The sequence below is a fragment of the Arsukibacterium ikkense genome, from assembly GCF_000987775.1.
GTDB classification, from domain to species: Bacteria; Pseudomonadota; Gammaproteobacteria; order Enterobacterales; family Alteromonadaceae; genus Alishewanella; species Alishewanella ikkense.
Window position 1 is genome coordinate 57,476 of the sequence record NZ_LAHO01000009.1, and the last position, 57,671, is coordinate 115,146.

Here is a 57,671-nt window from a genome sequence, read left to right on the forward strand (position 1 = left end):
TCAGCCAAGGCTCAATTGAATGCTGCAGCCGGTTAAGATAGCCGTGCCCAGTACCACCAGCACAAAGGCAAGCATCAGTGGCCATTGAAAAATCCGCTTTAATATAATCATTTCTGGCAGGCTGGCACCAGCGCCCCCAATGGTCAGCGCCATCACAGTACCCAGGCTAACGCCTTTGGCTACCAGGGTTGCGGCCAGCGGTAACATGGTGCTGGCCCGCACGTAGAGTAAGATACCGCTAAGTGCCGCGGCTGGGATCAGCCACCAGGGGTTGCTGCTAGCTAACCCGGCCAGCAAGGACGCAGGGACATAGCCATGAATTACCGCACCCACGGCAACGCCCAGCGCGATATGCGGTAAAAAGCTGCGGGTTTCCTTAATCGCGTGTTGCGCCAGCCCTTTAAATGACCAGCCAGGGGGAGGCGACATACTGTCTTGAGCCGCACCGCAGCAACTGTTGGCCGGCTGTGGCAGAGTGACATAGCGCTGAAAATTGAGGGTTTGCAGGATAACACCACTGCCAATCGCTACAGCCAGTACTGCCACGCTGTATATCAGCAATAACTTAAAGCCAAAAATTACCCATAACATCGCAATTAAAAATGGATTCAGCAGCGGTGAGGTAAACAAAAAGGTCATCACCGGGCCAAAGGCTGCTTTTGCCCGCAGTAACCCCACCATCATCGGCAGCGTCGAGCAGCTGCAAAAAGGGGTAATGGCACCGAGCCCGGCGGCCAGCATATAACCGCTTTTGCCCGACAGTAACGCCTGCACCCGGGCTTTGGGGATTTTTAATTGTAGCCAGCTAACCAGCATGCTGATCAGCACAAATAACAGCACCAGCTCACTGAACACTATGACAAAGAACTGCGCACTGTTATACAACGCGCTTTGACTAAATGAGGTAAAGTCCAACATAGTTCACTCCTTAATTTTGTTATTCCGCAAATATCGAAATATAAGCTGTTTAAAAAACCCTCGCGGGCCGATTATTTCTATAAATGTGGAAGTATTTTATTTCGGCAAATATGGAATTGTCAATATGCTTCGATAAATATAGAATGATTTTATTTGCAGACAGGAGTAAGTGATGGAACTTGAATTGGCCGCATCCCGCCTGGCCGAGCTGGGACACAGTACCCGGCTGGCGATTTTTCGTATTCTGGTGAAAGCCGGCCGGCAGGGCTTAAGTGTCGGCGATATTCAGCAACAACTGGATATTCCCGGTTCAACCTTGTCACACCATTTAGCCAGAATGATAAAAGTAGACTTGCTGCAACAAAGGCGCGAAGGCCGAACCCTGTATTGTCAGTTACAATTTGCAGTAGTGGAAGCCTTACTGGGCTATTTGTATGCCGAATGCTGCGTTGCCGATGGCCAGCCTTGGCTAACAATGTCCAATCTGGCAGGCGCTAAATCAGCTTGTTGATGCTTTTGCGAACAACTGACGGTCGCGTGCGACGAAGGGTAACGGGAAAGCCAAGTAAAACGGTTACGATAAGCTTTGGCTAATAAATAAGGAATAGTGATGCGTCATGTTTTGTTAGGGCTGTGCTTACTGTTAGCGGCGGCGGGCTGCAGTGAGACTGTGCCCGGGGGGGAACCCAAAGCAGATTTTAATCCAGCCTGGTTATCAGCTGGCGCAGCCCAGCAGGCGCTGGCGAGCGGCGAGCTAAGCTCTGAACAGCTGGTGACGTACTACCTGCAGCAGATAGCGGCAAATAATAATGCGGGTTACCGGTTGGCCGCCATTAGCGACATTAACCCCGACGCACTGGCCCAGGCCAGGTTGCTGGACGAGGAGCGTCGCCAGGGCCAGCTGCGCTCAGCGCTGCATGGTTTGCCCGTTGTGTTAAAGGCCAATATCGCCAGTCTGGACAGCATGCCCACTACTGCCGGCGCACTGGCGTTACAAGGCCATCTGACGCCGGCGGATGCCGAGCTGGTCAGTCAGTTGCGCTTGGCCGGTGCTATTATTCTGGCCAAAACAAATTTATCTGAATGGGCTAATTTTCGTGGAGAAAAATCGGCCAGTGGCTGGTCAGCCTTAGGTGGCCAGGTGCGTAATCCGCATTTACTCAGCCATACGCCCTGTGGCTCAAGCTCAGGCTCAGCGGTGGCCGTTGCGGCCGATTTAGCACTGCTGGCGGTGGGTACCGAAACTGACGGTTCGATTATGTGCCCGGCCGCCATCAATGGTATTGTTGGCATTAAACCCACCCGCGGCGCGGTGTCCGGTAAAGGTATTATTCCAATAGCCGAGGCGCAGGATATTGCCGGGCCCATGGCCAGAACCGTGTATGGTGCAGCGTTGCTCCTGGATGCGCTGCTTACGCCGGCGGCGCAACAACACTTTAGTACGCCATTAAGTCAGGCTGCAGCGCAGGCCAGTGCAGCTAAAAAGGTGCTGCTGGTAAGGGCCTATGACAAACAGGATGCAGCGTTGGTACCCATGCTGGATAAACTGGCCGCCGAGCTCAGTGCACAGGGTATCGAAGTGGTTAGCACTGATAAGTGGCAATTGCCGGCAGAGCTGTATCAGGCCGAGCTTAAAGTGCTGGTGTATGAATTTAAGCGCGACCTGGAACGCTGGTTGACCGAGTATCAGGCACCAGAGGCGGCGAGTACGCTTGAACACATTGTGGCATATAACCGGGTACAGGGTGAGCGGGCGCTGGCGTTTTATGGTCAGGAATATTTAGAGCAGGCAGCGGCTATCGATCTTGCCGCCGATTATGCCGGTTATCAACAAGCGTTAACCAGCAGCCGGCAACTGGCGGAAGCGGCGTTAGATCAGTATCTGCGAGAGCAGGGTTTTGATGCGATAATTCTGCCCTCTTACGGGCCAGCCTGGCCCATTGACCATGTAAACGGTGATGCCTTTAACTTTGGTACCTCAACTGCCGCTGCGGTGGCGGGTTATCCGTCAATTACGTTGCCTGCGGGTTACAGCAGCATTTTGCCGTTAGGCGTGAGCCTGGTTGGCTTGCCCTGGTCAGAGCCTGAATTATTAGCGCTGGCCAGTTTACTGGAACAGCAACTGGCGGCTTACCAACGGCCCGGGTTCGTGACAGAGCTTACTGATTAACCGCCAAAATGGCTGGGTTTTGACATCTTTGCCGCTGAGGCGTAAGCTTAGCGGCAATTGCCTCTGGCAAACCTGACTTATACGGCAGCTGATACAGACCCTATGTTAAGCACTCTGGTACAACAGCAAAAACACTGGACTATCCCGTTGATGGTCAGCCTTGCTTTGTCCTGGTGTTTACTGCTGTGCGCTGGTTTAGTGAATCAGGCCCATGCTGAGGTAGCAGAACATTCGCAAGTTCCCACTTCAGTACTGACAGAAAAAACACCTCCTTGCCATAGCCAGCAAGCGCAAACCAATATGGATGCAGCCGAGCTGACAGCCCAGCATGATAATTGCTCCGGCTGCGATACTCAGGCCACCCAGCTTGATCCGCTGTCGCTACCGGCTCTGGTGCTGCTGGTAAGTTGGCTGCATATTACCGAAATCTGGCCAAGTAACGAACCTGTTAATAACTGGTTTGCGCAGGCGCCCCCGCCTCGACCCTCGGTTCCGTTATATTTACGGAAAAACCTGCTGCTGATTTGATACCTGCCACGCTCGCTACGGTGGTTTTCGGTTTCTTAATCGCAGAGGTTTTTCTATGTTTCACCCGCTTAAAAACAGCATGCTGGCCAGTGTGCCAGCGTTACTATTACTGCATAGCACGGCGTTGGCTGCGCCTGCCCAGCCACATCAGCATGACCATACCCAGCATGGCTCAGTGCAGCAAAGCCAGGTCGCACGGCAGAGCCCAGTGCAGCAGCTATCTGCGGCAAATCAGCAAGCTGCTGTGTACACTTGTTCGATGCACCCGCATGTTCGATCCGAAAACCCCAATGATCGTTGTCCGATTTGTGGTATGGCGCTTATTCCGGTAACCCCAGACCAAGCAGAAAATCACTCTGCTGGCCTATCTCCTGGCGAGCTTAGATTAAGCCCGCGTGCCTATGCGTTGCTGCAACCGGAACTGACGCCGGTGCGCCGGCAGCGGGCCGAGGGTAGTATGGCGCTGGTCGGGATGCTGGCAGCCGATCAAAGCCGTCTGAAAACCATCAGTGCCTGGAGCTCTGGTCGGATCGACCGGTTTTATCTCAGTAGCAGCGGGGTGGATGTGAAAGCCGGCCAGCCGATGGTGGAAATTTTTAATCCTGATTTAATTGTTATTCAACAGGAGCTGGTGCAGGCCAAGCAACTGGGTACGGCCAGGGGCAGCAGCTTAGCTGCTGACAGTACCCTGGCGGCGGCCAGGCGGCGGCTGCGCTTACTGGGGGTGCCTGCAGTACAAATTGAGTCTATTTTACAAACTGAAACCCTGCAGGATACGGTGACTATCAGTGCGCCGGTATCGGGCCGGGTGCTGCAAAAACTGGTGAATGAAGGCGCTTATGTCAGTGCCGGCCAACCGCTGTTTACGGTACTTGAGCTGGATAAAGTCTGGCTGGAACTGGAAGCGTTTGAACATCAGCTGGCCGCTATTTATCCAGGCCAGGCGCTAAGCGTGGAGTTACTGGCACTGCCGGGTGAGCAGCTGCAAGCCGAAGTATTATTGCTGGAGCCGGTGGTCGATGCCAACCGGCGTACGGTGCGGGTGCGGGCGTTACTCGATAACCCAGAGGGGCGCTTAAAACCCGGTATGCTGGCCCGCGCCAGGTTGTTGACTAGTTTGGATGATGCCTTGCTGATCCCGGTATCGGCAGTGCTGCAAACCGGCAAGCGGGCGCTGGTGTATGTGCAACGGGCTGCAGACACCCCGACTTTCGCTGGCCGTGAAATTACCCTCGGCCGACGCTTTAACGGCCAGTATCAGGTACTCTCCGGCCTTGAGGAAGGCGAACTGGTGGTCACTAAAGGGGCGTTCCGGCTGGACAGTGAGCTGCAAATTCGTGGCCTGCCGAGCATGATGGCGCCGGATGGCGTAAGTGCTGATCCGCATGCCGCACATTTACCTGATAAAAGCCCTGTGCAAAGCAATGTTAAAAGCCAAGTTAAAAAGACAGTAAAAACGACCACTCAGCAGCCAGCGCAGGACGATTTTCGTTTAACAGCAGCGGCAGAGGCGGCATTACTGGCTGCGTATCAACAGGCGTATCTGGCACTAACGGTAGACGATTTAGCCGGCTGGCAGCAGGCTATGGCAGTGTTCTGGCAACAGGTGGCGGCTATCGCCTGGCCGGATAATTTCCCTGGCATAGTGCGGGCACTGAATGCAGGCGCTGACAACCTGCAGCAAGTGACCAGCCTGGCTGAGGCCCGGCAACAGTTTTACCGGCATAACCTGGGCTTATTGAGGCTGGCCGAGCTTGGCGTGCTGGCTGCTGGCTGGTATCAGGCGTATTGCCCGATGGCCCGCGCTGGCGAGGGCGCTGCCTGGCTGCAACCGCAAGCTGAGCTGCTAAACCCCTATTTTGGCCCTGCCATGCTGCGTTGCGGCGATATTCAGCACCGCTTCGACCCTAAGGAGCAAAATCATGCCGGCCACTGAGCAAAACGTGAAGTCAGGGTTTGATCGGCTGCTGGCTGGTTGCCTTAAGCAGAAATTACTGGTGTTGTTATTCAGTGGCTTGCTGTTAATTGTCGGGGTTGCTTATGCGCCTTTCGGTTGGCACACCGGCATGCCACTTAACCCGGTGGCGGTGGATGCTATTCCCAATCTTGGTGAAAACCAGCAAATTGTTTTTACTGACTGGCCTGGCCGCTCGCCGCAGGATGTGGAGGATCAGCTTAGTTATCCGCTTAGTGTCGCCTTAATGGGCGTACCGGGCGTGAAGGACGTGCGTACCCTGTCGATGTTTGGCTTCTCCAGCATCGCCGTTATTTTTGATGAAGGTATTGAGTTTTATTGGGCGCGCAGCCGCTTGCTGGAAAAACTGGCCAGTTTACCGGCCAATACCCTGCCTGACGGCGTGCAACCTGCGCTCGGGCCCGATGCAACCGCACTGGGCCAGGTGTTCTGGTACACCCTGGAAGGCCGCGACCCTGCCGGTAACCCTACCAGCGGCTGGGATTTAGAAGAAATACGCTCGGTGCAGGACTGGTATTTACGTACCGGCTTACTGGCGGCTGAAGGCATCAGTGAAGTCGCCTCTATTGGCGGTTATCAACGTGAATACCAGATTGAGGTAGACCCGGACTTGCTGCGTATTCATCAGGTCCGTTTCTCAGAGGTGACGGCGGCGGTAATGGCGGCTAATCTGGATGTCAGTGCCGGCAGCCGCGAAATTAATGGTGTTGAGTACCTGATCCGTGGTGTCGGTTTTATTAAAAGCTTGCAGGATATCGAGCAGGCGGTGGTGCGCCTGGCGGTGGATCTGACTCCTATCCGGGTGGCCGATGTGGCCCGGGTGCAGTTCGGGCCGGCTGCCCGGCGTGGTGCGCTGGATGTCAACGGCGCTGAAGCCGTCGGTGGCGTGGTCACAGTGCGCGAGGGCTATAATCCGCGCCAGGCCATCAGCAATGTCAAACAACGCTTGCAGGAGGTAAGCCGCGGCTTACCGGCTAAGGCCGTGATTGACTGGCAGCACACCTCGGTGGCTGAGGTGGATGCTTTTGCCAGCAACCGGCAACTGCCAGCGTGGCAGGGGCGGGATGATGCCGTGCAACAGGCCTGGCAGGCCTATTTACGCAGCGAGCCGCCCCAAGCCTGGCCTGCCTGGTTAACCTTAAGCCAGCTTACCGTAGTCCCCTTTTATGATCGCAGTGAGTTAATTGCCGAAACCCTGGGTACCCTGCAGGATGCGTTAACCCAGCAGTTGTTGGTTACCATGGTGGTGGTACTGGCGATGCTGCTGCATTTACGGGCAGCGCTGGCGGTTAGTTTAATGCTGCCAGCCGCCGTGCTGCTTAGCTTTATTGCGATGAAGTGGCTGGCTATAGACGCTAACATCGTCGCACTGGCCGGTATTGCCATAGCTATTGGTACCATTGTCGATATGGGCATTATCGTCAGTGAAAACCTGCTACGGCAGCGTCAGCAGCGACCTGAACTGGGTGCTGCGCAGGCGGTGCTGCTGGCCGGCAAAGAAGTCGGGCCGGCTATTCTCACTGCCATTAGCACTACAGTAATCAGCTTTTTACCGGTATTCACCATGACCGGCGCCGAAGGCAAACTCTTTGGTCCGTTGGCCTACACTAAAACCTTTGTGTTGCTGGCGGCGGCGTTACTGGCTTTAACGGTACTGCCGGTGCTGCTGAGTGTGTTATTCAATTGGCGCAAGCAGGATGTGGGGCGCGGATGGCGGCACTGGCTACTCAGCAGCCGGCGCTGGTGGCTATTAGCGGCATTAGTGGTGCTGTGTATCTGGCTGGGCTCAGCGCTGCTGTGGCTGGCTACAATACTGTATGCACTGGTGCTGCTGTGGCAACAATATAAAGCGCCGTTACTGGCCTGGCTTAGCCTGCAGTGGCCGGCTTTTGGCCACTATCGCAGCCGCTGGCAGCAGCTTGCTGGCCGCTTACCGGTATCGGCCTGGCGGCTGGGCCATGGCTTACTGGTAGTGGCGGTACTGCTGAGTGTGGTCACCTTGCTTAGTCAGGTCTGGTTGCCACTGGGGCCGATGCAAGGCGCCTTGGCGAACTGGCGCTTTGTGCTTTTGCTGCTGGCTTTGGTGCTCGGGTTTTTCTTTGTTTTTCTGTGGGCTTACCCTACTTTACTGCAGGGCTGTTTACGGCTGAAGTGGTTATTTCTGCTGCTGCCCCTGTTGTTGGTGGGCTATGGTGCTACCGTCTGGCTTGGCGCGCAGCATACCCTGAGCTGGCTGCCGGCGCTGTATAGCCGGCTTGGGGGGGATGCCGATCAGTTTCAGCAATCAGAGAGCTGGGTTCATTTAAGCCACCGTTATCCCGGCCTGGGTCGCGAGTTTATGCCGGCGCTGGACGAAGGTGCTTTTTTGTTAATGCCAAGCCTGATGCCGCATGCCTCGATAGCGGAAGCGCTGGCGGTACTACGGCAACAAGATCAGGCCATTGCGGCTATACCCGAAGTGCGTACAGTAGTGGGTAAAATAGGCCGGGCCGATACCGCGCTCGATCCGGCGCCGCTGGGGATGATTGAAACGGTGATCCAGTATCACGGCGAATTTAAAACCGATGCCAATGGCCGGCGGTTGCATTTTCGTTTTGATAAGAGCAGCAATGACTTTGTGCGTGATAATGCTGGCCAGCTAATTGCCGATAGCGGTGGCCGGCCTTATCGGCAGTGGCGCGAGCATATTACCTCGCCAGATGATATCTGGCAGGAAATCGTGCGGGCGGCGCAGTTACCGGGGGTAACCTCGGCGCCGAAACTGCAGCCAATAGAAACCCGCCTACTAATGCTGCAAACCGGCATGCGGGCGGCGATGGGGGTGAAATTGTCGGCGCCGGATCTGGCCACGCTCGGCCAGCTAGCGCAGCAACTGGAGGCGATACTGCGAGAGGCGCCTGGGGTGCAGCCTGCTTCCGTTAACGCCGAACGGGTAGTTGGCCAGCCTTATCTGGAAATTCACCCCGACCGCGACGCCATTGCCCGTTATGGCCTGAGTATGCAGCAAGTGCAACAAACACTGGCAAGCGCTATTGGTGGCATGGATGCCGGGCGCTCGGTTGAAGGGCGCGAGCGTTATGGGATTACCGTACGTTATATGCGGGAGCAGCGCGATACGCTGGAGCAGCTGGCGGAGATCTTAATTGATACCCCGGCCGGTTACCCGATACCGTTAAGCCAACTGGCTGACATTCGTTATCAGCGCGGGCCGCAGATGATCCGCTCGGAGAATACCTTTTTAACTGCTTATGTGACTTTTGGCAGCCAGCCTGGCTGGGCCGAAGTAGACGTGGTCGAAGCGGTAGCGGCCTATCTGGACAAGCAGCAGCAAGCCGGCGACTGGCAACTGCCAGCAGGTGCCAGTTACAGCTTTGCCGGCAGTTTTGAAAACCAGCAACGGGCGGCCACCACCTTGTTATGGGTGGTGCCACTATCATTACTGCTGATTTTTATGCTGTTGTATCTGCAGTTCCGCCGGGTTAGTAGCACGCTGATTATTTTCAGCAGCATCGCCGTTGCCTGGGCTGGTGGCTTTATTATGCTCGACTGGTTTGCGCAAAGCTGGTTTTTAAATGTCAGCCTGTTCGATACTAACCTGCGCCAGCTGTTTCAGTTGCAGTCGTACAATTTAAGCATCGCGGTATGGGTGGGGTTTCTGGCGTTATTTGGGATTGCGGTGGATGATGGCGTGGTGATGGCCAGTTATCTGAAACAGCAGTTTGCTGATGCCAGGCCGGCAAACCGCTCTGAGGTAAGAGAATTAGTAATGCAGGCCGCCATGAAACGCATTCGCCCTTGTCTGATGACCTCGGCTACCACCATACTGGCGTTGTTGCCGGTGTTAACCGCTACCGGCCGTGGCGCTGATTTAATGATCCCCATGGCGATACCAACCTTAGGTGGCATGCTGTTTGTGCTGCTAAGTGTGCTGCTGGTGCCGGTATTGTATTGTGCGGTGGAGGAAAGGAAATTGCGTACGAAATAAAGGGGTTCAACTGCAATACCCCATTTGGCTTGCCACAGCAACTCGTTCGAGCTGACGCCCTCACTCAGACACTCTGTGGCAACCAAATCGGGTTTCCAGTCTCACGCTTAAGCCCGAAAGCGAGAATCGGATTACCCTAAGCCGACCGTTGAAGCCCTGGACGGGCGGAAACGAGCCCCCAGGGATGGGTTCACGGCGTGTCGGCGTGGGTAATCCGGTTTGAAGCCTCTGCCAAATAGCTTCAAGTATCAGGCAAGTGCTACAAAGCCAAAAAAGGCAATAATCGCTGCCAGCAACGCATAGGGGAACTGGGTTAGCGCGTGGCTCATCAGGTTACAGCCTGAGCCTTGCGCGGCCAGCACCGTCGAGTCACTGTAAAAACAGGCCTGGCTGCCAAACGAGCTGGCCGATAACAGCGCGCCTATTACCATTGGAATATTGGCATCTACCGCTATCGCCAGAGGCATCACTATTGGAATAGACACCGCAAAAATACCCCAGCTGGAGCCGGTCACAAAGGCCAGCAGCGCCATGGCTATAAATACCAGTGCCGGTAACATCTGCGCTGTCATATAAGGCGCCAGATTTTCAATCACATACAGCGGTAAGCCTAACTGATCGCAAACATCTTTAAAGGTAAAGGCGGCAATTACCGTACAAATGGCCGGCAGCATGGTTTTAAAGCCATGCATCATCAGCTCCATCATTTCGGTAAATGGCATTAAGCGTTGTGCCATATACATCGGGATAGTTACTATAAAGGTCAGGATCAGCGCCGGCCAGATTTCGGCTTCAAACCAGATAGTAAAGCCAATCAGCATCAGCATCGGCAGCAAAAAGTTATACAGCTTGCCGCCTTTCTTATCAGAGGCATCAAATTCCTCTTCAAAGGCATCCACGGCAAAATCATCGCTGGTATGCGTATGCGATGCTGCCGTTTCCGCTGGGGCATCGACATTGCCACTGGACATTTGTGCCGCAAGTTCGGCTTTTTTCATTGGCCCTATTAACGGTACCACTCCTAAAATCACCAGTGGCACTAAGATCAGTGCCAGCCAGGCGTAAATCATGTACGGAATGGCTGAGATATAGGTTTTAATGCCGTTTGGGTCGGTGTCCGGTGCTATGCCATTGGCCACCAGTAAGCCGCCAAAAAAGATGGCCCAGGTAGAAATGGGCACCAATACGCACATCGGTGCAGCGGTAGAGTCGACCACATAGGCCAGCATTTCGCGCGATACTTTGTATTTGTCGGTAATGCGCTTCATGGTTTCGCCCACTGTCAGCGCATTTAAATAATCATCAATAAAGATAATTAAGCCCAGCAAATAAGTCATAAACAGCGAGGGTTTGCGGCCACTGGCATACTGCTGAGCCATGCGCCCAAAGGCAAAGGCACCACCGGTATGCACCAGCAGCGCTATTAAGGCACCAAAGCCACCACAAACTAAAATTAACCAGCCGATGGTTTCATCCTGCATCACCCGCACTGAGGTTTCGCCTAAATTAAATAAGGCGTCAGTGGGGGAGATCAGTAATAAGCCGGCAGCGGCGCCCAGCACTAACGCCAGAATAGGGCGTTTCAGCCAGATAGCGAAGGCTAGCACCACCAGGGCAGGGACTAAACTTAGTGCACTGGGTGCAATAGCGGCCGCTTCGACCGCCGCAGCCACAGGTTCGGCAATACTTTCCAAGGCGTTATCTGCTGACATTTCTTCTTCTCAAGTAACACTCCGGCAGGCCGGAACAAGGTTGTTAAACCGTTGCAGCAGATATCTCAAGGCAACGGAGCGCTGGTTAATAGTGCTGGTTTCAGTAAGTTAAAAACCAGTTGGCAATAATATCAAAAAATTATTTTTCTACCAGAAAATTGTCTAGCGCGCATATCAGGCTTAGTGCACCTGCCAGGGAATAGCGTGTTATCTGTCATAAAAATTTACAGAACTAGCGAGGCGTTTACATAAATGCCAATAAAAACAGTGAATTAAAAATTGGCCTGGATAATGCTTTATATATTGGGAAAGCGAATACTAGCGGTTGTTCGCCCGTTTGTTCCAACAAGGAGATTATTATGAACAAATTTTACAAAGGTATGTTGGCGGGTGCCGCACTATTGGTCGCGCCATTTACTCAGGCAGCAGTGATTGAATGGTCTTACACCGTTACGATTGAATGGACAGGTGCTAATTTTACTAACGGCGGTGCTAACGCTAACGCTATTCAGAACGACACTTTAATTAGCTGGGGTAATGCGGCGGGTGATCATACCGACCCAACCCAGAATGCGGCAAATTCACGTAGCGGTCTGGAAATCAGTGATTCACCGGCAAATGGTTTTGTGTTTACTAATGACATGACGCCATCGCCAACCAATACCATTACTCATTACAATAATGCTATCAGTAACGTGTATGACACTTTAACTGTTGCTACCTTACTGGCCACGCTGAATTTAACGCCAGTAAACCCTGCGGGCCCGGCAGCGCCGGAATTTACCACTAATTTCCAGGTAAGATTTATTGAAACGCCGAATACCGCACCTTGTGGTTTTCCGGTAGATACGGTGTGTGATGATATCTTTGTGCTGGAATTTGGTGCCTTAAATACCGCCTTTGAGTATGACGGTGTGATGTACTTTGCCAGTATTGTTGAATTATCTGGTAACTTAACTGCGCTGCCAAATGCCACCTGCGCCGCAGCGGGTGCAGCTAATGGTTGTTTAGGTTTCACCACGCCAGAGAGAGCTTTCACTCCGGCTCAGTTTGGTTTCTTAATCACCACTCGCCCAGTTAACGTACCAGAGCCAGCGATGTTAGGTATGTTTGGTTTAGGCTTGTTAGGTTTAAGAGCTTTCGGCCGTCGCCGTTTAGCAAAGAAATAAGCAGCTTATCTCGCCATTAAGTAAATAAAAACCGGAGCTTGCTCCGGTTTTTTTATGTTTGCAGATGCCAGCTGACAGCGGTATTTACAATGCTGCTATCTCGGCCTGCTGCGCCTGCAGCTTAGCCAGTGCCAGCTCTAGCTCGGCTTGTTTGGCGCGCTCTTTGGCCAGGACCGCTTCTGGTGCCTTGGCCACAAAGCCCTGATTGTTCAGCTTACCACTGACCCGCGCCAGCTCTTGCTCTGTTTTCTCCAGCTGCTTGCTTATCCTGCTTAGCTCAGCGTCTTTGTCAATTAAGCCGGCCATCGGGATCAGTAAATCCATACTGCCGACTAACTGGGTAGCACTGGCCGGAGCCTTGTCCCCGCTATTTAACACCGTAACGCTGTCCAGTTTCGCCATCACCATTAAAAAGTTCTGGTTTTGCGCTAAGCGGCGCTGCTCGTCGCTGTTCAGATTACGCAGCAACACATGCAGCGGCTTGCTGGGGGCGATGTTCATTTCGCCACGTACGTTGCGAATGGCGGTGATCACTGCTTTAAGCCATTCCAGATCTGCCATTGCTGTGTCATCTGCCAGGCGCTGATCAAACTGGGGGTAGGGCTGCAGCATAATGCTGTCTGCCTTGTTGTGATCAATCACAGTAGCAGCCAGCGGTTTCACCGATTGCCAGATAGTCTCGGTAATAAACGGCATAATAGGGTGCATTAAGCGTAATAAGCTTTCCAGTACCGTTACCAGAGTGTGGCGGGTACCGCGCTGTTCTTGCTCGCTGCCTTTAAACAATACCGGTTTGGTTAGCTCCAGATACCAGTCGCAGAACTGGTTCCAGGTAAATTCATACAAGGCCGTTGCGGCTAAATCAAAGCGGTAGCTATCGATATAATGGCCGACTTGTTTCACGGTTTGCTGGTATTGCGCCAGTATCCATTTATCGGCCAGCGACAACACTTTGGGCTCGTTGCCAAAACCACAGTCTTGCTCTTCGGTATTCATCAGCACATAGCGGCTGGCATTCCATAACTTATTGCAGAAATTGCGATAGCCTTCCAACCGTTTCATATCCCAGTTAATATCACGGCCGGTAGAGGCCAGCGATGCCAGGGTAAAACGCACGGCATCGGTGCCGCTGGCGGTAATACCCTCTGGGAACTGCTGTTCGGTTTGTTTAGCGATTTTTTCGGCCAGCTTGGGCTGCATTAAATTACTGGTGCGTTTGGCCAGTAAGTCAGGCAGGCTGATACCGTCAATCATATCCAGCGGGTCTATGACATTGCCCTTGGATTTTGACATTTTATCGCCATTTTCATCGCGAATAAGCCCGGTAACATAAACGGTTTTAAACGGCACCTGCGGCTTGCCATTTTCATCTTTGATAAAATGCATGGTCATCATGATCATCCGGGCCACCCAGAAGAAAATAATGTCAAAGCCGGTAACCAGCACATCCGTTGGATGAAAAGTTTTTAAATCGTCAGTTTGTTTTGGCCAACCCAGGGTAGAGAAAGTCCACAGCGCTGAGCTGAACCAGGTATCCAGCACGTCATTGTCCTGTTGCAGCGACACATCGTCAGTTAACTGATAGCTGCTGCGCACTTCCTGCTCACTGCGACCAACATACACCTTGCCGTTGTTATCGTACCAGGCCGGAATGCGGTGGCCCCACCACAGCTGGCGTGAAATGCACCAGTCCTGAATATCGCGCATCCAGCTGAAATACATATTCTCATATTGCTTGGGTACAAATTCAATCTGGCCGGTTTCAACCGCCTCAATTGCCGTTTTAGCCAGCGGTGCGACCCGCACATACCATTGATCAGTCAGTAAGGGTTCAATGACCACACCACTGCGATCGCCATAGGGCAGGGTATTGGTGTGATTTTCTACTTTATCGAGCAGGCCGGCTTCGTCAAAGGCTGCAACGATAGCTTTGCGCGCCGCATAGCGGTCCAGCCCCTGATATTCCGTCGGAATCGCGGCTGTCATAACCGGGTTAAGCTCACCATTGCTGTGGAAACATTCGCCTTCGCTGCGAACAGTGGCATCCGGGGTCAGAATGTTAATCATGGGCAGCTGATTGCGCTTACCCACTTCATAGTCATTAAAATCGTGCGCCGGGGTAATTTTAACGCAGCCGGTACCTTTGTCTTTATCGGCGTGGTCATCGGCGACAATCGGGATCCTGCGGTTAACCAGCGGCAGCAGCACCTCTTTACCAATTAAAGCCTGATAGCGCTCATCGGCCGGGTTTACCGCTACTGCAGTATCGCCGAGCATGGTTTCTGGCCGGGTGGTGGCCACCACCAGATAATTGTTGCCATCTGCGGTTAGCGCGCCATCAGCCAGTGGATAACGCAGATGCCACATCTGGCCTTGTTGCTCTTTGTTTTCCACTTCCAGATCAGATATCGCCGTGTGCAGTTTCGGATCCCAGTTCACCAGGCGTTTGCCGCGATAAATTAAGTCGTCCTGATACAGCCGCACAAACACTTCCTGCACCGCCTCCGATAAACCTTCGTCCATGGTAAAGCGCTCACGCTGCCAGTCGACCGAGTTACCTAAGCGGCGCATTTGCGCGGTAATGGTGCCACCGGATTCCGCTTTCCAGTCCCAGACTTTCTCAATAAAGGCGTCGCGGCCCAGCTCGTGCCGGCCTGGTAAGCCGGCAGCGGCTAGTTGTCGTTCAACCACCATCTGAGTGGCAATGCCAGCGTGGTCACTGCCTACCTGCCACAAAGTATTTTTGCCACGCATCCGCTGATAGCGGGTCATGGCATCCATAATAGTTTGCTGAAAGGCGTGGCCCATATGCAGGCTGCCGGTAACATTCGGCGGCGGGATCATAATGCAATAGTTACCGGCACCGGTATCGCCGGCCGGTTTAAAATAGCCTTTGCTTTCCCATGCGCTGTACATGGCTTGTTCTAGTTGACTGGGATTAAATGTTTTTTCCATGAGAGTACCTGTTGTTCAGTCGGCGTTGACGGTAGCAGGGGTAATACCCGACTGACGATATTGCTTGTAACGTTCCCGCGCCTGCGCTTTTTCAGCGGCCGGCGTTGGCACAAATTCGATAATGTCGGCAAACCGGTTGGCAAAAGCCGGTATGTCTGGTGCCAGGTTGATTAACACCTGACGGCTTTGTTTGGGCGGTTGCCAGCTTATTTCGACTGGCGCACCCCGGGCCGGGCCTTCACCGCTAAGGTTGTGCGGCACGAAGCTGTCGGCAGCAAACTGCCACAGTAGCTGGTCGATTAACTCGGCATCTTGCTGGCTGGCAGTATAAACAAAAACCCGCTGATTGGCGCGGTAAAAGTCAGCGCACAGCTGGCATGCCAAACTAAAATGAGCTGGCGGGTCGCTCAGCTCATTTTCGGGTAACTGCTGGCCCTCGGCCAGCACGTAAAAGGTAACCGCCATTAGTGATCCTGGTTGTGGCCTGCCCGGTTAATTAAAAACTGGGTCAGTAACGCTACCGGCCTGCCGGTAGAGCCTTTGTCTTTGCCACCGCTGCGCCAGGCGGTACCGGCAATGTCCAGGTGGGCCCAGTTATATTTGCGGGTAAATTTCGATAAGAAACAGGCCGCAGTAATCGTACCTGCAGCACGGCCCCCTAAATTGCTGAAATCGGCAAAGGGGCTTTCCAGTTGTTCGTGATAATCATCCCACAGCGGCAGGCGCCAGGCACGATCACCACTTTGCTCAGAGGCATTGAGAATTTCATGCGCCAGCGGGTTATGGTTACTGAGCAGGCCAGAGGCATGTTTGCCCAGGGCAATCACGCAGGCACCGGTTAGGGTGGCCACATCAATCACCAGCTCAGGGTCAAAGCGTTCTGCATAGGTCAGGGCATCACACAGCACCAGGCGTCCTTCGGCATCGGTATTTAATACTTCCACTGTCTGGCCCGACATAGTGGTTAAGATATCACCGGGCCGGTAGGCGTTGGCATCGGGCATATTCTCGGCTGCTGCCAGAATTGCCACCATATTTAAGGGTAAACCCAGGGCAATAACAGCATGCATGGTACCCAGCACCGACGCTGCGCCGCACATGTCGTATTTCATTTCGTCCATGCCATCGCCGGGTTTTAAACTGATACCGCCTGAATCGAATGTCAGGCCTTTACCAATTAATACCAGTGGCGCACTGTCGTTGCTGGCACCGCTGTATTTAATTACCGACATTTTCGGGCCGTTAACCGAACCACGGCCTACCGCCAGGTAAGAATTCATACCATGGCTGGCCAGCTCTTCGGCGCCCAGCACTTCTACGCTGATTTTATCTGATAACTCTACCAACGCTTGTGCCTGCTCGGCTAAGTAAGCGGGGGTGCAGATATTCGGTGGCATATTACCGACGTCTTTACACTGTTTAATGCCGGCAGCAATGGCCAGGCCTTGCTCAACGGCGCGCTCACCAATAGTTAAATCGCGCCGGGTAGGCACGTTAAACACGATTTTGCGCAGCGGGCGGCGGGTTTCATCTTTTTTGCTTTTTAAGCGATCGAACACATACAGGCAGTCCTGGGTGGTTTCCACCGCATGACGCACTTTCCAGTAGGTATCACGGCTTTTGACATGCAGTTCAGATAAAAAGCACACCGCTTCCATCGAGCCGGTTTCATTCAGCGTGCTGATGGTTTTGGCAATGATCTGGCGGTACTGGCGCTCGTCCAGCTCACGCTCTTTGCCACAGCCAACCAGCAGAACCCGCTCGCTTAGCACGTTAGGCACATGATGCAATAACAGCATCTGGCCCGGCTTGCCTTCTAAGTCGCCACGACGTAATAAGTTGCTGATATAGCCTTCGCTGATTTTATCCAGTTGTTCTGCTACTGCGGAAAGACGACGTGGTTCATACACGCCAACAACAATACATGCGCTACGTTGTTTTTCCGGACTTCCGCTTTTAACGCTGAACTCCATACTCACTCCTGATTCTAAGAGACTGTGCTACTATAGCCGTTAACAATTGCCATTACGCTATTGCACCAGTAATTTACATGGCTGAATTCTACCGTGAATTGAGAAAAAAGCTCGGTTTTCACGGTGCTTTGCCTGATAATAATTGTAATAAATACCAAGTTTACTGAAAAATCGCCAGGGTTCCAGCAAAAAGACAGGTTTTAGGGGGCATTTTTGATTATTTTTCGTTATCTGATTGGGGAAGTGTTTCGCGCCCAGTTAGCTGTCTTTGTTATTCTGACCAGCGTTATTCTCAGCCAGCGCTTCGTGAAAATTCTGGCTGACGCCTCAGAAGGGGATTTACCGGGTCATCTGGTGATGAGCATCGTTGCCTTGAAATTACCCCAGCTAGCGGTAATTATTCTGCCATTAAGTGCTTTTCTAGGTATTTTGGTTGCGTATGGCCGGGTATATGCTGACAGTGAAATGACAGTATTGCACTCAACCGGGGTCAGTGAATGGTATGTTACCCGGGTCACCTTACTGTTGTCGCTGCTGATGACGGTGTTAGCGGGCAGCGTCACCCTTTATTTAAGCCCCTGGGCGACAGAACGCGAGTATCAACTGCTGGAAAAAGCAGAAAGTAACGTTGGCTTATTCTCGCTGGTGCCGGGCCGCTTTCAGCATACGGCTAATGAAAAAGCGGTCATTTTTGTGCAGGATGTCAGCCGCGCAGGTAACGCCTTATCACGGGTGTTTGTGGCGCAAACCGAGTTACAGGGTAACCAAACCCGGCATGCCATTGTGTATGCCGAAACCGGTGCAGTGAGCGAAGATGTTGCGACCGGTGCCCAGATGCTGGAGTTGCAACGCGGCCGACGCTATGCCGGCGATGGCCGCTCACCGGCTTATGAAGTAACCGAATTTGGGCGTTATCAAATTCAATTACGCGAACAGCAGGTAGAGCAGCGCCGGCGCAAGCTGAGCAGTTTAAGTACGCCGTTGCTGCTGCAGGAAGACAGTGCTGAGGCGGTGGCCGAGTGGCACTGGCGCATCGGCATTCCATTATCTATTCCCATTCTTACCCTGATAGCAGTGCCACTGAGCCGGGTTAACCCGCGTCAGGGCAAATTTGGCCGGTTATTGCCGGCATTGTTGTTGTACCTTGGCTATTATGCATTACTCATTATTGGCCGCTCAGCGCTGGAAGATGGCAAGATCCCGGCCGAACTGGGCTTATGGTGGCTGCATGGCAGTGCTTTGTTGTTAGGATGGTTTTTAATTATGCGAAACCGAGCCAGCGCCCAGCGTTTCCGGGCCTGGATAGCGAGGCGCGCCTGATATGCTGAAAATTCTTGATCTCTATATCGGCCGCACGGTATTAACCACCTCGGCGCTGTCAATCAGTGTACTGATAGTGTTATCGGCGCTGTTCCGGTTTATCGACCAGATGCGCTCTATCGGCCGCGGCTATTACGATATGGTGCATGCCGCCTTGTTTACCCTGTACAGCATGCCTGGTGATTTGGTGATGTTTTTCCCGATGGCGGCCTTAATTGGCGGCTTAATTGGTATGGGCATGCTGGCCAGTAGCAGCGAGCTGGTGGTAATGCAGGCTGCCGGTTTGTCGCGTTTGAATATTATCAGTTCAGTCATGAAATCGGCGATAGTGATGGTGCTGGTGGTAATGGCAGTAGCGGAGTGGGGGGCGCCGGTGACAGACAGGGCAGCCCGCGAGCTTAGAATTAAAGCGATTTCTGATGGTAACTTATTTGCAGCCCGCCAGGGCGTCTGGGCTAAAGATGGCGACAGCTTCGTTAATATTAAAGAAGTAGATGATGTGGGTAATTTAACCGGGCTGAGTATTTACCGCTTTGACCCGGACTTACAGCTGGAAATGGTGATCAGTGCTGACAGCGCTGTGTATCGTAATGATAGCTGGCGCTTGCAGAATGTGACTGAGTTAACCTTTTCTGCGGATCGGGTGTTGCAAAATAACCTGCCAGAGCAGCAGTGGCGTTCCAGTTTAACCCCCGACAAGTTAGGGGTTGTTACCATTAAACCTGAGATGTTGTCGCTAACCGGCCTGGCGCAGTACGTCGAGTATCTGCAGCAAAACGATCAGGACGCCAGTCGCTACCAGCTGGCCTATTGGCGCAAAGTACTGCAGCCGTTATCGGTGGCTGCCATGTTGCTGCTGGCACTGAGTTTTATTTTCGGGCCACTGCGCAGTGTAACTATGGCGGCCCGCGTGCTGCTGGGTATTTTAACCGGCTTTGGCTTTTTTATGAGTAACGAGCTGTTCGGCCCGCTGGCGCTGGTGTATCACCTGCCGCCACTGGCAGGTGCCGCACTGCCCAGCCTGTTGTTTATGGCCCTGGCTATGTACTTTATGCGCAAGAAGGTTTAGCTGAATTTAAGGTTTAACGCGCGTTTTGGTGCACATTCAGGCTTTTGCTGTGTTCTTTGCTAATTACCACCATCTGGCTGGCGGTAAGCTGGTCCTGTAATGCCAGGCCCTTGCCCCAGCGCAACCACAACCAGAAATTACCCAGGCCAAAACCGGCCAGTAAAGCCCGGGCCAGGGCCTGCAACGGCGTTAACGGCTGGCCATTTTGCTGAACCACCACAATGCGCCAGGCCCGCATGCCAAGCGTCTGGCCCGCTTTACACCAGAAATACACATAAAAGCCTAAAATCACCGCCACTAAATACATAAAATACAACCAGCGGCGCAGCCCGGTATTTAAATAATCGGCAATATCGCTGTAACCACTAAGGTTCACCAAACCGGCCCACACCAGCAGCTGTACCAGCAACATCGCCACACCTGCCGCCAGCATGACCAGCGCCGCTAAAATCAGAATATCGTAAATTATCGCCGCTAAACGGCGGGCAAAACCGGCACGGGGGGCATTGGCAAGCATAGCAGGGTCCTGTTTGAAAACTGTCGCAAGTTTAACACGGCCGCATTGTTTTACGATCCCAGGCCCGGTTTTTTTGCGCATTGCTGCAATTTTGTGCATTTAAAAGCCAATTAAAACAAAGTGTCATAAAAGCACTTGCCAAGCTATAGCAGCGCCGTATAATGCAGGCGTTTACTTCAAAATATCCCTCAGTGCCTGGGTGGCGAAATCGGTAGACGCAGCGGATTCAAAATTCACCGCTGTTATAGGGTTTTTTAGTTTAAATCTTTGTTTTATATAAGATTAAAATTAAAGAACCTTGACAAATTAGCTGTTATAGTTTGTTATAGTGCAACTTTGGCTCAGTGATGAAATTGGTAGACGTGCCGGATTCAAAATCCGGTCCTCGAAAGAGGGTGTCGGTTCGAGTCCGACCTGAGCCACCAAACAATTATAAACCGTCCTTTTGGGCGGTTTTTTTTTGACTTTATTAATTATCTGATGTAACAAAGTAAAAAAATGGATGGAGCAAGACGTGAACTGGATTTTTTCTAAATTGCATGAAGTTGCGATTACTTTGTTCGGGATTATAGTGGGTATTGCTATATGGGGTGGTGCCCTTTTCATATTGTTTAAGGGATATGGTTTGTTATTTGGACCTTCCCAAGAGGAGTTGGCAAAAAAAAATTTCTTGAGTGAGTTTTTAAAAGTAAATGAATCTACTTGGAATGTTGTCCGAGATTGCCAGCCAAGCAATTTCTCCAAGGAGTATTTTTTCAATGACGAATATTCCATTAACTGTGAGCACCTTTATAAAAAACTTCTAAGTAAATTAGAAGACAGGTTTTTGTTAAACAGAGAATTCCAAGCTCTAATTGATAAGCAGAGACCAAGCTGGTTAATGTCGATGTCTAATCTGAATCTGAGCCTTAAACCTGGTAACATCGAGAAGCTTTATAATTTTCTTGAGAAGAGTGCGTATTACTGTAGTGCTTCATCCTTGATTTTAGTTAACGGTAATAATGAGGACAAAATAACATCTTTGTGTGTTCAGTTAGTTGAGGCATGTCCTAACCAATTATTTGAGAAAAATGCCAGTGCTGATAACATAACTTATCCATGCGATCCTTTAAGCGGTTTAATACTACTAGCTCAGATTAAAAGTGGTATGTTGAATTAATAATTACTTCTGAGAGCTTAATAATGTTAGCGACAGCAATATCTCTCGTATCCTTTATTGTGTCGATTTTTTCCGCCGTGACCGCTTATATGATCCATAGGCAAAGGCTTGAAGCAGATTTTAAAACTCAGGATTCAGCTGAAAAGCTTATTAGAAGTTTGCTCGAACAGCCAGATTGGTCAAAACGCTCTTTTGATACAATAGCGAGTAAGGTTGGTGGGTTTAACGACGACGATTTAAGACAATTACTGGTTAGATCCGGTGCTGTTAGGTTTTATTCTGCTGATGGTAAAGAGTTATGGGGGCTACTTTCAAAAAATATCAGTGATTTATCCTAAATGAATCAACTTATCGCCTCCTGTTCCTGTATTTGCTATTTAACTGGTTTATCCTTTGGTCTACTGGAATACCAGATATATTTTCGTAATAGAGATTTTTCTCAAGCTCATTATTAAGATAATTATTCATTTCTGTTTTAAGTTGCTTATTTTCAGATGTAGGGCATGTTTCAAGCACGTCAAGTACATCAGCCGCTGCTTTAATTTTTACCGACTCTGGCACTCGTTTTATTAGCGTATTCCACCAGTTATTTAGTGCTGCGCTTAACCTGAATACAAAATCTAAAAACGCTCTGGCTTCCTGCTCATCTTTTCTGGCTTGTTCTGCCTGATAGGTTAAAAAGTGCGTTTCCAGTTCGATCTCTTTCAGTTTATCGGCAGCGGCCTGCTGGTCTTGTTGTAATAGTGCTAATTGCTGCTTTTCTTGCTGTGTTTTCTTTTCTGCTTGCTCTGCTATTGCCTTAGCTTTTTTTGCCGCTTCAATCGCTTTTTTAGCCTGTTTTTTCAGTTGTTCGGTTTGCTCCTTGGCGCGGTTATAAAAACTAAACTTGCGTTGGTGCTTTGGTAGATCGGCCTGTTTTCTGATCTCAGTTCTGATTTTCTGTCGCTCATCAGTATCGGGTAGAAATGCCAGTTTAAGATCCTGGCCTTTCAGGTGCTTGTTAGCATGTTGGTAAAATAGTTGCTGGATATACTCGCCCACGCGCCTGTTTTTATCTGCTGATAATTGTTTATCTGTGCCTATTTCAGGCAGTTTGTAAAATCGGGCATATTTATCAGCCAATAGCCTGATTTGGCTTGGCAGGTCATATTTGCTGGTCTTCTGGTTATAACCATCAACAAAAATATGCACGTGGTTGCCGGTTTGATCTTCTGCGAGTTTTTCATTGGCATGGTACACCGCGAACATAATGGCAAAGTCTGGCAAATACTTCTCATAAAAACTGCTGATAATGCCCAGCATTGTCTGGCTGTCCAGTTCAACGCCATTATGCACCGGTAGGGTAAAAATGGCTTCGTGTGCCAAGACGGTGCTATTAGCTTGCAGGTTGGTTTTGCTGTTCAACGCTATTCGCTGATTATGTGCTTTGGCATATCTCGCTACCGTGTTGAGTTTTTGCTTTACTCGTTTAATCGCCGGATCGCCTTCAGCAATGTCTCTGATCGCGTTAATCTGTGCTTCTGTTATCTCGGTCTTACTGTCGCTGATAATGTTGCTAAATGGCTCACCTAAACGCCTTAAACTGTATTTCAGGTTTTGGATATCCTGATCAGTTTTTTGCTTATCTGTTGCAATGGCTTGAAGTTGATCAGGTGTGCCGCTTTCAATGGTATTTAAACGCTCGTTAATGCGTTTAATTTGTTTATCGGCATAACACTGGCGGATCTGTTTATCAGGGCTGAAACTGGTCAGGCGCTTGGTTTTTCCTGACATTAAATAGCATAGGTGCTGCAAATCAGGGTTGAACTGAGCAACGGTTTTTAATTCTTGGAGTGAGCATTGCAGGCTGTGCCTGATCGACTCTTGCAGTTGTGCCAGTCCGTTTATGCGTTTTCGGTTGCTGCTGAATGGTTTTTTATAGGACGTTTTACGGTAATTTATAAACTTAAATAGGGCGGTTGTTTTTCTCATAGTTAGTAATTTTTTTGGTAATGCGAAAGTAAGTAATGGCTTTCGTGTAACCAAAAGAATTAGACCCGCGGTAGCGCCATTTATAGTGTCATAGAACTTTTGCGCAGCGAAAAGTGCAAGGGCGCTAAATAAATGGTTATTGAAAATCATTACTTATGATTTACATCTAACATATTGAAATAAAATGTCAAATGCTGAAAATTGTTGGTGTTGGTGTTGGTGTTGGTGTTGGTGTTGGTGTTGGTGGTTTGGTTGGGTGGATCTTGTTTCTTTACTTTTTCACCGGCAAACCAAGCCCCTGTCCAGTTAAGACAAGATTATGGATTACTCGGTGCTTTTTCACCTTGGTCGATCTTGTTGCTGAACACATTCGACTGGACAAAACTTACAACCCTAGCAGCGGCTGCCTATCCTCCCTTTTGTCCGTGATCTCCTAATATTCTTTCCTTGCTGTACTGCCGCTTTTTTTTACCGTGATAGCGTTGTTGTCCCCTCTGTTCACATATTTAGCCTTTGCTGATTGAATACCCGAAACCACCCTCGCGGGTGCCGCCTAGGATCGTCCTTGTAAGCGGCCTGACCATTTACAGCCCAAGACATCTTGATTCCAAACTGTAAATGACGCTTTAAGCATGTATCGAAATACGCCATTAATTTACAATTAACATATAAAAAACAACTTTCAAGGGCTCTTTGGGAAATATTTTTTAATCTTCTTCATCATCGTCGTAATCATCATCATCCGGTTCTTCTTGGTCAGTGCCAGACATAAGTCCTTTGAGGTGCAATGCACTTTGGAACTGGTCGCTTGAAAAAATATGATTAACGTCTGTGTTGGCGATGGCGTCAGCGTAATAGTCTTCGATCATTTGCACTGACGTGCCACAATGCTGTGCAATTAAAAACAGAGTTTTACCTTCCTTGATTTTTTCTGTAATAAAGGTGTGTCGCAACTGGTAAAGGGTAATATCGTCAACATTATTGGCTTTGTACCTGTCTTTATAACGGTTGCGGTCTTCTTTTAAAATATTGGTAAAGTCGGGAAATACGCCAGGCTCCCGACTAAATACGTGATCTGTGTCTAGTGCGCGAATGTTCTTTTGTATTTTTACAAACTGAATGGTTCGGTATGCGTCTTCGCTAATTATCACGTCACGCATCACCGTTTTGCTTTTAGTAATTTGCAATATGTAAGCATCTACGCCACCGATTTTTTGTGGCTTAACGTCTTGAAACCTGATGTGTTGTAACTCGCCATAGCGAAGGCCGGTAAGGTGTAGCAGTTTAATAAACAGGCTTAGCAGGATAAAATTAACTTTACCGGTAGCATTTTTAGACGTTTCAGATTTAACAAGAAAACGCTGATGCAAGGCTTTGATTTGTTCTGGCGTTAGTGCTCTGCGCTTGTGCTTTTCTGCAATGCGTGGTTCTGGTAGTTCTGGTTTAACATCGATATAGCCAAGGTCAATACAGCGATTAAATAGCAGTTTAAAAGCGCGGTTGTAGTTCCTGACCATTGTCTCCGACATCTCGTTGTCGTACACCTCTTCAAGATCAGTTCGCTTGAGCTTTTTAATATCGGTTTTGCCAAACTTTTCAACGATCTTCAACAGAAAACGCTTATTATCCTTTAAGCCCTTTGCTTGGCGTTTCTCTAGCCGTTTTATCGTTTCCTGCGCGGCTTTTTCAACCGTGATTAAGCTGCGCGGGGCAAGATCGAACCGGTTTTCACGAACCAGCTTTAACACCAGCATTTGCTCGTCCAGCATTTCTTTGGCTTTATCAAAATCAATGGTTCTGGTGCTAACCTGTCGCCTTTTGCCAAACTGATCGTAATAGTCCATATACCATTTGGCTGAACCGCCTTGCTTGTAAAGCCGGGCTTTTCCTGTGGGGTGCTGGTAGCTCATCTGTTATAGTTTCTGTTATAGTCTTAAAAAATGATTATAACAGTATGTTTTTAATAGCGTAAAAATACAAGCAGTTAATTCAAAATCCGCCGGGGGAAACTCCGTGTCGGTTCGAGTCCGACCCTAGGCACCAATAATTTCAGTAAGTTACCACTCCGTTCCAGAATAATTCTTCGTCGATACAGTCTTCTTGCTAGGCGCTTTGCACGAATTGTCGTGTTAATGACCACTATATCCTTGTTGAGCCACGAATCGCTGCTACATCAGCTGCTCGACCCTTTTGCCTATCGGTTACAGCACCTGTAGTTAGATCAGGGAGTGCAATGCCGTTTCTCATGCCTACAGCGATGGGGCAAGGGCAACATGACGCGAAAACCCATTTTATTAAAAAAATGAATGTTTATTTTTTTAATTGTTATTTTATTGTGTTAAATTCGGTTTTTTTGATTTTGAGAGAGATTAAATGACCGAGCAACAGCAAAAAGAGCATGTTCGCGAACTGATTAATACTTTATATGAACGTGCTGGCATTAAAATGGAGTTTCGCGGAGAAATTAATGAGGACGTAGCTGCAGTTATTGGTGACTTACTAACTGACATTTCAAGCTGTTCAGCGGCATTCCGTTGGGTTCCAAGACCTTCAGGTGGTAAAGCAAGCATTGTGTGGCTTGCAACCAATATAACACGAAGTATTTTAGCTGATCTCAAAGAAAAACAATCGGTAAGTTGTATGCGAGCGCGTATCCTATATTATCGGTCATTCCTGGAGCTCGCTGCTGCAGGGCTGGGTTATTAAACGGAGAGGTACAATGCGTTTAAGAAGTTTGTTGATATCGTTGTTGTTACTCAACGCTTGTCATAGCGTGGCCCAGCTTCCAGAACAAGACTGGCCAGAGTTTAATTGCAGCACTGGTTCTGTGATCATGAATTTTGTGGATCTGTCTGTTTGTGTCGAGTCTGAGGTTTACTCTAAGGTGCAAGTGTTAGCCGGTTCTATGCCAACCATCGTTTTTGAGCAAGATGTAGCTCGGTTTGATGCCCTATTTTACGAAGCAGATGCCAGTAGTTTGCAAATTTTATCCAGACATTTAAAGCAGCAGACTGCTGCACAAACATTAAATGTACTGTTTCGTTTACCTGCTAAAGAGCAAAAATCGGAGTTGGAATTGCAGTTGCTGCAAGTGTTTGATATGCGAAAAGAGACTAAGCTATCGGTGTATTTAACACCGGGTTACCAGGCTTATATCCGGGTAAATCCAGATGAAGCAGACAATACAATTTATATTGCAGATACCAAATCAGATACGTTGTATCGACTGGTTGGTAATTTTACAGAAGCTGAAGCCAGGCACTGGTTATCCCGGTTGCGACCGGCTGTAACTCATTAAGCAACGCAAAAGACACAGCATCTTTAAATTAGCAGTGTAGTTAGAGTTCTAAGTGATATACGGCAGTGAATTTACAAATGCTGCAGAAAATAAGCCTGAGCTGAGCACAATAGCCGGCTTATTCCCTGCCACCAGCCTTAAGGATTGAACGATGTCGATTTTATTAGATAAACGCGAACTGAAAAAAGCAGCAAAAGAACTGACGCTAGCGAAACTGACCGAAGTTATAGACACTCTTAACAGCATAGTGGCAGAGCGGCAGAATGAAGTAGCGGTCATTGGCCAACTAGAGCAACTGGCAAAATCTCAGGGATATACCCTGGAGCAGTTGGGCTACAAGTTAAGTAACGATGTTGTGGCAGAGCTGCAGCAGGGTACGGTGCAATCTGATAAGCGTCCGACTAAGCCTAAGTTTAAGAGCATCAAAAAAGACAATCAGTACTTTTATGTGGAAAACGGCGAACTACATTTACTGCGCACTCACACCATGAAGAAAGGCCTGCAAGAGCGTGGTGTTGATGTAGTGCCGGTATCTGAGGTTGATAAGAAGCATGCAAAGAACATCGATATGTTAATTGCTGATGCCACTGCGCAAGCTCGAGAAAACTACAATTCTAAGGTAGATGCTTGGAACGAGTGGGCCGCAGCTAACGGCGAAGAGATCCTAAACAAAAAGTAATATGTAAAAACTGGAAGCCCGGCCAGTCTGGGCTTTTTCCTGTTATATCACCGGCAGGCCTTACATCAGACGTCTACAGCAATTTTCCCTTCACGACTACGAAGCTGACTAGCTGAGAGCATACACACGCTGTATAGCAATCTACGAAGTTGCAACAATGTAAATTTTAACTAATGTAGTGACAGCCGGTTGAAAATTAACTAAGTTAGTTACAAGGGCAGCACTTTGTCTCTAAGTCAGTGCAAAATCTGATCTTTAATGAGTATTAAAGAGCAAACAATAAAAATGCTAGCTTTAGCGAAGCTGATGTTGGGATATTTTAACTTCAGAAAAAAGCATGGAGCGCGGAATGAATAAAAATAATACTCAATTGCAGCCACTTATGTCCTCTTTTGACGAGCGCTTCTTTGAAGATTATGTTGGTCCAAAGATGGCGACGGATCCAATAACTGCAGTTGTTGAATTGATTGCTAACTCGTGGGATGCGGGAGCTAGAAATGTCTATATTGATTGGCCTATATCGGGAAAAGAGAGCTTTTCACTTGCAGACGATGGGCATGGACTCACTGCATTTGACTTTTCTAATAGATGGACTCAGTTGTCATATAATCGACTAAGAGGGCAAGGAGAGAGCGTTGAAATACCTACCGATAATAGTATAAAGAACAATCGAATTGCTTATGGTCGGAACGGGAAAGGACGGTTTTCTGCTTTCTGCTTTACGGAGCAAGAATATTTTGTAGAGACTAAACGAGATTTAGAACATAACTGTTTTGCAGTCAGAATGTCGTCGGGTGAACAACCATTTAAATATAACAAGGTTAATCTACCGCGACCATCTAAGTTAATTCATCAACACCATGGAACAACAGTTTTTGTAAATTCCTTAAAGCACATAGGCATTACTGAAGGAAAAGTCAGGTCTGAGATCGGACTACGGTTTTTAACAGATCCTGACTTCAAAGTGAAGCTTAACGGGAAAACTATAAAATTTAATGATATCGACAAGTCTAAAGTTAAAGAGCTGTCTTTCGAGTTCTCAGGAAATACAGTAATTATTAAAGCAATACAAACAGATAAGTCAGATAAAACAACCCAGCAACATGGTATAGCATGGCACGCAAATGGTCGTCTAGTTGGACAGTGTAGTTGGAATGGGTTTCGCAATGACAGTATTTTAGATGGTCGTACAAGCTTTGCTAAATCGTATACATTTATTGTTGATGCTACTCTTTTAGTTGAAGCAATAAAATCAGATTGGTCTGGATTTGAAACAACTGATTACGCTTTAAATTTTTATGATTTAGTCAAGTCAACAATCAGCGAATATCTTCAGGGATTTTCAAGAGCTCATCGAATAGAGACAACTCGGCGATTAAGGGATAACAATCGTGTCACACTGGACAAAGTCGGTCTAATTGGTAATAGCCGTTGGAACTCTTTTATAGAAAAAGTCCAAGAGATGTGTCCGAGAATTAATGATCAAGAACTTGATGCGGTCGCCTGTATTCTTGCAAACTTAGAAGCCTCAACATATCAATATTCGTTGGTTCACAAACTGAAAGAATTCACCTCTAACCAGTTAGATGATTTTAAAGTCTTACTGGATGAGTGGAATCTCTCATCTGCAAAAGCAGTATTAGATGAGGTTAAGTCGCGATTAACACTAGTAGAAGCAATCAGGGAGAAGGTAAGAAATACGAATACTCTCGAAGTTCAGGAACTACAGCCTCTATTTAAAAAGGGATTGTGGATATTTGGGCCAGAGTTTGAATCAATTGAGTATTCATCAAACGAAGGCATGACAAGAGTAATTGTTGATCTATTCAAACTTGAGAAGTCTGGCTCAAGAAACCGTCCTGATTTCATAATTCTTAAAGACAGCACAGTAAGTTTACATGGTTGTTATGAGTATGATGATAGCGGGTTTGAAATCGGTGTAAAGAAAGTAATTATCGTAGAGTTGAAAAAACCAGGTATTCCTTTAGGTGATAAAGAAAAAGCTCAATGCTGGAAATATGCAAAAGAACTCTATTCTGTGGGCGCTGTTCTACAGACTGCAAAAATTGAATGTTATCTGTTAGGTGACCAAATAGAAGAAGGCGAATCAGGCGTTGATACGAAAAGAGACGGTGATGTCCGTATAGTGCCGATGGTTTATAGTACTGTTTTAAAAAGAGCAGAGTCAAGACTGTTAAATCTGCATAAGAAAATAAAGAACGCACCATTTTTGGAACAACAAGAAATTGAAGATTTTTTAGCTAAGAATACAGTTAAGATATATAAGCAGATGACTATGAATATTGACAAAATTGTTTGATTCTGATTGCTTTGCTCAAAAGGCAGAGCGATGTTCGTGTTTTTAACAATAAAATTGAAGTGAACGGATGAAAAACGAAGAGAATTTTGATTTTAAAATATACTTTTCTTCAGATGATATAGAGTTTGATACTGTGAGTCATCCGGCGATTGTTTTTATTCCAATTCAGGATGAATGGAATGATTTCAGATACAAGTGCAGATATAAATACCTAATTTTACCGCACAGTGATAGAGACGTTATTTCGGGGGAGATATTCCTTGGGTTTATATCGAAAGACAAAAGGATAGAGACTAGCGGGCGAATATCAAAAGGTATTGGTATAGTTGACGCAGAAGAACTTCCTAATTTTTTTACCTTGCAAGGTGGCATGGAAGAGTATAGAAAGTTTATTAAAGAGCATGGTGTTAAGGAATCAAATAAATACTTGCTAGTACTGAACGATTTAGTTGCAAGTAAACGTATTGCTAAAAGATTGAAGTTTGTTGAAGAGGCCATGAAAACAGACGTGTTTAGTCTGGCTTTTATGAGAGACTCAGAACGATTTTTTTCCTACCATAATGCAGATTCAATACTCGACGGATTGGAAAGAGAAAGTTTTTCTCGCATTTCAACAAGTCTTTCAATTACATATAAACTTGCTGGGTTTATAAACTATCATAGTTTTGATTTGAACTTCGATTCTGACAGTATTCTTCCGAAAAGAATTGGAGTTCTTATTGGCCCAAATGGATTAGGTAAAAGTCAGGCTCTTTATACAATAGCGAGCTCTTTAGTTAAAGGAGATGAACGTTTTTATGATCGTGAGTTAGGCCGTCCTATGATTAGCCGTTTACTAGCTATCGCTACCCCTGGCGAAACAGTCAATACTTTTCCACCAGAAAGGGTCAATAAAAGAATTAAATATCGCAGATTAATACTTAATAGGGGGACAAAGGCTAAACCTTCCAGAGGTTTTTGTGATCTTTGCGTGCAGCTTGTAAGGTCTGAGGAATTTATCGGTGAAAACGATAGGTGGGATTTATTTAAAGATAGCATTCAGTTTTTTCCCAATATCAGTAATATCGTCATACCTTTAAATAAAAGTAGTTCTGTCGCAGCAAGTCATATTGTTGAGGTCAAAGGTAAGTTCTATGTCCCTTTAATGCAGTTAAGTCGTGGCGGTGAACAGGCAAAGCTTGAGGTTTTGGGGGCTATTGTCAGTAACGCTAATCCAATGGCACTAATGGATGGTGATATTTTACCCCTAAGCAGTGGCCAGTTGTCGTTTATAAAGTTTGTTGTTCAAGCGTGTTTATTTATTGAAAATGGGACTCTTGTTTTACTTGATGAACCGGAAACTCACCTTCATCCAAATTTTATTTCAAAGTTTGTAAGAATTCTAGATCGATTATTGAAACTGACTGGTTCAATTGCAATAATTGCTACTCATTCAGCCTATTTCGTTCGCGAAGTTCCAAGGACTCAGGTGCTAGTATTTAAGACGGGTCAGGATAGTCAGATAGCAATCCAGAATCCTCGGTTAAAAACCTTCGGTGCTGACATAGGAGCGATTTCATATTTTGTGTTCGAAGATGAAATTACTAATGCTTTAGTTGATGACATACTTGAAGAGTTTACAAAAACTACGAATGCAAAAAACGAGTTGCTAATAGAACTAGAAAATGAGCTGTCAGCAGATATAGTAATGTATCTTCGTCGAAAGTTAAAGATGGAGGTAGCCATTGAAGGGGATACAACCATTTGATGTTGACGATATCAGAGAGCTACAGCTTTTAGCAGATAATAATAGATTGGGCAGTTATCCACAGCTCATGAGTGAATACATCCTTTTTAAGGAGCAATATGCCAATTATGTTGACAGTTGTGGAGATCCTTGGAAAATCCGACAATTACCTATTAGTAATACATTTAGAAAAGCTTTAATTAGGCACTATGACGATGCACCTCAAGGTCATCTTCAGTTCATAACCGATTTCCGGCGTAATTTGTCCCCAACTTTGTGTGTGATGTGTGGGGGTTTTGGCAACGGAACGTTAGATCATTATTTGCCTAGTTCAGTTTATCCAGAGTATTCATTTTTTTCAAAAAATCTAATTCCTGCTTGTAATTGTAATTCATTAAGGGGGAACGTCGTAAGGGGCTTAACAGAATCAGAAAGAGTGATTCATCCTTATTTTGACAATTTTCTTGACCAACGACTTTATCAAGCAGTGTTTATCGGAAGTTTTGACGCTCCGAGTATTTCCATCGAGGTTATTGACAGTAACCATCCGGAAATAGATCTGCTCAAATTTCACCTGGCAAATGTTATTGCTAATGAAGCGACGCAAGGTTGGTTCGAAAAGTACTGGAGTGATTTAAGTTTGCGACCTTACGATATTTTGGAATTAGTTCTTCCTCTGCCTCAGCAGATTGTGACTGGTGCAGCACTGGCCGTTGCTATTGAGAGATACCGCAATGCCAAGGATAAGGAGCATCACACTCCCAATAACTGGCATTCTATATTCTATACCGGTCTTATGAAAGATCTGAACCGATTAGAGCAATTAGCGGAAATAATCAATATATCAAGATGATTTTTTTAGAATGTTGTATGACTTAATAGTTTTAAAAGTATTAAAGAAAACTGTGAGCATGGAACACCGCTAACATTATCATACGAATAGTTGTCTGGGGGCATTAATATAAATTTTAGCTAATCTAGAGACAGCCTGGCCAAAATTAGCTAAGTTAGATAAACGGACAGCACTTTGTCTCTAAGTCAGTGCAAAATCTGATCTTTAATGATTGTTAAAGTGCAAATTTGACAAATAGCATTACAACGGCAGCATATAGAGTAGATGGATGCATATGTCGAGGAGCGCAGAGTATGAAGAGGAGTTTTCATTCGTCAAATAAGTATTCCAATACCATTAACTCGGCCTGTCGATATGGCTGAAATGTGCCAAAACCGGACATATTTTCTGCTACCTCACTCGATATTTGATAACTGAATTCATATTTAATTTTTTCTGAAAACTATCAGCGTTCTATTTTGTATAAACATCAGCTGTACCTATAAGTTGTTGTTTGTTTGACAGATGCAATGTATTGTTCTCTACATCAAATTTACAAAAGCATGTTGGCCCGTGTTTAAGCACATGTCGACCCGCTTTAAGAGCGTTAAGTGTAAGGGGTGATTATGGAAGTCTGGTATTTTGAAACGTCTGCCGTCAATTTCCTCATGCAAAGTCTCTCTGTTGAAGACGCTTTAGCTACGAAGCAATTTCAGTTAAATAAAGGACGTGACTGGAGGTTGTCAGCCGTAACCTTATGGGAAATATTGATGACCTCAGATGAAGTTCGGCGAGAGGAAATCTTGTATTTTTGTCAGCACCTCTTTGGCAGGGAGTTACTACCTTCACCAGCAGAACTAATTGTTCCATATATTCGGCAAGGAATGCCGAAAATTGAAAATTTTCGAGATCTAAAGTCCACATCAATAATAGCAGGTGTCTGGAGAGAGCTCGTCGATGATAGAAACAAGACTTTTATGATCGATCATAGTGATTTAAGGGAGCGAGCAAAATCAATCCAGTTATTAACAAAGAACGTCCACGAATTAATAAAGAATGGTGATCTTATTATAGGTTCAGACAAATTATTTGCAGGCTTAGATTGCTCGCTTAGCAACTTAGTAAAAGAGCTGCCGTTTATTAAATCAGGTGAATCAACAAGTAGAGAGCAGTTATTGAGCTATAAAGTGGCGCTATATTACATAATTGTAATACTATGCGCCGAAGCTGATGTTGATAATCAACCTATAAAAGACTTTTGGCAGAAATTGAGGATAGATTCAATTTCGGATAGGATTTCTTATGTACTGAAATATCTGCCCACCCTTGTTCATAGGGGGCCGTTTTGCGTTATGGCCTATATGACTATATCTCAGGCGTCTGGAAAATATCCAAGAGGAGTCTGGCTCGATAGCTTGCATTCAATTTATATGACATACGTCGATAGAATATTCACTACAGATGGTCATTTTCAAGGATTGCGAGATATTATCCCTGAGCCAATATTGCAACAGAAAATACATCACATGGATGAGGTTGATTTGACTCGTCATAACTTTGATCAGTTTGGTATGTCACACAAATAACTAACACTGGAATTATAACGCTCGCAAGCTCGGGTCAATTACGCAGGCGTTATGTCCGCTTTTCGCTCATAGAGAAGATAGACTCTGTGCCAAATCCTGACATCGAAGATTTATAGTTCACCATTACTTTAGATGACTTTTGCCCTGTTATTTGTTAGCGTTTATCTATTAACAAGGGACAGTTCTTGAAATAAAAAGGACTTAAGCAGTGCAAAGAAATTCAAAAAACATAGGCCAGCTGGAAGAGCAGGCTTATGAGAAAGTAGCCGCGGAGCTTGCTGACAATACTCGTAAAGAAGGATTGTGGGCAAAAGCGCTATCCGTGTGTGAAGGTGATGAAGTGAAGTGTAAAGCGCTTTACATCAGCTATCGAGCTCAACAAATCTTAGAAGAGTTGCAACCTCAAGCAGAGCCCAATCAATCTAATTCGCTTTCATCAGCGTCCGCTGCTGATCAAAAGACCATTCTTTACAGTGTTATTGGAGTGACTTTAGTTGGTCTGCTGGTGTTCTTTTCATTTTCCAACTCTATAAAAGAGCTGATTGGTGGTAGATACCTAGTAAATAACGATGGCACCGTAACTGATATTCAAACCAACATTACCTGGCAACGTTGCAGTGTGGGGCAAACTTGGACAGGTGAAACCTGTGCCGGTGAAGCCACTCGCTTTAAATGGTATGATGCTATACAGCTTAGCAAAGATGGTTGGCGCTTACCTACGGTAGATGAACTTGATACATTAGTATTTTGCGGCAGCGGTCATCGTATGCCCTCAATACGCCCGAATGGCCAGTTCGTTTCTGAAGCAAATGGCTTTTGCAAAGGGGATTATGTCCGCCCGACAATTAACCAATTGTATTTTCCAAATACGCCTGAAAATGCTTTCTGGTCGTCGACCCCTGGTCCCTACGGTTCCGATGGCGGGTGGTATGTCGGTTTCGGCAGCGGCGTTGTCGTCTACGGCGCTAGTTACTTTAACTATAAAGTCCGTTTGGTACGCGCCGAACAATGATTTGGGCCGCATAAAGGCATTTGGACTTTGTTGGTGGAAAGTATGGTATGTGATGTTCAAAGAAAATCTGTGGTTTAATTTAGAACAGCAAATCTGCTACTTATTTTATAATGCGAGAAAAGGAGCTTGCCTTGCTCTGCTATCTTAACCAAGCATTGCTGTCGCCTAAGGTTGGTAGTTGTGTAAACGAGACAATTATCTAAAGTCCTTTTTTGCGGTAAAGCAGATATTCACAAGTGCGTTATGAAGGGGTGAGAAATTCTGCTTTTCGCTCTAAGCTGCAGCACACGCATTTAGCTTTCACATATTGCATATATTGTGTCCTATGCAACGTTTATTCATAGTTGTAGCTGATTTAGTCGAGTAGCAGTTCAGACGTTGATTGCGTACCTATAAAGGGTTCAAAAAAGCACTTTAATAAGTGTTAAAGTGCAAAACTGACAAGCAGCTAACATACATTATGTTTGATAGAGTTAAGCAGTTTTTCGCTAAATCTTCGCGATTTAGAATTTTAAAGTTTTTACCTATCTATCAGGTGAGTTTTTTCGTTACGAAATCAGTTCAATTCCAAACATTTTAACCAGCATAGCGAATAACCAAAAACAGATCACTGTAATACATGCTCCAACGGCCAGAGCTGGCCAGAAACCTAATCGATGAAATAGCCACGGGAGCAATAAAAACATCGGTAAGGTTGGCACCACATACCAAAAGGTGTACCAGGCATGATTGGCAATTTTCTCAGTTGGTTGCTGCTCAACATACAGCCAGACCATCGCTAAAATGCTAACCAGCGGCAATGCCACGATCAGCGCGCCAAGTTTGTCACTACGCTTTGCTAATTCGGAGGCCGCAACCACGATAGCCGCCGTTACCAGATACTTAGTTATTAACCAGCCCATATGTACCTCTACAAAAACCGATTGCCTGTCGGTTTTTAGTGTGCCATGATTACGCTCAATATGGTAAGAGAAATGTGTTATGCAGTTAGGTGAATTAGAAAAACAGGTTTTGCACTATTTGTGGAATGCTGCCGAATCTGATGCCAAGCAGGTACATGCCGTGCTTGGGCAGTCGCGCGGAAACTCACTCAATACCATTCAAAGCACACTCGATCGGTTGTTTAAAAAAGGATTACTGGGTCGCACCAAACAAGGTCATGCTTATTGTTATAGCGCCAAAGTAGACCGTGAGGCCTTGATAGCTAAACTTATCACAAACGTAACCAGCGACTTTGTTGCCGATGGCGAACATAGCCTGATTGCTGCTTTTAGTTCAGCGTCTGTCAACCTGAACGATGCTCAGCTGGATCAGTTACAGACATTGATAGAAGCACAGCGTAAGCTGCGCAGAGGGAGCTAAGCATTATGCTGGTTGGGGATCTGGCGATAGTACTGAATTTGCTCAGTATTGCAGTGTTGGCTTTTGCTATTAGCGTCGTACTGCTCTGTATCAGTTCCCTAACCATATTAAACCGCTTCGCGCATTTTACTTTCGGCATGCGTAAGGCCATCTTATGGGCATTGGTAAGTGCTCCCTGGTGGATTGCTGCCGGTTGTGTCGGTGTGCTGTGGCCAAGGCTGCCAGATATTTTTGCCGCAACCTGGCTAGATGGATTGGCGCACTGGCATCATGTCGATTTGTTTAGTTTTACCAGTTGGCACGCTATTACATTGTTTTCAGCGGCGGCCTATATAACTTGGTCGATAGCGCGTAACGTGTTTTATCGTCGCAAACAAGCCAGCGCGATGGCAGCTTTGCTAAGCTTGTCTGATATTAAACCAGAGACAACCACTGAGCAGAGTCGGTACTATTCGTTATCGTTGTCTATTCCTACGGCCTTTACTGCTGGTCTTATCCGCCCCAGAATTTATGTAACAACAGCACTAGAGCAGCAGGTTAACCCGCAGCAACTTGATATTATCGTCAAGCATGAAATGGCGCATGTTGCTGCCAGAGACCCACTGTTTAAGACCGTATTCACCGCTCTTGCCTGTTTTTATCCTGCGGGAACAGCACGTAGTCTGATCACGCAATTTACCTTGCTGACTGAGCAGATAGCCGACCGCGCGGCGACACAGGTTTATGATAATCTTGATGTCGCCCAAACGCTTATCAATGTCGCCCGTTTGCAACGTAATCTGAACTTTGACAATAAAAGCCCGCATTGCGATGGCGTAGCCAGTTATTTTGGTAACGACCAAACCAGTGTGCGGGTACATTGTCTGATTAACCCCGTATTACCGACATCACGGTCGGCAATCGTTTTGGCTTTGCTGCTGTTTAGCTGTTCGCCCCTGCTGGTGGCGTCAACGGTGGATAGCCTGCATCACTTTATTGAAACCTTTATTACCCATTAAATAAGGACCGGGAATGACAGTTATGCTGTTTAAACGCAAATTCAAAAAACCGATTGGCTATCGGTTTTACGCTGTACTAATAGGGATAAGTATATCTCTGTCAGCTGCTGCGGAAGAGCCCGTAGCACGCCCCCAGGCTATCAGCCTGGCAGATGCAGTAACGCTGACACTGGAAAAACACCCTAATTTGCAGGTGCTGGTATCACAACAGCGTGTTTTGCAGGGCCGAATTCAGCAAGCGGGGGTTGGCGAGCGGTCACAAATCGACTTTATGGTTGAAGATGCGCTGGGGACAGGTGAGCACAGTGGGATTAATAGAATGCAGTCCACACTGACATTTTCCTGGCTACTACAACAAGCGCAGATAGACAGCCGGGTTAGCGCGGTAAAAAGTGAAGCCGATACGCTGGCGTTGCAAAAGCACATTACAGCGCTCGATTTATCTGCGGTTGTAGCAAAACGCTTTATCGATATTCTGGTGAAACAAGAGCGTCTTAAGCTAAACCAGTTAGCCCTGCAGCAGGCAAAGGACGTGGTGGCAGCCATTTCAAAACGGGCTCAGGCCGGTAAAAGCTCAGGTGTTGAAATACAGCTAGCAAAAGCAGAGCTGATCCGCCGTGAACTGGCGGTAGAGGATGTCGAGCATGAACTCAATGCCAGCCAGTACCAGTTAGCTTCGCTTTGGGGAGCGCCTACCACTCCTTACCAGCTAACCGGCAATTTACTGAGCATACCAGCGGTACCCCCGGTTGAAGAGCAGCTGGCCCAGTTAAAACAAAACCCACGGCTGCAACAATTTGGCAGTGCTCAGCGCATTGCACAGTCGCAGATGGAGCTGGCAAGAATTGACGCTAAACCACAATGGCAGTTTACTGCCGGGATACGTCGCTATGAAGCCAGTGATGACTTTGGTGTAGTTGCCGGTGTGTCCATTCCGTGGGGCGACAGCAACCGTAATGCCGGCACGCTGGCAGCGTTGCAAGCCCGGCAGGACGTGTTGGCCAGCGAACAAACTGCGCTGATGCAAACCTTGGATGCTCAGCTATATGTTTTGCTCCAGGAAATGGCGCATTCACAGCATGTAATTGATACCGTGCAAACGGCGATTGTCCCCACCTTAGAACAGGCGCTGGCAGAGGCAAGTAATGCCTTTGAGCAAGGGCAACTCAGTTACAACCAATACAGCGGGGTGCGCCGGGAATTGCTCAGTGCCCAGTCCCAACTGCTGGAGGCGTTCGAGAGTCTGCATTTGCAGCACATCGAAATTCAGCGCCTTACCGGTACTTCTATTTCTCAGTGAGACAAACTATGAAAAATAACAGCACGTTTTCGTCAATCAGTCTGGCGCTATTACTGAATATCGGCATGGCCACCAGCGCTTTTTTACCTGCAACAATAATGGCGGCATCGGCACCTGCTGCAGAGCAAGCCGAACCAGAAAAGGGCCCACACGGAGGGCGGATGCTACGCGACAATGAGTTTGCGTTGGAGCTGGCAATTTTTGAAACCGGTGTACCGCCTGAATTTCGGGTGTGGGTTACTGATGGCGGTAAAGCAGTCGATCCGACAACAGTAGATTTGAATATCAAGTTAACCCGCCTAGGCGATGGGGTGGACGATATCAACTTTGTTGCACAGGGTGATTTACTGCGCGGCGATATGCAAATATTCGAGCCGCATTCTTTTGTAGTAACTATCACAGCTAAACAGCAGGGCAAGTCATACCGTTGGCAGTATGACAATTTTGAAGGCCGAACCACTATCGAACAGGCCGTGGCTGAGGCGATGGACATTCAAACCGACGTAGCAGGCCCGGCCACCTTGCACCAGACGATCCCTGCCTATGGCACGCTGGCACTGCCAGCTGGTGCAGAGCGCACTATTGCGGCCCGGTTTGATGGTGAAATTACTAAGTTGCACGTCGCGCTTGGTGACACAGTGAAAACAAGCCAAACCTTACTAACAATCGAAAGCAACGAGAGTTTGCAGCCCTATCAGGTGAAGGCTCCCTTAACAGGTGTCGTCACACAACAGTTTGCCGGTAACGGAGAGCAAACCGCTGGTCGTGCTTTGCTGACGATTTCCGACCTCAGCCACTACGTGGCAAAGCTGGCGGTATACCCTAATGATTATCAAAAAGTCCGGCTCGGCTCCCCGGTTAACTTAAAAGTAGAAGGCTTAGACAATAAATACAGTGGCAGTATTGCCTTTGTAGAGCCACAGGTACGCGATGACCAGGCCCGCATTGTCTGGGTAATGCTGCCAAATAGTCAGAATGAATTTACTGCCGGCAGTTTTGTCACTGCTCAGATTGAAGTGGCCACAATAGATGTGCCTCTGGCGGTTAAACGCACCGGCCTGCAAGCGTTTCGGGATTTTACAGTGGTGTATGCCAAAATCGGCGAGCAATACGAAGTTCGTATGCTGGAGCTGGGACGCAATGACGGCGAATGGATTGAAGTGCTCGGTGGCCTGAAACCTGGCACGGAGTACGTTAGCCAGAACAGCTTTATCTTAAAAGCCGACATTGAAAAGTCTGGCGCCTCTCACGACCACTAGGAGCGTAAATAATGTTGGAATCAATTTTACGCTTTTCTATCAAGCGAAAATTTCTGGTGCTGGTTATGGTATTGGCCGCAGCCGGATTAGGACTGTGGAACTTCACGAAGTTACCCATCGATGCGGTGCCTGATATTACCAATGTACAGGTAATGATTAACACTGAAGCGCCGGGTTATACCCCACTTGAGGTTGAGCAGCGGGTTACCTTTCCATTGGAAACCGCGTTGGCGGGTTTACCGGGCTTAACTTATACCCGCTCAGTGTCCCGCTATGGCTTGTCTCAGGTGGTTGCTATTTTTAGCGATGAAACTGATGTGTATTTTGCCCGGCAACTGGTGAATGAACGCTTATCGGCGGCCCGTGCGGAGCTGCCGACCGGCCTTGAACCGCAACTTGGACCCATAGCGACAGGTTTGGGTGAAATTTTTATGTTTACTGTTGATGCCACGCCTGGCGCTACACATGCAGATGGCTCGCCCATTACGCCGATGGATTTGCGCACCGTACATGACTGGACCATCAGACCCCAGCTGATGCGGGTGCCGGGCGTTGTTGAAGTGAACCCTATTGGCGGCTTTGAGCGCGAAATCCTGGTAGCCTTTAAACCCGAAAAACTGCTGGCGTTTGGTTTAACACAGGCTGATGTCGTCGATGCGATTACTACTAACAATCAAAACCGTGGTGCCGGTTTTATCGAGCAAAATGGTGCGCAGTGGCTACTCAGAATACCCGGCCAAGCCGAAGACATTGCGGTTATTGCTGATATTCCGCTGCGCTCTGACAACGGCGCGACACTGACCATTAAAGATGTGGCGGATATTGAAAATGGCCAGGGGCTCAGAACCGGCGCAGCGACACAAAATGGTCGCGAAGTGGTGATGAGCACTGTGTTCATGCTAATTGGCGAGAACAGCCGGACCGTGGCACATGCGGTGGGGGAAAAACTAAAGGAAATCAACACAACTTTACCTGAAGGCGTCGTGGCCACTGCGGTATATGATCGCACTACGCTGGTGGATAAAACATTAATAACGGTACGAACCAATCTGGTAGAAGGCGCTATTCTGGTTATCGTGGTGTTATTTGTGCTGCTGGGTAACTTCCGCGCGGCATTTTTAACCGCCCTAGTGATCCCCTTTGCCATGCTAATGACCGTTACCGGTATGGTACAAACCGGTGTCAGTGCCAATTTAATGAGTTTGGGCGCACTGGACTTTGGTTTGCTAGTCGATGGGGCAATTATTATCGTTGAAAACTGTTTGCGCAGGCTAAGCCAGGCGGGGAATAACCCTCTGCCATTGAAAGAGCGCATGCAACTGGTGTTTGACGCCACCCGGGAAGTGATAAGACCGGCATTATTTGGCGTTTTTATTATCACCGTCGTGTACTTGCCCATTTTTGCGCTGGAAGGGGTTGAAGGCAAAATGTTCCATCCGATGGCCATTACCGTGGTGATTGCGCTACTAAGCGCTATGTTGCTGTCTGTCACCTTTGTGCCTGCAATGGTTGCCTTATTATTTAAAAAGCCTGTAAAAGAAAAACACAGTCCGCTTATTCGGGGAGCGGCGGCTTTGTATCGCCCCGCGTTAACCTGGGTGCTTAAAGGGCGCTGGCTGGTCGTTATTGCCGCCACCGCGTTGGTGGTGGTGTTTGGTTACCAGGCCAGTAATTTGGGTAGTGAGTTTGCCCCTAATCTGGATGAGGGCGATATTGCCATGCATGCCCTGCGTATTCCCGGCACGTCACTCAGCCAGGCCATTGCGTTACAGGAAACACTGGAAGATAAAATTAAACAGATGCCGGAGGTTGAGCGGGTGTTTGCCAAAATAGGCACCGCAAATGTGGCAACTGATGCCGTACCACCCAGTGTGGCTGATAACTTTATTATCTTAAAACCACGTGAGCAGTGGCCAAACCCCGATAAGCCCAAAGCACAGCTTGTTGAAGAACTTGCTGCTTTAGTGGAGCCAATTCCCGGTAACCGTTACGAGTTTTTACAGCCTATCCAGATGCGGTTTAACGAGCTTCTGGCCGGGGTGCGCTCTGAATTAGCCATTAAGGTGTTTGGCGATGATTTTGACAGTCTGGCCGCACTGGGAGAAGAGATAGGTTCTGCCATCGCACAGGTTGAGGGCATTGCCGATATTCAGGTTGAACAGCTTACCGGCTTACCTATGTTGAACCTGGTGCCGGATCGGCAAAAGTTAATGCAGCATGGCGTCAGTATGGCTGAGCTGCAGTCTCAGGTTGCCACTGCGATGGGCGGCACTGTGGCGGGCAAGTTTTATCAGGGCGATGTTCGTTCAGACATCGTGGTGCGCCTGGGTGAGTCGCGACGACAGGATGTTGATGCGCTAAGTTATCTGCCCATTCATTTGCCGGATGGCCATACTGTTCCGCTACAGGAGTTGGTGTCACTGGAGCTTGTCTCGGGGGCGAATCAGATTAACCGTGAAAATGGAAAACGTCGGGTGGTGGTGACCGCCAACGTACGAGGGCGTGACCTTGGCAGCTTCGTGGCTGATATTCAGCAAGCCGTAGCAGACAAAGTGGATATCCCAGCCGGTTATTGGCTGGAATACGGCGGGACTTATCAAAAACTGCAATCGGCTTCACAGCGCCTGAGCATCGTGGTGCCCGTTACCTTGCTGATGATAATTGGCTTGTTAATTCTGGCGCTGAGTTCGTTCAAAGACGCCATGATCATCTTTACAGGGGTGCCACTGGCCCTGACCGGTGGTATTGCTGCCTTATTACTGCGTGATATTCCGTTTTCTATCTCGGCTGCGGTTGGCTTTATTGCCTTATCCGGTATAGCGATTTTAAATGGGCTGGTAATGGTGTCATTTATTCGGGAACTGCGCAAAGAGGGCATGGGGCTTGAGCAGGCCATTTTTGATGGGGCTTTAACGCGGTTACGGCCGGTTTTAACAACGGCATTAGTGGCTTCGCTGGGCTTTATTCCAATGGCGCTTAACACCGGTATCGGCTCTGAAGTGCAGCGGCCACTGGCAACCGTGGTGATAGGCGGGATTATCTCATCCACCTTACTTACGCTGTTTGTTATTCCGGCGCTGTATCGCATTTTACATAAAGATAAGGAGTCACTGTTGACTGAAGTTGAAGTATTGGAGTCTGTCGATGCCAAATAAATTAATGCAAACGGGGTTATGGCTGTTAATCGGCGTGTTGTCGCTTCTTAGCATCAGCGCTTTTGCCCATGGTGTGGATGACAGCACCAGGGCATTTTTAGAGCAAAATCAGGGTGTACAATTCATCCCGTTTTTATATATCGGTGCCAAGCATATGATCACCGGCTATGACCATTTGTTGTTCTTAGTCGGGGTGATCTTCTTTTTGTACCGCAGTAAAGACGTTTTACTCTATGTAACCATGTTTACGCTGGGCCACAGCATCACGTTGTTGTTCGGTGTTCTTAACGATATTCAGGTCAATGCGTATTTGATTGACGCCATTATCGGCTTATCAGTTATCTATAAAGGTTTCGACAATCTGGGCGGTTTTAAACGCTGTTTTAATTGGCAACCTGACACGCGCGCAGCGGTACTGATCTTTGGTTTGTTTCATGGTTTTGGCCTGGCAACCAAGTTGCAGGAATTTCAACTGCCACAGGAAGGACTGTTAACCAATTTAATTGCCTTTAACATTGGTGTTGAACTGGGCCAATTCGCGGCGTTAGCGTTAATTCTGCTTGTAATTAATGCCTGGCGAAAAGTGCCGTCATTTCAGCGCTTTTCTACCCTGACTAACACCGCCTTGATGAGTGCCGGCATTATGCTTATGGGCTATCAGCTGACGGGTTACCTCATCAATTAATTTACTGAACAACGAAGAGAATATTATGCAACATACAGTAAGCACTAAAACCTTGGTTAAAGCCAGCGTGGCGGCGGCAGTTGTCGCAATCATTGCACTGGTAACGTTAATTCTTCCTGCCGAGTACAACATTGACCCGACAGGTATTGGCAAGCAGCTGGGCTTAACCAGTATCGCACAGGCGGCAAACGCTGAACCTGCTGCAGCGCAGACACTAGCAAAGGGCAATGATGAGTTTCAAACGATTGAAATCATAGTGCCGGCAGGTCGCGGGGTTGAGTACAAATTTGCCATGCCACAATACGCCAAAATGACTTTCGAATGGCTGACTGATGGCGAGCCTTTGTACTACGACCTGCATGGCGAGCCAGAAGGCGATACCACCGGATACTTTGAGAGCTACACCATCGCCACCAATAGTGAGGTTAAAGGTAGTTTTACCGCGCCTTTCGCAGGCTCACACGGCTGGTACTGGAAAAACAAATCGGATAAACCGGTTGCAGTGCAACTGATGGTAAAAGGCCAGTATGACGTCATTGGTCTGAAGCAATAATTCAACCAACATAAATCGGAGATACAAATGAAAAAATTAGTTTCAGCAGCAGCGTTGTGCTGCATGTTAATCAGCGGCGGCACAATGGCTCATGCGGACCACGGAATCATTAGTAGCCAACAGGCTGTGGCTATCGCGGTGAAGTCGGTGCAGCAGATGACGTTTAAAGATTTTGGTTTTGTTGTCGGCAAACTGGATGCGTCATGGAAAGAGCTGGAAGCAAAGCAATTCTCGGTCGTTAGCATTGAAGAGGGCTTTTACATAGTGAGTGCGGTTAATAGCAGCAAAGCTGAGCAGGTCTTTTTCAAAATCGCCAACAATGGCCAGGTATTAGATGTAAAGCCCGTTAACGATTTTTAGTTATCCGCTAATGATAAAGGCACTGTTAGTATGCTAACAGTGCCTTGGGAAGGTTATATACCAGCGCGTCCGTGCTTGGTTGACATATTTAACTCTGAATAGCAGTTTTAAAACATTGCTCGGATACCAATGGTCATCGCTCCGCCAGGCAGAGGGGCATCCTTTTTGATAGATAAAGGAACTGTGGACAAATCCGAGGTCATTTGTCAGATTAGATTATTTAACAACCGATTTAGATGTACTAGCTCAGCCTTGATCTGACAGATTTAGTTAAGTCTTATACACCTAAGCTAAACAAACCCTCGTCCTAAAAAACGTTTCTCAAATTGCCCATAGTCCCTGATATTTGCATCCCTTACTTTCTGACTTGGTTCGCGCCGCTTTAAAGAATCAGGCTCTTTTTGTTCATACACCACGCCGCTCAACTCTTGTCGGAACATGGTCGGCAATAGGTGGCTGTATGTGCGGTCAATCATCTCAATGCTGGTGCCACATTGCTTAGCCAGTGAAGCAATATCTGCTTTGTTTTTTAGGTTCCATGTTATGTATGAATGGCGCAAGGAGTAGAGTGTACGTTCTCCGTATGGACTTTTTTTCAGTTTAAGTGTTTTCAATATGTCGGAAAACTTGCGGCTCAAGGTTTTCGGTTCTGAACCGTCTGATAGTAGGAAGACAAAATCTTCAGCTTTTCTGTTAGGAAAGCGAGCAATTAGGTCTTCTAAGTTAGCAACAAAATCGCTGCGCACTACAACTTGCCGAATCCCGGTATGTTCAGTTGTCTTACCCTTCCGCACTGCCACAGTGATTTCTGGAATGCCATTGTTTAATCTGAAACTGATGTCTTGCCACTGGACGTTTTCTATCTCTGTACCTGGACGCATACCCGTAGCGACAACAAAGTCGATGTAGTCGTATAACAGTTCAAGCAACATCTTGCTTGTCTTGTTCTTCGTGCGTTGCATTTCATCTAAAATGTAGTCAGATATTTTCCTAAACTCTTCCCAACTAAAAGCGGCACGGCGCTCCTGTCGTTTACCTTGGGTGTCGAAAGCTGGAATATCATGTTTAGTGATTTGGCCTTGCCTTACGGCTTTATCGTAAACTTTACTCAGTACAGCGTTGTGATTTTGTATAGACGACTTGGATAGCTCGCCACCAAACTGTTGCCGACGCCAAAGTGAAAAGCTATCCATGTCAGCCTGTTTGATTTTATTAATCCTTTTTTCACCAAAGTAAGCTATGTGATAGTTATTCAGAATGCTGATATAAATCGAATTGTTTTTGGAGGATTTACCACTAGCAATGGCATCTTCAAGATCTTTAATAACGGCACAAGCAACGTCAGCAAACTTTTGACCACCAGAGCGGCGGTTGTAGTATTCCTCGAGAGCTTTGGTTTTAGCTTTTTCAACATCTGATTCGCCGGTGGAGTAGGTGATATGCTCTTTACCTGCTTTAAAGTGGGCATACCACCGTTTGGAGTTCTTCTGTGTGAAAATATAGAGGCCATCAATTATGGTTATTTTCTGCAGATCCCCCACCAACTACTCCTTATTAAATGAATCCACGCAGCTTATAGTTGTTAGCCCAGCGAGCAATTTGATTTTGTAGCAGCTCGTCGTAGTGTACTTCTGAGAACTGCTTATTCACCAGCTTCTTGGTTTCAAGCTCCACCCCAGAGAGCTGCCGACCGAACATTCTGGGAATGACATGGCTGTAATGCTGCTCAATCATCTGGATGCCTGTGCCACATTGTCGAGCTAACACATCAATACTGACATTTTGAGCTATAAGCTCCCACGTTATATAGCTGTGACGCAACGAATATAAACTTCTTTCCCCCTGTTGGGAATTCTTTAGTTGAGTTAATTCAAGTGCTTTTTCGAAATGGCGTGACATTTCCTTTATAGAAGAACCATCGACTATTCTAAGCACCCGGTCGTCTTTTTTCCTGTTCGGAAAGCGTTGGCTAAGACGTTGCAGCACCTTAACTATGGCCTCCTTACAGACAATTTCTCGGGTGCCTGTGTATTTAGTGGTTTTACCCTTACGCACTGTGACATAGAAACGGCAACGGTCGGCATCGCGTTCTATGTGCATGTCCGCCCAAGTCAGGTTATCCATTTCAGAGCCAGGCCTCATGCCTGTTAGAATGGCAAAGTCCATATAATCGAGCAGCAATTCCCTTATCTGTCTGGTTTTAACTCTGCGACCTTCATGCTGCATTTCCTCAACTTTCTCTCTTACCTTGATGTACTCGTCAATGTTAAAGGCCGCACGGCGCTGGCCTCCAGCACCATTGTTTTCGAGAGTAGGAACTTGGCTAACCAGCATCCATTTCTTTTTAACCGCATAGTCGAATACCATCTGCAACGCTGAGTTATGATTCTGGATAGTAGACTTAGCGGGAATACGTCCAAGCTGAGCAACACGCCATTGGTCAAACTCGGTGAGTTGATCATCATCAATACGGGTGACATGGGTATTGCCAAAAAAAGGTATATGGTATTTACGCAGGGCTCCGATATAATCGTCATAGATGACTTTGCCCATACCAGCAGTTATGGCTTGCTTCATTTGCTGGATGACCTTATCAGCAGCAAAAGAGAACCTTTTGGTCTCGACTACGAAGTTATTAGTTTCGAATCGAATTTCGTACTCAATGTAGATCCGGTGAGCCTTTGCTATAGCTTCGCTGAGGTCACGGGTTTTGGTGCTGCGGGAAAAGTGTGTTTTGTTGATTTTTAAGCGGGCAATCCAATTGTAACAGTTGCTTTGCTTGTATACTTGCAAGGTTGGTGTAAGGCGATGTTTCTCAAGGACTTTTGACATAGTTGAACTCCATGAGCAGCCATCTCGTTTTGTAAAGGAATCAGAAAGGTGGCCGCAAAAATTAGACTAAGCTATTGATTTTATAGCTAGTAAAATTTACATGAAGTTCGTTCAAAATCCGCCGGGGGAAACTCCGTGTCGGTTCGAGTCCGACCCTAGGCACCAATAACTTACCAGCGTTTTTCAAACCGCGTCGCCCATTGTGACGAAAAACCTTTGTTTAAATTTATAATTCTGCTCATTTCGATAAATTCGACATCCAGAGCAAACATTGGTCACTTTGATCTATTCAAGATTTGACTAACTGAGTTCATGGCCACTGGCTTAGTATCTTGTCGTATACACCCGAGGTCTTAAGCTTCGCCAGCTCCTGGTCGAACTGTTGCTGCAAAAGCGGGTCTTTGACGATAGCGCCATAAGCTGTGGTAACAAATATCGGGTGGATAGCCAATTGCTGATTGGGGAATTGCTGCTGGATAATATAAGTTAGTAACCGCCGCTCGCCAACCACTACATCTGCTCTGTTGTTGACCAGAAGCTTTAACTGCAACTCCCGCTCTGCCATCTCTATATAGTTGGCGTTTTTAACGATACCGGCAAATTCCTCGCCCAGCACCGTGCTGGCAAACTGATAAGCGATGATTTTTTTGCCTTTCAAATCAGAGATATGCTCAAGGGTGAGATTGTTATATTTAATAGAAACGGCCACATCCTGAAACGGCAGGTAGCTAACCGTGAGATACCCATGCTCTGGTGGAAAAGCGGCGGGGCTGGCCACATCATACTTACCTTCATTAAATTCTTTAATCAGCCGGTTATAACCCAGCAGGTGGAATTCGGTTTTATAGCCCAGGCTATTAAAAATATGGCGGATAATCTCAACGTCAATACCCGTGACGCCTTTAGTTTCGTCATAAAATGCCCACGGCGGGCCATCGTTAACGGCGATCCTGAGTGTGCTATCGGTAGCATACAGCGTACTGGAAAACATCAGGATAAAAAGTATGACTAAGCGCATCGTCATTCCTACAACTAACCAAGAGTGATAACCGTTCAGGTCGTTTATCGTATAGAGATCACCAGAGTGTATGCTGAAAATGCGTTGTTGGCTAATTGCCTGTTCAGACATGGCGCAGCCTCAGCCAAGCAAAATTTTCTGCTAGTTTTAACGCGGAGCAGAAGCCAATGCCAGGCTAACATTACTTCACATTAATTTAATCCTTACCCTGGCTTGACCTAAAGTATGCTTGAGGTTTTAGCCTGCTCTGGTGCTGACATGCGGCACCCTTGTCGATTGGCGCCTGTGCCATACGACTGAAAGATAACCAACAGCTGAGAGGACCTAATGTGAGTGGTTACATTGTCGAAGTGAATAACCTGAGTAAAACCTATAAATCGGGGCATCAAGCGCTAAAGAACGTGAGTTTGCAGATAAAGCAGGGTGAGATCCTGGCGTTGCTGGGGCCAAATGGTGCCGGTAAAACCACCTTAATCAGTATTATCTGTGGCCTGGTGAATCCAGGCCCTGGCTCGGTGCAGGTGGCAGGCTTTGATGTGGTCAAAGCCTACCGGCAAAGCCGGCAGAAAATCGGCCTGGTGCCGCAGGAGCTGGTGGTCAGTATGTTCGAGACCGTCTGGAACTCGGTGGTGTTCAGTCGTGGCATGTTCGGCAAAGCCCGTAACGATGCCTTTTTGCAGACGGCGCTGCAATCGCTGTCATTGTGGGAAAAGCGTGACAGCAAAGTAATGGAACTGTCCGGTGGCATGAAGCGTCGTTTGCTGATTGCCAAGGCGTTGGCCCATGAACCTGAGGTGTTGTTTCTGGATGAACCCACTGCCGGGGTGGATGTTGAATTGCGGCGTGATATGTGGCGTTTAGTGGAACAGCTGCGCCAGCAAGGCGTCACCATCATTCTGACCACTCACTACATTGAAGAAGCGGAAGCAATTGCTGATCGGATTGGCATTATCAGCCAGGGCGAGCTGTTATTGGTTGAAGAAAAGCAGCAGTTAATGATGCGGCTGGGCCAAAAACAGCTGATCCTGCAATTGCAGCAGCCATTAGCCACCGTGCCGGCCAGTCTGGCATCCTATGCGCTGGATTTATCAGCAGATGGCTTGCTGCTGACCTACACCTATGACGGTGGCAGCGATCATAATCATGTGACGGAAATGCTCGGTGCGATTGAACAGGCCCGGTTGAAACTGAAAGATGTGCACACCAAACAGCGCTCACTGGAGCAAATTTTTGTCAGCTTACTGGAGGACGCCTCATGAACTGGTATGCCGTAAAAGCCATTTACTTATCTGAACTGGCACGCACCTGGCGCACCCCGATGCAAAGCATTGCTTCGCCGGTGCTGTCGACCTCGCTGTATTTTATCGTGTTTGGTGCCGCTATCGGTTCGGCCATGGTGTCGATTGACGGCATCAGCTATGGCGCTTTTATTATTCCGGGGCTGATTATGCTGACGGTACTGACCGAGAGTACCTCAAACTCGTCGTTTGGTATTTATATGCCAAAGTGGTCGGGTTCCATTTATGAGGTATTGTCAGCGCCGGTATCTGCGGTAGAAATAGTGCTGGGCTATGTGGGGGCGGCTGCCAGCAAGTCACTTATTCTTGGCGGCATTATTCTGCTGACCGCCCGTTTTTTTGTTGATTACAGTATTTTGCATCCTGGCTGGATGCTGCTGTTCTTACTGCTGACCTGCATTACCTTCAGCCTGCTTGGTTTTATTATCGGTTTGCTGGCCGATGGCTTTGAAAAACTGCAGGTGGTGCCGCTGATGATTGTTACGCCTCTGGCCTTTTTAGGCGGCACCTTTTACTCCATCAGTATGCTGCCGGAATTCTGGCAAAAGGTAACGTTGTTTAATCCGGTAGTCTATCTGGTGAGCGGCTTTCGCTGGAGCTTTTACGGCGTGTCAGATGTTAATGTTGGTGTTAGTCTGGCGATGATCCTGTTGTTTATGTTCAGTTTCTTAGTGATCATCTACTGGATATTCAGAACCGGCTATAAGGTGAAAGTGTGAGAATTAACGGCAAACACTGCACTAATGAATTTCTTTGGCCAGCTTCAGCATTTGGGCGCTAAGATGAAAGCCATTCTGCCGGGCTAAGGTTAGGTTCACCCGAAACGATATGCGCTGTGGTTCGGCAATTAAACCGAACATGGCGCCTTTGCGGAACAGCTCGGCACCTTCAACCACAGTCAGCCGGGCAGGGCTTTGCAGTAACAGTCCCCAGTCGGCTTGCTTCGCCAGGTGTAAACTTAAAAACAGTACGGTGCATGTCGCCGCCTCATTTGCATCAGTTAACAGCGTTACCTGCTCTTCAGACTGCTGCAGCATCGCCGTCAGGGCAGTAAATACCTCCGGGTCGCCGCCAATACAGTAATGTTGCCGCTCGGGCACATTGGCAGACCATTCACTGTATTGCACAAAGCGATATAGCAGCGCGGCTTTTAAGCTGGCCTCTGCCGATTGTGCCTGGATTGCCGGCGCTAACAGCGCTGAGCTCAGGAGCAATAGTGCGGTTAGCCACCTCATTACCGGAAATTCCAGTTAACAGACAACTCTGCGCTGCGGCCAGGCTGGCGCAGGCTGGCGGCTGAGGGTAGCGGAGCATCCAGGTACACCTTGTCGAGAGCATTTTTAAGGCCAAATACAACGGATAACTGTGGCGTGCTTTGCCACGAGATCATGAGATCATGGCGGGCATAGCCGGGCAACTGGCGCAAAGGGCTGGTTCTGGCTGAGGCGGCAAACATATGCCAGTTTAGCTGCAGATCATCCCGGCCCAGCGGTTGGCTGACGTTTAGTTTGAATAACTGCTGTGCCGAGTTGGTTAAACTAAGCTGATCGTTGTTATAGCGGGCCCGCTGCACACTGGCAGATAGCTGCAGCTGAGTACCCGTTTGCCAGCTTTTGGCTGCGGTAGCTTCAATACCCAGCGCTTCAACGGCGCGGTCATTAAAAAACTGGACCAGGGTACTTTGCACATAATTTGCCGTTATCAGATTGCGGACACGGGACTGATAGACACTGCTACCAACCGACCAGCCGTTATCGAGCTGAGCATGCCAGTTGGCTTCCAGCGTACGGATTAGCTCTGATTCAGGCACCTCAAGTTGATAAAACAGGTTCGTTTTTTGCTCGTATTCATTCGGCGCGCGAAAGGCAGTACCGTAACTGAGCCTGACACTTTGCTTATCAGTAAGCTGCCAGACCCAGCCTAACTTCGGGCTAAACTCGCGCACATCCTGTTTGGTGTAGTCATAGCGAAAGCCGCTGATAAATTTATGATTATCAAACAATTGCCAGCTATGCTGCAGGTAAAAGCCTACCCTGTTGTTGTCACTGCTGGCGCCTAATACCGGGATTGTATCGTCGATACTGAACTGGTAGCTCTGGTGGTGATCACGTTGACCGTCAATACCCAGTAACAGGTGGTGGCTTGATGCTGGCGTATAGCTTAACCGCAGATCGAGGTTAGTCCATTTGCCGGTCACATCAAACTGATACTGGCGTAACTCGCCGCTGGGGAAAATAAAAGGGGTGAAAGTGGTGAGACCGAAGCCATTAGTCGATAAATGTGTGTACAACTCCATTTGCTCATTTAAGCGGTGCCCGTGTTGTAACGAGATAAAATAATTGCGGTTTTTAATTTTAAATATTTCGCTGCGCGATGGATCTTCGGCCAGCAGCATCGGTTCCTGGCGGGTGCGGGAGACGCCGGCCAGCTGCAACTGCAAGCGCCGGTAGCGATAGCTGGCCGCCAGTTTGTGATTCAGGTCAGCGTTCTGGCTACGTTGCGAGGTAAGGGGATCCGGTGCATTGATATCCGGGAAGGCAATGTTGTCTTGCTGGCTATGGCTCAATGACAGCCAGCCTTCGTGGCCACTTTCGTGGCGAACGCCATAGGAAACCGATACATCATGTTGGTCACGTTGATTGGCGGCGACAGCTAGCTGGCCACCCTGTAATTTATTACCGCGCTTGGTAATAACGTTTACTACCCCCAAAAACGCGTTGTTGCCATAAAGCGCAGAGCCACTGCCCGGGCTGTACTCTACCCGGTCAATTAATTGTGGAGCAATATAAAAATTATTGCCTATCATGCCAGCATCATAAATATTGTCGTTCACCCGGGTGCCATCAACCAGCAGCAACAGCCGGGAATTATAGTCGCCAGGCCGGCCAATGCCCCGGGCAGTCAGGTAACCATAGCTGCTGTCTGAGCTGACATATAAGCCGGGAAATAAGCTGAGGATCTGTTCGAGGTTACGTAAACTAAAGCGACGGATCTGCTCATCGGTGACAATATAAGTAACTTGTGATGACTGGCCGGCGCTTTGCGCATAGCGGGCAGCGGTCGACACCTCTATTCTGGCCGGGTCGGTTGCCGTTTGCTGTCGCAATAGCTCTTCCAGGCTTGGCAATTGTTGTGCGTGCAGCTGAGCGATGCTTAAGCACAGCAGCAGTGTGCTAGTCAGCACCGTATATCTGATAACCATTTTTCCCCGCCCTTTTTGCCTGATACATGGCTTCATCTGCCAACTGCAGCAATGTGGCTGAATCGATACTGTGCTCTGGACACAGTGCGACGCCAATACTGAGTGTTACCGGCATTTGTGCGTTTTTCACCCAGATGGGTCGGCTGATTTGTTGTAATAGTCTTTTACAAACCTGCTCAGTCAGTTGTGGTGTTACCTGTTTTGGCAGCAACAGCGCAAATTCATCGCCACCGAGGCGGCACAGCGTGTCGTCGCTTCGAATTGCAGCCTGGATCCGGTTACTCACTTCTATTAACACTTCATCACCGGCATCATGACCGAAGTTGTCATTAACGAACTTAAAGTTATCAAGGTCGATAAACAGTAAAGCCGACATCGTTTTATTGTTAAGGCTGTCTGTCACCATTTTATGCAGTAGCTGGCCAAAACTATGGCGGTTCGGAAGCTGGGTCAGGCTGTCTTTCAGGGCGAGATGTTCAAGCTCATCACCACGGGCTGCTTGTTGTTGCAGCTCTGTGCTCAGCTCAGTCTGCCAGATCTCTGCCCGCTTCAGCAGCTCATTAAAGCGCTTCGTTAAACTACCAATTTCATCGTTGTCGACTACGGCTGCCCGTAACGAGAAGTTTCGCTCACTGGCTACTTTCTCAGCCAGGGCTGACAATGCAACCAGCGGGGATAAGGCCTTGCGCTGGATTTTGATCAACAACCTGGCGGCAAACAGATAAATAACCACCATCAGCGCTGACATGATTAGCAAGCCCCTTACAAACCAGTGCATCAGCTGATGCAACCTTTCCCGGACAACTAACACCCCTTCGGCTTTGTCTCTTACCATTACTGGCACCACCAGCTCAATTTCCAGCCCCCGGTAACGTCGTTGTGGCTCCGTCGGTATCGGTTGTTGCTGCCATTGCAATGTGGGCAGTTTGGCTATGCCAGCAAACAGTTCACCTTGTGCAGTGTAGAGCGCAAGGCCGCTAAGTTCGCGGTTTTCGCCCAGCACTGCCAACTCGCGCTGTGCTGCCTCAGGATCATTAAACACCAGCATTGCTGCTACATTGCTGGCTAGCTGAACGGCAGCCAGTTCGGCGGCGCTGCCCTGGCGTTCACGGGCTGTCAGCCACAGCATCACGGCGATCAGTAAAAAACTGATTAGCATACTGCTAAGCAAAACAGTCAGGTTCTGCCGGGTGAGCTTGCGAACCAGAGACTGGCGTGGTGTAGTTGGAGTCAACAGGGGCTCTTACCTTATCTGTAAAATACTTATACCAGATTAAGCTAAATAAAGTAGCTTTACATCAATTGATTATAGAAGAAATCGGCAATTTGCAAAGGCGGGAACAATGAGCACGACCAGCAAACAGCTAGAGTCTGACTGCGATGTACAGCAAGGCTGTGCGGCGATATTAACCTGATGGTGGCGGGCAAGGGCATCGTGCACTCAGAGCGCGAGCGCCCGGAAGTCACTAACAGCGTGCACCGGTTGCATGGCTTACAGCTGTGGATGGCCCTGCCCGAAACAGACGAAGAAACAGAGCCGGCGTTTTATCATTATCCGGCCTCGGCTATCCCGGCGATGGTCATTTTATATGTCTGCAATACATATCCCCGTGCTAACAGATTAGCGCGGGGCTACTGAGTTAGCTCTTAACACCCCAGCTTCTTTTTCAAACCACCTACCTGGCCTTCTACTGCCGGCTCTTTATAGGCTGGCAGGGTTGGCATTATGTTCAGGCCAGTGCGCGCTTCAACCTGGTTAATGGTCACTTCGCGTGGGCAAAAGCTGGCAGCTCGCGCCAGATTTTGCTCCATAATATAGGCTGACGCCTCAACCCAGCCGGCGTTATTAGTGATTACCACCTTAAAATAGCCAGACGGAATGGTATGGCTTTCATCTGCGCCTGGCAAAGTGCCAAAATACCACTCATACAAGGGGCCGGTAACCACATACACATGCTGACCAGTACGTGCCAGATTGCGCACTGCGGTTTCTAATTTTACCCAGGCGCCCTGGTTTAAATTGGCCGCTTGTGGCGTGATGTTCGACAAATAGTTGGTCATGGCCCAATAAGGGGTATTACTAAAAGCGGCTAAAGGCACCTGATGGCCGCGGTCTGTACCCAGTACGGCGGCAGCATCGGTGTAGTCGGCAGGCTCAAGCGTATGGGCCGGATTGATATCCGGATCGGCCCGCCAGGTGCGGCTGCGGCTGGGACCATCAATGGTATGGGGGGTAACCTGATAGGCCACCCAGTTAGCAAATTTGCTGCTGCTGTTGTTATGCAGGGTATAAATAGGCCGCTCAATGGTCTGGCCGGATTTACCGGTAGGGCAGCCATAGACACAGTTGGCAGCGCTTGCAATGCCGCTATACAGCAGGGTAATAATTACGAAGGTAAACTGGGTTATGGTTTTCATTTTAATACCTTGGTTGGTGAGTTCCAAGGCATCGTGAATGAGTAAGGTTACACAGAGATGACTGATTTTTGAACGTTTTATGTGCTAAGTCGATGGAAAGCAATCCAAACTAAGTCAGCATAACTTATGGCTATTAAGGCTTTCTTTTCATGCTCTCCCGCTACGCCTGTTTGGGCTGGTGTTTGTTTGCGGTGAAATGCACCAGCCGCGAATTGATATAGTTACGGCACAAAGCAGCCTCGGCATAATTTTCGGGGATATCAGCTGCTTCTTGCTCGTGGTGATAGATAACAAAGCCTGCCTTTTGGTAGGTAGAAAGTGCAGCGGGGTGATCAGCTGAACAGGTATGCACCCACACCTTACTACTACCCGCAGCGCCGGTGTCAGTCAGGGGTATTGCTGTTTTTAACCATTGCTGGGCCAGTGCAATAGCAGCTTGCGCCAGTGTCGGGCCTAAGCCACGGCCGGTAAACGCTGGCAGTAGTCCAAAGAACTTAAGTTCAACACTGGGCGCCTGCTCAGCTGCAGGGTGATACTTCAGTTCAACAAAACCGGCTATGGTACCGCCCTGATACAGCACCCAGGTGCGAACGGTACCTGTGCTTAAATAACTTAACCACTGCTGATAATCCCAGCTAAGGCGGCTAAACCACTGCCAGTGGTTGCCCACCGCGCCAAATAAAAACTGGCTTAGCTCCGGGCTGGGGATGGTTGCTTCCATTAACAAGCAGTCAGCCGGCCAGCTGGGCAGGGGCAACGCCGGCCCCTGATAGTGCAAATACCAGGTGGTTATAAGGGTGTTGGTCATAGTTTATGCTTCATCATGCTAGCCGCCGGGATCTGTCGCGCCCTTTGAAGTTAATTGTCATATTTTGATACTAAAGCCAGCTGGTTGATTATGGTAGTACTTTAGTAAACTGGTTACAATTTACCTTAAAGCCCTCACTGGCGAGCCAGTCCAGTGCCGCTTGCTGTTCAGTGAACTCCTGCTGGCGGAAATTGACGCTGGATTTCGGGTTCATTCTGTCTAACTGATATTGCTTTAACATATTTTCCCGATAAACCTTGGCCGAGCACACCATATTATGTGCAACGGCCCAGTTCGCCAGATCTTTGAGAACCGGCTCCACTTCGGGCGTAGCGAGGATCCAGTCATCCAATAATAAAATGTGCGCCCAGGGTTGGTGATACAACTGTGTCGCTTGTTGTTTAAAGCTGGCACAGTAATCGTGGGCAGTGATTAAATCCCAGCCACCTGCGGCATAAGTAAACAACAGCTGGTTGTGCTGGCTAACGGTAAAGTGGCCACGATAGCTCATAAAGCACCTCAGGTTGGCTGGCAATGTGATTAACCGGACTATAGTTATAGTCAACTTTTGCCGCTTCGGACAAGCCAGTGGCAACTAAACCAGCAGCGAAGGACGTTAAAATATGAAATTTATGCGGTTGATTAGCTTTACGCTAGGCGTTTTCGGCGCACCATTGTATGGCCAGATACCTGCGCAACCGGTTAAGGTGCAGCAGAGCGAAATGCTGCAACTGGTAGCAGCCGATGCCAGGCTGGAGATACTGGCTGAGGGGTTTCGTTGGTCTGAAGGGCCGGTTGTGGAACCCGGCACTGGCGATGTACTGTTTTCTGATGTACCCGCCAATAAAGTATACCGCTGGAATGAAAGTGCCGGGTTGACGGTTTATCTGGCGCCGTCAGGCTATACCGGGCTTTATCCGGCTGACAATCCGCAGCAAGGGGCCAATGGGCTTATTTTCAACCAGCAACAGCAATTAGTGTTGGCGCAGCATGGCGATCGGCGCCTGGCGGTGTTAACGGCTATTGAGCAGGGCCAGCCGCAGTATCAGACCCTGGTTAGTCATTATCAGGGCAAGTTACTGAATAGCCCGAACGATGTAGTGCAACATAGCAGTGGCGCTTATTATTTTACCGACCCACCTTATGGCTTAGCCGGTGGCGATAAGGCCGGCCAGAAGCAGCAAATGACAAATGCTGTATACCGACTGGCAACCGACGGTTCGCTGAGCCAGCTGGCAACCAACCTTAACCGGCCAAATGGCCTGGCGTTTTCCCCTGATGAAAAGTGGTTATATGTGGCAAATTCAGAGCACACTGCTGCGCAGTGGTGGCGTTATCCGGTAGCCAGGGATGGTAAGTTGGGGGAGCCGGAGCTGTTTTTTGATGCCAGCCGTTACACTGAAACCAGCCGGGGGTTACCCGATGGTTTAAAGGTATTGCCATCAGGCCATCTGCTGGCCACCGGGCCCGGTGGGGTCTGGATATTTACTGCTGCTGGTACGCATTTAGGCACTATAGAAACGGGTGTGGCACCAGCTAATGTCGCGTT

The 57,671-nt window shown here is 48.1% G+C and carries 47 protein-coding genes, 2 tRNA genes and 1 pseudogene (1 of these 50 cut by a window edge); 32 read left to right on the top strand and 18 right to left on the bottom strand.

The genetic code is table 11. The annotated features are described in order from the left end of the window. On the bottom strand, nucleotides 1-918 hold the full coding sequence (locus tag WG68_RS10260) for a permease (protein WP_046557602.1): 918 nt from the start codon (nucleotides 916-918) through the stop codon (nucleotides 1-3). A gap of 172 nt (nucleotides 919-1,090) precedes the next feature. Between WG68_RS10260 and WG68_RS10265 the strand changes: the two genes are divergently transcribed. From WG68_RS10265 to WG68_RS10285, 5 genes are all read left to right on the top strand, one after another. Continuing rightward, a complete protein-coding gene (locus tag WG68_RS10265) occupies nucleotides 1,091-1,429 on the top strand; it encodes an ArsR/SmtB family transcription factor (RefSeq protein ID WP_046557603.1) in 339 nt (112 codons plus the stop codon). A 99-nt stretch (nucleotides 1,430-1,528) separates the two neighbouring features. Further along, nucleotides 1,529-3,088, top strand: a complete 1,560-nt coding sequence (locus WG68_RS10270) for an amidase (RefSeq protein ID WP_046557604.1) — start codon at nucleotides 1,529-1,531, stop codon at nucleotides 3,086-3,088. A 102-nt stretch (nucleotides 3,089-3,190) separates the two neighbouring features. After that, entirely contained in the window at nucleotides 3,191-3,616 is a 426-nt protein-coding gene (locus WG68_RS10275) for a hypothetical protein (protein ID WP_046557605.1), read from the top strand. Between the two features lie 55 nt (nucleotides 3,617-3,671). After that, the gene (locus WG68_RS10280) at nucleotides 3,672-5,552 is read left to right on the top strand and encodes an efflux RND transporter periplasmic adaptor subunit (RefSeq protein WP_046557606.1); all 1,881 of its coding nucleotides are present in this window, start codon (nucleotides 3,672-3,674) and stop codon (nucleotides 5,550-5,552) included. After that, complete coding sequence (locus tag WG68_RS10285) at nucleotides 5,539-9,576, top strand: efflux RND transporter permease subunit (RefSeq protein ID WP_046557607.1); 4,038 nt, start codon at nucleotides 5,539-5,541, stop codon at nucleotides 9,574-9,576. The genes WG68_RS10280 and WG68_RS10285 overlap by 14 nt, the downstream gene beginning before the upstream one ends. Nucleotides 9,577-9,824: 248 nt before the next feature. On the opposite strand, the gene WG68_RS10290 is transcribed toward WG68_RS10285, so the two are convergent. Beyond that, a complete protein-coding gene (locus WG68_RS10290) occupies nucleotides 9,825-11,288 on the bottom strand; it encodes a Na+/H+ antiporter NhaC family protein (RefSeq protein WP_152663073.1) in 1,464 nt (487 codons plus the stop codon). A 359-nt stretch (nucleotides 11,289-11,647) separates the two neighbouring features. Here WG68_RS10290 and WG68_RS10295 point away from each other — a divergent pair, with 359 nt between their 5' ends. Further along, nucleotides 11,648-12,457: a THxN family PEP-CTERM protein gene (locus WG68_RS10295; RefSeq protein ID WP_046557608.1), complete on the top strand. Its 810-nt coding sequence runs from the start codon at nucleotides 11,648-11,650 to the stop codon at nucleotides 12,455-12,457. A gap of 84 nt (nucleotides 12,458-12,541) precedes the next feature. Here WG68_RS10295 and WG68_RS10300 read toward each other — a convergent pair whose 3' ends face one another. Genes WG68_RS10300 through pepA form a run of 3 tightly spaced genes read right to left on the bottom strand, consistent with a single transcriptional unit; the run spans nucleotide 12,542 to nucleotide 17,385 of the window. Continuing rightward, nucleotides 12,542-15,412 carry a valine--tRNA ligase gene (locus WG68_RS10300; RefSeq protein WP_046557609.1) on the bottom strand — a complete coding sequence of 957 codons (2,871 nt, stop codon included), beginning with the start codon at nucleotides 15,410-15,412 and terminating at the stop codon, nucleotides 12,542-12,544. A gap of 15 nt (nucleotides 15,413-15,427) precedes the next feature. Next, nucleotides 15,428-15,877, bottom strand: coding sequence for a DNA polymerase III subunit chi (locus WG68_RS10305; protein WP_046557610.1), 450 nt, complete (start codon nucleotides 15,875-15,877; stop codon nucleotides 15,428-15,430). Further along, nucleotides 15,877-17,385: a leucyl aminopeptidase gene (gene pepA, locus WG68_RS10310; RefSeq protein ID WP_046557611.1), complete on the bottom strand. Its 1,509-nt coding sequence runs from the start codon at nucleotides 17,383-17,385 to the stop codon at nucleotides 15,877-15,879. The genes WG68_RS10305 and pepA overlap by 1 nt, the downstream gene beginning before the upstream one ends. Before the next feature lie 213 nt (nucleotides 17,386-17,598). On the opposite strand from pepA, the gene lptF reads away from it, so the two are divergent. Together lptF and lptG are read left to right on the top strand one after the other, a co-directional pair. After that, on the top strand, nucleotides 17,599-18,705 hold the full coding sequence (lptF, locus tag WG68_RS10315; protein ID WP_046557612.1) for an LPS export ABC transporter permease LptF: 1,107 nt from the start codon (nucleotides 17,599-17,601) through the stop codon (nucleotides 18,703-18,705). A gap of 1 nt (nucleotide 18,706) precedes the next feature. Beyond that, the gene (lptG, locus tag WG68_RS10320) at nucleotides 18,707-19,774 is read left to right on the top strand and encodes an LPS export ABC transporter permease LptG (protein WP_046557613.1); all 1,068 of its coding nucleotides are present in this window, start codon (nucleotides 18,707-18,709) and stop codon (nucleotides 19,772-19,774) included. Nucleotides 19,775-19,787: 13 nt separating this feature from the next. On the opposite strand, the gene WG68_RS10325 is transcribed toward lptG, so the two are convergent. Then, complete coding sequence (locus WG68_RS10325) at nucleotides 19,788-20,291, bottom strand: RDD family protein (protein WP_046557697.1); 504 nt, start codon at nucleotides 20,289-20,291, stop codon at nucleotides 19,788-19,790. A gap of 338 nt (nucleotides 20,292-20,629) precedes the next feature. On the opposite strand from WG68_RS10325, the gene WG68_RS10330 reads away from it, so the two are divergent. The 3 genes from WG68_RS10330 to WG68_RS10340 all read left to right on the top strand — a co-directional run bounded on the left by WG68_RS10330 (nucleotide 20,630) and on the right by WG68_RS10340 (nucleotide 21,788). Beyond that, a tRNA-Leu gene (locus WG68_RS10330) sits at nucleotides 20,630-20,716 on the top strand. A gap of 89 nt (nucleotides 20,717-20,805) precedes the next feature. Next, nucleotides 20,806-21,450 carry a hypothetical protein gene (locus WG68_RS10335; RefSeq protein ID WP_152663074.1) on the top strand — a complete coding sequence of 215 codons (645 nt, stop codon included), beginning with the start codon at nucleotides 20,806-20,808 and terminating at the stop codon, nucleotides 21,448-21,450. 23 nt (nucleotides 21,451-21,473) lie between these two features. After that, complete coding sequence (locus WG68_RS10340; RefSeq protein WP_052749045.1) at nucleotides 21,474-21,788, top strand: hypothetical protein; 315 nt, start codon at nucleotides 21,474-21,476, stop codon at nucleotides 21,786-21,788. A gap of 10 nt (nucleotides 21,789-21,798) precedes the next feature. Here the strand turns inward: WG68_RS10340 and WG68_RS10345 are convergent, their stop codons facing one another. Both WG68_RS10345 and WG68_RS10350 read right to left on the bottom strand, forming a co-directional pair. Beyond that, a complete protein-coding gene (locus tag WG68_RS10345; protein ID WP_200897574.1) occupies nucleotides 21,799-23,223 on the bottom strand; it encodes a hypothetical protein in 1,425 nt (474 codons plus the stop codon). Nucleotides 23,224-24,128: 905 nt separating this feature from the next. After that, on the bottom strand, nucleotides 24,129-25,331 hold the full coding sequence (locus WG68_RS10350) for a tyrosine-type recombinase/integrase (RefSeq protein ID WP_046557616.1): 1,203 nt from the start codon (nucleotides 25,329-25,331) through the stop codon (nucleotides 24,129-24,131). Between WG68_RS10350 and WG68_RS19540 the strand changes: the two genes are divergently transcribed. From WG68_RS19540 to WG68_RS19105, 9 genes are all read left to right on the top strand, one after another. After that, nucleotides 25,323-25,464 (top strand) — tRNA-OTHER (locus WG68_RS19540). The two genes, WG68_RS10350 and WG68_RS19540, sit on opposite strands and share 9 nt — an antisense overlap. A gap of 330 nt (nucleotides 25,465-25,794) precedes the next feature. Further along, the gene (locus WG68_RS10355; protein WP_046557617.1) at nucleotides 25,795-26,127 is read left to right on the top strand and encodes a hypothetical protein; all 333 of its coding nucleotides are present in this window, start codon (nucleotides 25,795-25,797) and stop codon (nucleotides 26,125-26,127) included. 13 nt (nucleotides 26,128-26,140) lie between these two features. Then, nucleotides 26,141-26,719: a hypothetical protein gene (locus WG68_RS10360; RefSeq protein WP_046557618.1), complete on the top strand. Its 579-nt coding sequence runs from the start codon at nucleotides 26,141-26,143 to the stop codon at nucleotides 26,717-26,719. Nucleotides 26,720-26,870: 151 nt separating this feature from the next. Beyond that, entirely contained in the window at nucleotides 26,871-27,398 is a 528-nt protein-coding gene (locus WG68_RS10365) for an H-NS family histone-like protein (protein WP_046557619.1), read from the top strand. Nucleotides 27,399-27,747: 349 nt separating this feature from the next. Next, entirely contained in the window at nucleotides 27,748-29,718 is a 1,971-nt protein-coding gene (locus tag WG68_RS10370) for an ATP-binding protein (RefSeq protein WP_052749046.1), read from the top strand. A 67-nt stretch (nucleotides 29,719-29,785) separates the two neighbouring features. Beyond that, the gene (locus WG68_RS10375) at nucleotides 29,786-31,465 is read left to right on the top strand and encodes an AAA family ATPase (RefSeq protein WP_046557620.1); all 1,680 of its coding nucleotides are present in this window, start codon (nucleotides 29,786-29,788) and stop codon (nucleotides 31,463-31,465) included. Beyond that, a complete protein-coding gene (locus tag WG68_RS19100; protein WP_052749047.1) occupies nucleotides 31,443-32,297 on the top strand; it encodes a hypothetical protein in 855 nt (284 codons plus the stop codon). Before WG68_RS10375 ends, WG68_RS19100 begins: the two co-directional genes overlap by 23 nt. Before the next feature lie 605 nt (nucleotides 32,298-32,902). Continuing rightward, nucleotides 32,903-33,862, top strand: coding sequence for a hypothetical protein (locus WG68_RS10385; RefSeq protein ID WP_046557621.1), 960 nt, complete (start codon nucleotides 32,903-32,905; stop codon nucleotides 33,860-33,862). Nucleotides 33,863-34,070: 208 nt separating this feature from the next. Next, a complete protein-coding gene (locus WG68_RS19105; RefSeq protein ID WP_052749048.1) occupies nucleotides 34,071-34,874 on the top strand; it encodes an Lcl C-terminal domain-containing protein in 804 nt (267 codons plus the stop codon). Between the two features lie 548 nt (nucleotides 34,875-35,422). Here the strand turns inward: WG68_RS19105 and WG68_RS10395 are convergent. Then, complete coding sequence (locus WG68_RS10395; protein WP_046557622.1) at nucleotides 35,423-35,776, bottom strand: DUF3147 family protein; 354 nt, start codon at nucleotides 35,774-35,776, stop codon at nucleotides 35,423-35,425. A gap of 79 nt (nucleotides 35,777-35,855) precedes the next feature. Here WG68_RS10395 and WG68_RS10400 point away from each other — a divergent pair, with 79 nt between their 5' ends. From WG68_RS10400 to WG68_RS10435, 8 genes are read left to right on the top strand one after another with little or no spacing between them, the layout of a single operon-like run. Then, nucleotides 35,856-36,236: a BlaI/MecI/CopY family transcriptional regulator gene (locus tag WG68_RS10400; protein WP_046557623.1), complete on the top strand. Its 381-nt coding sequence runs from the start codon at nucleotides 35,856-35,858 to the stop codon at nucleotides 36,234-36,236. A 5-nt stretch (nucleotides 36,237-36,241) separates the two neighbouring features. Further along, nucleotides 36,242-37,234 (top strand): M56 family metallopeptidase, encoded by a 993-nt coding sequence (locus WG68_RS10405; RefSeq protein ID WP_046557624.1) that lies wholly within the window; start codon nucleotides 36,242-36,244, stop codon nucleotides 37,232-37,234. 13 nt (nucleotides 37,235-37,247) lie between these two features. Further along, complete coding sequence (locus WG68_RS10410) at nucleotides 37,248-38,534, top strand: TolC family protein (RefSeq protein WP_046557625.1); 1,287 nt, start codon at nucleotides 37,248-37,250, stop codon at nucleotides 38,532-38,534. An 8-nt stretch (nucleotides 38,535-38,542) separates the two neighbouring features. Continuing rightward, nucleotides 38,543-39,793 (top strand): efflux RND transporter periplasmic adaptor subunit, encoded by a 1,251-nt coding sequence (locus WG68_RS10415; RefSeq protein WP_046557626.1) that lies wholly within the window; start codon nucleotides 38,543-38,545, stop codon nucleotides 39,791-39,793. A gap of 11 nt (nucleotides 39,794-39,804) precedes the next feature. After that, nucleotides 39,805-42,948 carry an efflux RND transporter permease subunit gene (locus WG68_RS10420; RefSeq protein ID WP_046557627.1) on the top strand — a complete coding sequence of 1,048 codons (3,144 nt, stop codon included), beginning with the start codon at nucleotides 39,805-39,807 and terminating at the stop codon, nucleotides 42,946-42,948. Next, nucleotides 42,938-43,633: a HupE/UreJ family protein gene (locus WG68_RS10425; RefSeq protein WP_046557628.1), complete on the top strand. Its 696-nt coding sequence runs from the start codon at nucleotides 42,938-42,940 to the stop codon at nucleotides 43,631-43,633. The genes WG68_RS10420 and WG68_RS10425 overlap by 11 nt, the downstream gene beginning before the upstream one ends. A gap of 25 nt (nucleotides 43,634-43,658) precedes the next feature. Further along, nucleotides 43,659-44,186 carry a hypothetical protein gene (locus WG68_RS10430; RefSeq protein ID WP_046557629.1) on the top strand — a complete coding sequence of 176 codons (528 nt, stop codon included), beginning with the start codon at nucleotides 43,659-43,661 and terminating at the stop codon, nucleotides 44,184-44,186. 27 nt (nucleotides 44,187-44,213) lie between these two features. Beyond that, on the top strand, nucleotides 44,214-44,546 hold the full coding sequence (locus tag WG68_RS10435; RefSeq protein WP_046557630.1) for a DUF6488 family protein: 333 nt from the start codon (nucleotides 44,214-44,216) through the stop codon (nucleotides 44,544-44,546). A 290-nt stretch (nucleotides 44,547-44,836) separates the two neighbouring features. Here the strand turns inward: WG68_RS10435 and WG68_RS10440 are convergent, their stop codons facing one another. The 3 genes from WG68_RS10440 to WG68_RS10450 form a co-directional block, all read right to left on the bottom strand. After that, nucleotides 44,837-46,087 (bottom strand): tyrosine-type recombinase/integrase, encoded by a 1,251-nt coding sequence (locus WG68_RS10440; RefSeq protein WP_046557631.1) that lies wholly within the window; start codon nucleotides 46,085-46,087, stop codon nucleotides 44,837-44,839. 13 nt (nucleotides 46,088-46,100) lie between these two features. Further along, on the bottom strand, nucleotides 46,101-47,378 hold the full coding sequence (locus WG68_RS10445; RefSeq protein WP_046557632.1) for a tyrosine-type recombinase/integrase: 1,278 nt from the start codon (nucleotides 47,376-47,378) through the stop codon (nucleotides 46,101-46,103). Nucleotides 47,379-47,688: 310 nt separating this feature from the next. Then, nucleotides 47,689-48,396: a substrate-binding periplasmic protein gene (locus WG68_RS10450; protein ID WP_046557633.1), complete on the bottom strand. Its 708-nt coding sequence runs from the start codon at nucleotides 48,394-48,396 to the stop codon at nucleotides 47,689-47,691. 329 nt (nucleotides 48,397-48,725) lie between these two features. On the opposite strand from WG68_RS10450, the gene WG68_RS10455 reads away from it, so the two are divergent. Both WG68_RS10455 and WG68_RS10460 read left to right on the top strand, forming a co-directional pair. Further along, on the top strand, nucleotides 48,726-49,655 hold the full coding sequence (locus WG68_RS10455) for an ABC transporter ATP-binding protein (RefSeq protein WP_046557634.1): 930 nt from the start codon (nucleotides 48,726-48,728) through the stop codon (nucleotides 49,653-49,655). After that, nucleotides 49,652-50,413 carry an ABC transporter permease gene (locus tag WG68_RS10460; RefSeq protein WP_046557635.1) on the top strand — a complete coding sequence of 254 codons (762 nt, stop codon included), beginning with the start codon at nucleotides 49,652-49,654 and terminating at the stop codon, nucleotides 50,411-50,413. The genes WG68_RS10455 and WG68_RS10460 overlap by 4 nt, the downstream gene beginning before the upstream one ends. A gap of 21 nt (nucleotides 50,414-50,434) precedes the next feature. Here the strand turns inward: WG68_RS10460 and WG68_RS10465 are convergent, their stop codons facing one another. From WG68_RS10465 to WG68_RS10475, 3 genes are read right to left on the bottom strand one after another with little or no spacing between them, the layout of a single operon-like run. Beyond that, a complete protein-coding gene (locus tag WG68_RS10465) occupies nucleotides 50,435-50,929 on the bottom strand; it encodes a YfiR family protein (protein WP_046557636.1) in 495 nt (164 codons plus the stop codon). Beyond that, the gene (locus tag WG68_RS10470; RefSeq protein WP_052749049.1) at nucleotides 50,929-52,896 is read right to left on the bottom strand and encodes a TonB-dependent receptor plug domain-containing protein; all 1,968 of its coding nucleotides are present in this window, start codon (nucleotides 52,894-52,896) and stop codon (nucleotides 50,929-50,931) included. Before WG68_RS10470 ends, WG68_RS10465 begins: the two co-directional genes overlap by 1 nt. Beyond that, the gene (locus tag WG68_RS10475) at nucleotides 52,868-54,130 is read right to left on the bottom strand and encodes a sensor domain-containing diguanylate cyclase (protein WP_152663075.1); all 1,263 of its coding nucleotides are present in this window, start codon (nucleotides 54,128-54,130) and stop codon (nucleotides 52,868-52,870) included. The genes WG68_RS10470 and WG68_RS10475 overlap by 29 nt, the downstream gene beginning before the upstream one ends. A gap of 165 nt (nucleotides 54,131-54,295) precedes the next feature. On the opposite strand from WG68_RS10475, the pseudogene WG68_RS10480 reads away from it, so the two are divergent. Continuing rightward, nucleotides 54,296-54,481, top strand: a pseudogene (locus WG68_RS10480) (pirin family protein); the annotation flags it as partial. Nucleotides 54,482-54,543: 62 nt separating this feature from the next. Here the strand turns inward: WG68_RS10480 and WG68_RS10485 are convergent. The 3 genes from WG68_RS10485 to WG68_RS10495 form a co-directional block, all read right to left on the bottom strand. Further along, nucleotides 54,544-55,314 (bottom strand): DNA/RNA non-specific endonuclease, encoded by a 771-nt coding sequence (locus WG68_RS10485; RefSeq protein ID WP_046557638.1) that lies wholly within the window; start codon nucleotides 55,312-55,314, stop codon nucleotides 54,544-54,546. A gap of 160 nt (nucleotides 55,315-55,474) precedes the next feature. Continuing rightward, entirely contained in the window at nucleotides 55,475-56,122 is a 648-nt protein-coding gene (locus tag WG68_RS10490) for a GNAT family N-acetyltransferase (RefSeq protein ID WP_052749051.1), read from the bottom strand. Between the two features lie 88 nt (nucleotides 56,123-56,210). After that, nucleotides 56,211-56,633, bottom strand: coding sequence for a hypothetical protein (locus WG68_RS10495; protein ID WP_046557639.1), 423 nt, complete (start codon nucleotides 56,631-56,633; stop codon nucleotides 56,211-56,213). Between the two features lie 112 nt (nucleotides 56,634-56,745). Between WG68_RS10495 and WG68_RS10500 the strand changes: the two genes are divergently transcribed. Then, nucleotides 56,746-57,671, top strand: partial view of an SMP-30/gluconolactonase/LRE family protein gene (locus WG68_RS10500; protein ID WP_046557640.1) — the 5' portion only. The gene runs 73 nt beyond the window's last position; the window shows 926 of its 999 coding nt (coding positions 1-926); its start codon is at nucleotides 56,746-56,748; the stop codon falls past the right edge of the window.

Bases quoted from the DNA above. Each gene is read 5' to 3' on its own strand.
- WG68_RS10435 (WP_046557630.1), top strand. From the start codon at position 44,214: ATGAAAAAATTAGTTTCAGCAGCAGCGTTGTGCTGCATGTTAATCAGC.
- WG68_RS10365 (WP_046557619.1), top strand. From the start codon at position 26,871: ATGTCGATTTTATTAGATAAACGCGAACTGAAAAAAGCAGCAAAAGAA.
- WG68_RS10350 (WP_046557616.1), bottom strand. From the start codon at position 25,331: ATGAGCTACCAGCACCCCACAGGAAAAGCCCGGCTTTACAAGCAAGGC.
- WG68_RS10410 (WP_046557625.1), top strand. From the start codon at position 37,248: ATGACAGTTATGCTGTTTAAACGCAAATTCAAAAAACCGATTGGCTAT.
- WG68_RS10460 (WP_046557635.1), top strand. From the start codon at position 49,652: ATGAACTGGTATGCCGTAAAAGCCATTTACTTATCTGAACTGGCACGC.
- WG68_RS10485 (WP_046557638.1), bottom strand. From the start codon at position 55,314: ATGAAAACCATAACCCAGTTTACCTTCGTAATTATTACCCTGCTGTAT.
- WG68_RS10370 (WP_052749046.1), top strand. From the start codon at position 27,748: ATGAATAAAAATAATACTCAATTGCAGCCACTTATGTCCTCTTTTGAC.
- WG68_RS10280 (WP_046557606.1), top strand. From the start codon at position 3,672: ATGTTTCACCCGCTTAAAAACAGCATGCTGGCCAGTGTGCCAGCGTTA.
- WG68_RS10305 (WP_046557610.1), bottom strand. From the start codon at position 15,877: ATGGCGGTTACCTTTTACGTGCTGGCCGAGGGCCAGCAGTTACCCGAA.
- WG68_RS10295 (WP_046557608.1), top strand. From the start codon at position 11,648: ATGAACAAATTTTACAAAGGTATGTTGGCGGGTGCCGCACTATTGGTC.
- WG68_RS10270 (WP_046557604.1), top strand. From the start codon at position 1,529: ATGCGTCATGTTTTGTTAGGGCTGTGCTTACTGTTAGCGGCGGCGGGC.
- WG68_RS10375 (WP_046557620.1), top strand. From the start codon at position 29,786: ATGAAAAACGAAGAGAATTTTGATTTTAAAATATACTTTTCTTCAGAT.
- WG68_RS10340 (WP_052749045.1), top strand. From the start codon at position 21,474: ATGTTAGCGACAGCAATATCTCTCGTATCCTTTATTGTGTCGATTTTT.
- pepA (WP_046557611.1), bottom strand. From the start codon at position 17,385: ATGGAGTTCAGCGTTAAAAGCGGAAGTCCGGAAAAACAACGTAGCGCA.
- lptG (WP_046557613.1), top strand. From the start codon at position 18,707: ATGCTGAAAATTCTTGATCTCTATATCGGCCGCACGGTATTAACCACC.
- WG68_RS10450 (WP_046557633.1), bottom strand. From the start codon at position 48,396: ATGCGCTTAGTCATACTTTTTATCCTGATGTTTTCCAGTACGCTGTAT.
- WG68_RS10420 (WP_046557627.1), top strand. From the start codon at position 39,805: ATGTTGGAATCAATTTTACGCTTTTCTATCAAGCGAAAATTTCTGGTG.
- WG68_RS10495 (WP_046557639.1), bottom strand. From the start codon at position 56,633: ATGAGCTATCGTGGCCACTTTACCGTTAGCCAGCACAACCAGCTGTTG.
- WG68_RS10490 (WP_052749051.1), bottom strand. From the start codon at position 56,122: ATGACCAACACCCTTATAACCACCTGGTATTTGCACTATCAGGGGCCG.
- WG68_RS10465 (WP_046557636.1), bottom strand. From the start codon at position 50,929: ATGAGGTGGCTAACCGCACTATTGCTCCTGAGCTCAGCGCTGTTAGCG.
- WG68_RS10360 (WP_046557618.1), top strand. From the start codon at position 26,141: ATGCGTTTAAGAAGTTTGTTGATATCGTTGTTGTTACTCAACGCTTGT.
- WG68_RS10385 (WP_046557621.1), top strand. From the start codon at position 32,903: ATGGAAGTCTGGTATTTTGAAACGTCTGCCGTCAATTTCCTCATGCAA.
- WG68_RS10260 (WP_046557602.1), bottom strand. From the start codon at position 918: ATGTTGGACTTTACCTCATTTAGTCAAAGCGCGTTGTATAACAGTGCG.
- WG68_RS10325 (WP_046557697.1), bottom strand. From the start codon at position 20,291: ATGCTTGCCAATGCCCCCCGTGCCGGTTTTGCCCGCCGTTTAGCGGCG.
- WG68_RS10265 (WP_046557603.1), top strand. From the start codon at position 1,091: ATGGAACTTGAATTGGCCGCATCCCGCCTGGCCGAGCTGGGACACAGT.
- WG68_RS10395 (WP_046557622.1), bottom strand. From the start codon at position 35,776: ATGGGCTGGTTAATAACTAAGTATCTGGTAACGGCGGCTATCGTGGTT.
- WG68_RS10290 (WP_152663073.1), bottom strand. From the start codon at position 11,288: ATGTCAGCAGATAACGCCTTGGAAAGTATTGCCGAACCTGTGGCTGCG.
- WG68_RS10400 (WP_046557623.1), top strand. From the start codon at position 35,856: ATGCAGTTAGGTGAATTAGAAAAACAGGTTTTGCACTATTTGTGGAAT.
- WG68_RS10470 (WP_052749049.1), bottom strand. From the start codon at position 52,896: ATGGTTATCAGATATACGGTGCTGACTAGCACACTGCTGCTGTGCTTA.
- WG68_RS10355 (WP_046557617.1), top strand. From the start codon at position 25,795: ATGACCGAGCAACAGCAAAAAGAGCATGTTCGCGAACTGATTAATACT.
- WG68_RS10285 (WP_046557607.1), top strand. From the start codon at position 5,539: ATGCCGGCCACTGAGCAAAACGTGAAGTCAGGGTTTGATCGGCTGCTG.
- WG68_RS10275 (WP_046557605.1), top strand. From the start codon at position 3,191: ATGTTAAGCACTCTGGTACAACAGCAAAAACACTGGACTATCCCGTTG.
- WG68_RS10430 (WP_046557629.1), top strand. From the start codon at position 43,659: ATGCAACATACAGTAAGCACTAAAACCTTGGTTAAAGCCAGCGTGGCG.
- WG68_RS10300 (WP_046557609.1), bottom strand. From the start codon at position 15,412: ATGGAAAAAACATTTAATCCCAGTCAACTAGAACAAGCCATGTACAGC.
- WG68_RS10415 (WP_046557626.1), top strand. From the start codon at position 38,543: ATGAAAAATAACAGCACGTTTTCGTCAATCAGTCTGGCGCTATTACTG.
- WG68_RS10405 (WP_046557624.1), top strand. From the start codon at position 36,242: ATGCTGGTTGGGGATCTGGCGATAGTACTGAATTTGCTCAGTATTGCA.
- WG68_RS10425 (WP_046557628.1), top strand. From the start codon at position 42,938: ATGCCAAATAAATTAATGCAAACGGGGTTATGGCTGTTAATCGGCGTG.
- WG68_RS10345 (WP_200897574.1), bottom strand. From the start codon at position 23,223: ATGTCAGGAAAAACCAAGCGCCTGACCAGTTTCAGCCCTGATAAACAG.
- WG68_RS10445 (WP_046557632.1), bottom strand. From the start codon at position 47,378: ATGTCAAAAGTCCTTGAGAAACATCGCCTTACACCAACCTTGCAAGTA.